Genomic DNA, 54,629 nt, shown 5'->3' with positions numbered 1-54,629 from the left:
CCAGAATTGGGGGTTAGGGGGTATGAAGAGGGGGGTAAAAATGTGATGAAAATTAGGGTTTATCACTTTTCAAATATCCTCTAAGACCCCTGATTTTTTAAGAGTTGGGGATCTCAATGCTATGCTGAATTCTGACATAATTCAGTTTTCTAACCATTCATGAATTACATCTATCTCCACGGATTCGCGTCTAGTCCCTATTCCAAAAAAGCTCAAGAAATTAAACAATATTTATCACAACTACAAATACCAATATCTATTCCTGACTTAAATAACGGTGGGTTTTCTAATTTAACTATTACTCGACAAATTCAGCAAATTACCGCACAACTTCCTGCAAATTCCCAACCTGTTACCCTCATCGGTTCTAGTTTAGGAGGTTTAACTGCTGCCCATATTGCCCAACAAAATTTACAAATACAACGTTTAATTTTATTAGCGCCAGCTTTCGGTTTTTTGTCCCACTGGTTGCCAACATTAGGAACAGGATTAAAATACTGGCAATTGACAAAATATGTGATGATTTACCATTATGGCTATCAACAATTACTACCTCTACATTATAATTTTGTTGTAGATGCTGATCAATATTCAGAAAGTTTATTACAACGTCCTATCCCTACCTTGATTTTACATGGGCAACAGGATCAAGTTATCCCGATCCAAGCTAGTTACTCTTTCGCTAATTCCCGTTCTTGGGTAAAATTAATACAACTCAATAGTGATCATAGTTTAGGCAATGTCAATCAGGAAATTTGCCAAGCAATTTCCTCGTTTTGTCAATAGCGGTTTTCACCATTCCCAATCATTAATTACCAATGACAAATCTTAAATTTATTCGTACCGATTTATCTCAATTAAATGCTTATAAACCTCATCCGGGCAGTGATAGTTCTGAACCAGTTAATATCCAACTTGATAGATTAGATACTAATGAAAGTCCCTTAGATTTACCACCTCAAATTAAAGAAAAATTAGCTTGGACTTATCAACAAGTTATAGAAACTAATCGTTATCCTGATGGTGGTCACGAAACACTCAAAAATGCGATCGCCCAATATGTAAATGAATCCGCTAATCTCAGCACTTCCACCTTTACAGCTAGTAATATTTCCGTTGGTAATGGTTCAGATGAATTAATTAGATCCCTATTAATTGCTACCTGTCTCCAGGGTGAAGGATCTATATTAGTTGCTAATCCCACCTTTTCTATGTATGGCATTTTAGCCCAAACCTTGGGTATTCCTGTAGTCACAGTCCCTAGGGACAAAAATAGTTTTGAAACCAATTTAGAAGCGGCTCAATCTGCCCTTGGACAAACCCAGAATCCTCCTATTCGTGTTGTTTTTGTTGTTCATCCCAATTCCCCTACCGCCAACTGTTTAACAGATGGGGAAATATCATGGTTAAAAAGTTTACCAGAAGAAATTTTAGTAGTCATTGACGAAGCATACTTTGAATTTAGTCAAACTAGCTTGGCAGGAGAATTATTACAGCGTCCTAACTGGGTAATATTACGTACCTTTTCTAAAGCCTTCCGTCTTGCCGCCATGCGTGTGGGCTACTGTATTGGACATCCAGAGGCGATCGCTATCTTAGAAAAAGTCCGTCTTCCCTACAATTTACCCAGTTTTTCCATCGCTGCGGCCATCAGTGCCTTAGAAAACCGCCATCTTTTACTAGAGTCAATTCCCCAAACCCTAACAGAAAGAACCAGACTCATTACAGCTTTATCACAGCAATCTATCTTAGAAATTGCACCCAGCGCAACTAATTTTATTTATGTTCGTGCTAAATCCAATCAATCTGATTCAGCAGATATGATTTTCACAAATCTTACTCACAAACTGAGAACTCAGGGAACTCTAATTAGACTTTTGCCTAGTAGTTTAAGAATTACCATAGGCACACCTGCCGAAAACACTCGCACAATAGAACGTATCCAAGCAGCTTTACAGCCATAGATAAGTAGGTTGGCGTTAAAAATTGTCCTCATGGGAAGGAAAAAGGCAAAAGGCAAGAAGTTCATCTCACGTCTACCTATTTTGGGAACAAAAAAATCCCTGTGTGTTGATCTGTTTCCTCTCTGTTAACTGTTTTCACAAAAACAATTATTCAGCAAACCCTAATTAGTTATCTATATCAATACCTAGACGACGTACTATTGTCACAGTTTGTGGTAGTACACCTACGAGTCTAGCAAAAGCTGCATCTGGTATATCAGCGACTATTTCCGCAGGGAAAAAGACCTCAAACTGATCCAAAATTTTTTGTATCCGCTGTTTAGCAATTGGAAACTCCGTAATTTGTTTAATTAAGCGAATCCATTGTCGCCTAATTAAATAGGCTTTTTGACGTTCTTCATGGCATTCAGGAGTTAATAAAGATATATTGCCTATGGGTAAAATCCCTTGGCAATCAATATCATAATCTCCACCAATCGCTGCTCCGGGCCCTGCAAATTCTGCATGGTATTCTTTAAAGAGTATTAACCCATTTCTTTTGCGACTATTCACCATGAGAACCTTGCCACTGTGAATCAGTTTAAGGATTTCAGAGCTTTGCAACTGCTCATTTCCATCTGGCATGATAATTGGGTTAACTACACTATGTTCTGCGTAATAATTTGACACTATAGCAGTTTGATAGCATCTACGCTTTTCACTATCAGTTAATTTTGATCAAATTTTTACCCCCCCCTTTCCCCCTTTACAAGGCTACGGTGTACAGTCTAATCAAGTTGCCTAATAGGGTTTTAATGCCCCTAACCCCCAATTCCCCCAAACTTGGGGGATTTAGGAGGCTAAATAATCATAAAACGAAGACACATAGGACTTGTGTGTACACCGTAGCTTACTAAGGGGAATCTGATCATGTGCATCTTCATAAGAAATTGGTATTACTCCTATAAGAGTTTAGCAATATCACTTATATTAATATCATATCTATAGATACCTTTTATAACTCCAATTGTATTGTTAAGTTGACAGCCATTAGCAATTTTATATATGTTTATGTAGTAAAATTTGTCGTGACCGATTTAGAATCAGAGCATCCCAAGGAGATTCAACACTATAGACCTGATATGCCAACTTACAATACAGTTGGTGAGCTTGATGATTATTTTCCAAAACATGAAGATATAAGTCTTGAAAACCCCATCTTTGGGAGATTTGCTCGCAGCAAATCAGTAAACTAGAAGCCACACCCAATCTTCGGTAACTGGGAGCAACTGCTAAATTAGATAAATAAGGGAAACTTTGATTTAAACTAGGCCAAGTATCAATTAGCCTCACACTCATTTCTATCGTTCCCATAATTTTCTGATTTGTAGCTGCCGTATCCACAGCAACCAAACAAACATGATGAGGTGTAGGAAACCTTAAACGATGTCTCAGGTCTTCATAAATACCCAGACGGAATAAAGGAAAAGCCCAACCCCATAAACCATCCTGGGAGTGAAAGCTTTCCGTAACAATTTGGGCAATATCTATTAAATCATCAGGTGTAGCTACTCGAATTTGTAAATGACCAATAGATAGATTAGTTATGGGGTTTGATGGGGGATGGGGAGAGCGAAAAAACCAGTATTTCAAAGCTAGTTCAGGATTAATAGGATTTAACAAGATATTTTCCCAGTATCTTTGCCAGATATGACCGAATGGTATTTTAATCATTACTAAGTTAGTAAAACCTATCTAAATCAACTATTTTAGCTGATTAAAGACAAATATCGCCTAAATTGGCAACGAAAGAGAGTGGTGATCTAGGTATTGAGTAATGGATACTGGGATAAGAACCTAAAAAAATACTCAATTCCTCATGGATAAATTACCTAAATCTACGACTTGCTTTAGTGTTAGTCCTGATTGGTAAATTAGAAACAGGTATTTGTTTAATAATATACTTTGTATGTCCATCAGACTAATGTATTATTCCTAACATTACCGGGCAAGGCAGAAGGCATGAGGCAACAGTCAACCGTCAATAACCAAATATCATAAGTGTTTAAATAAAAGATGATACCAACACTTACAAATAATTATTCAAATAATAATTCGATTAAATCTTACAATTCAAGAAGACATATTGATCCACCTTGGTTATGGATCGCTGTATCTATTGGTTCAGTGTCTCTTCATGTATTAGTATTTTCGTTGTTCCGTTCTTCTGATGAATTTCAAGCTTGGTTTCCCCCATCTAACCAAAGTTCGATTCCGGTTGATTTCATCGAGATTGCTACTGAACCAAAATCTATAATTAAAACTAAATCTGCTGTTTCGCCTTCACTAAAATCTCCACCTATTACACCTAATAAGGAAGATGATGGTGAGATATTGGCTAAGGTTGATTTAACACAAGAGAATAAAACTCAAAAGCCTCAAGTTCAAAAGCCTCAAGTTCAAAAACCCGAAGTTCAAAAGCCTCAAGTTCAAAAGCCTCAAGTTCAAAAGCCTCAAGTTCAAAAGCCTCAAGTTCAAAAGCCTCAAGTTCAAAAACCCGAAGTTCAAAAGCCTGAACCTGAAAAACCACCAATTAGACAACAATCATATCCTACAAATCCAACACCAGAAACAACACCCATCATTCCAGAAAGTGAACGTCCTTGGAATCGTCGTCAAGAGGTGAAACTAGGTAAAGGAACTCTCCTACCCCAAGATATTCCTGCTGATTCTCCCACACCCACCCCAGAACCTTCTCCAACTGTCAATGGAGGAGGTGCTATGGCGACAATTACTCCGATGCTAAGACAAGAGGTGAGTAAATTAATACAACAAAAACAACTGATAGCAGATGCTTTACCAGATGTTTTTGCTGAGTATAAAGGCAGTAGAGAAAAGGAGTTAGAACCTAGTCTTCTTCCTGGTGATGAGGGACTCAAACCAGCAAATATACTGGCTAGTTTAATTATTGATAAAAATGGACACTTTCAACAGGCCATAGTTATAGCTATTGAACCAGCTTCACTTCGGAGCGAAACCAATATGTATGAGCAAGCACTTAACCAGATATTTCAAGAAGAAAATTTTCTTGCTGCTTATAATCAAGACGGTTCAAAACCTGATTTGAGCAATTTATATGTTCGTCTCAAAATTCAACCAATAAATTCTCAATAGGGGCTTGCAATTTTATAAAAGTAATGTTATCTTGATTGAACTGGAAATACGCGGGTGTAGTTTAGTGGTAAAACTATAGCCTTCCAAGCTATTAATGCGGGTTCGATTCCCGCCACCCGCTTTTTAATGGAAACTGAGTATCTGTAAGGGTTCTAACTAAATCCAAAAACTGTTTACCTTTGTTTTATTTTTTTTCTAATTGGATTTTACCCCAATTTTGCCCCAATTAATCAAACACTAAAAAAGCAGATAAGCAAATCTAATCTTATTCGCTTTTTATATTATATTTTCTCATCATCGTTTAGGAGATCAAGATAAAGCCTTTCTAGCCTGGCTTTTGCTTGATCAAGTTGCTTGGCTTCTTCATTGTCTAACAAATAATCTAAGGCAAGTAAGAGCGTATCCTTAGCATTAATGATCTTTGATATTGCTTTTAAGTGTTTCATATCAGACACTTTATTAGGATCTATTTTTCGGTGTTCACTTTCAAAAAAGATATCTTCTATCTTGTCCAGTTGAGCAATGATATTTTGGATCTGGTTTAGTAGCATTGTGTTTTACCTTTAGTTTTGGGAGTAGTCTAAGCAGTTTAGTGACTTGCTCAGGTCGCGGTGGTTAGGCTGCTGTTAGTTGGGCTGAATCTGAATCAAATATTATTCCTAGTCGGTTGATAAGTTTTTCTCGTATCTCTTTACGTCCGGCTACCCCTACATTTAAGGATCGTCCGTCGTTATATTGCATTTGTCCGATTAACAAGCCTACATTTTTAATTTGGAAATTTAGACAAGCTGCGTGAATTTTGGCAGATAGTTCTAATTTATCTAGCGGGATGTCTGCGTATTCGATGGTTCGGATGGTTTTAATATCTATGCTGTAATCTAAATTGAAAAATTCTTTAGTGTCAGGGACATATATTATGAATTTTGAGATTAGCTGTAAGAGGTCGGATTCACTAACAGTATCCAAATAACTCTCTAAGGATTGATAAACGTTTTTCGTAAATCCTAAACTAGCAGTAACTTTTTTTAGTTCGGGTATGGTTACGGACGCCATCGCAATGTTGATTGCTTTTTTTATTTCTTCTAGTTTGTTATTAGTTGTAAGAGGTTCATTAATAGGCTGGGTAATTACTTCTTTAGGTTCGTTAATTACTTCTTCAGGTTCATTAACAGGCTGGGTAACGCCACCATCTATTAATGTTAATAATCTTTGTTTGTTGACTATTTGATCCTCTTCTGGTAACCCCTTATTTAATTCTGTGAATATTTTTAATTGATCTTTTAATTGTTGTAATACTGCTAATTCTGATTCTGTTGGTTGACGATCTTTTTCGTATTCAGTCCAGGCAGAACTAAATACAGTTTCTTGATCAAAGTCTGCTATTGTTTGAGCTTCTTTAAGTAGTTCTGTAGCTTGTCTAATTTTTTCCTGATAGTCCTGATTTAACTTTTTTTCGAGTTCTGTTAACCTCGCTTGTTCTTCTTCTGCTGTCTTTAATTCTTGTTTCAGTTGATTTACTTTTTCTGTTTGCTTGGTTAGGAGCGATCGCACTTCTTTGATGTTCATAGTTTTATTTTGTGTCTGATAAATATCCTTTATATATAAAGTGTATCATCTATATTTTATTTGTGCAACTATTTATAATATTTATTTTTTAGTATTTTTTTATACTTTTGTCTGGTATTTATCTATGGTTTTTTTAAGATTTTTAGTTAGACAGCCTAGACAGTTTAGACAGAATCTTTGTTTAAAGGTACTTTTAAGGCTGTCTGGTTTGACAATAATAAAAAACCACTGTCTAACTAGACAATGGTTAAATCCTCAGTATTTAGGTTTACGACTATCCTCAATCGGGAATATATACCAGAATATCGTTAACCTGACAATCTAAGGATTTACAGAGTTTATCTAAGGTTTCTATGGGAATACTTTTAAATCTGCCATGTTCTATTCTTTTAATGCTGTGGAGGGTATGCCCGATTGCTTCAGCTAACTGGTTTTGGCTAAAACCTTTACTTTGTCTAACTTCTTTTAGTCTAACTTCTATCATGCTTTTTCTTAATATCCTTTTTATAAACAGTATATCTGATATTTTCTATCATAAATAAATTTTATGGTTTTTCGCGTTTTTCTAGTGGTACATATCAGAAAGTTTAATTAATAAAAATACTACATTTATTACATATCCTACAAAAGTATGTTATAATGTGTATATCGAACTTAGATAGATGATTCAGAGATTATTTATAAAGGATGAATCAGTAACTAAGAAATCAAGAATCAAGTAATGCGTAAGCCTTGTATAGCAGTCGTTCTCACGGTTTTTGATTCTTAAAAACAACTATTTAAGTGATGATTTTGATTGATTGATGATTTTAAATGATTGATGTATGTAGGCTTGTTATATGGCAAAAACTAAGAAATCAGGTCTAGCAGTGGACAGTCCAGGGTTTTTTACTGATTTACCGATCAATAAAAGCCATTTGGCTGAACATTTTGGAGTAGCACGATCAACTGTTTGGCAGTGGCATCGGTTGGCTTATTTTAGAGTGCCTGGATTTAAGGAAGCTTACCCTAAAAAAGCAGATGGTGGGATTGATAAAACTGCACCTTTATCACCTTTTCAAGCTTGGGTTATGAGTTTGATCGGTCGGTTGTTTAAGTTGTATGGAACTGAGGAAAGGGTAAAAATGTACGTCCAAAATAATCCCGATGATTTTAGTATTTATACTTTCAAATCGGCTGCTAAGAACGTCTGGAAGTAGTTACATAAAAGTTACACACATCATAAGGAATAAAAGTCATGAGTAACATCACTATTAAGGAAATCGCAAAACAGCTAAATATTGATGAGGATATCATCAGATTTAGTTTGGCTGAACGTTATCCAAACGACTACGACAGTATTAGAGAGATCCCATTGGTAGAGTATGAAATCATTGCAGAATCTTTAAAGTTGGCTGCTGTGAGTGGGGTTAAGCAGTTGTCAGGGAATAGACAAGAATCAGAAGCGATTATTCAATCTAATTCTGAACTTCCTACAGAAGTGAAACAACAAATTTATTCAGGTGTTGTAAACAGTCTTACCGATTTTTATGGTAGTTACCATCTGTCTATTAGTGAAATATCTAATGCTTTGGCTTATGTTTCCAGTCAGAAAGTAGTTAACGACTTCGTAACTATTCATTCTGAATCTGTTAGACACGGGTTAGAGAATTATCTTGATGATTTTGCTAGTCAAGCTTCTGAAGCGGCTCAGTTAATTATGGGTGTGGACGCTAAAGACTTTCTAGCATCTAACGGTATTAACCCTCAAGGTGAAAAAAAGTCTGTCGCTACTCAAAAAGCCAAGTCAACGGCAAGCGCGATATTTTCTTTACTGAAGAAGTAAATAATCTAGCGTCAAAGATAGCGGTATCTGATTCCCGCTATCTAGGATCTTTGTATTTTATTAATCAAGAGAGGTCTAAAAAAGTGATTACTGAGATTTGTTTTTATTCGGGTATTGTGTCGCTGTCATTACTCTTTGGGGCGGCTGCTGTGATTAATCCTTTAGGTGCTGGTTTGTTGGCTTTAGGTTTTTATGGGGTGGCGAAAAATGCGTAATTCTTCAAAACAATATAAGGCTGTTTTGATCTATCCTTCTTTGATTTTTATTTTGGTTGTTTTTCCGCTATTCGTTGGTTCTTACATTACGAAATCTTACCAGGTGAACTACCAGAATGATGTTGATAGATTAACGAGGTCTGCTAGTGAAAAATAAGAAGATTGTGTTTAACCTGAAACTGGATGCTCCTAGTGTCTACATGGCTTTGGAAAACTTAGCGGACATTAATCAAGATATTGTTAATGCTGCGTTAGATGGTGATGAGTCTGCTATTTGTGCGATCGCTGATTTTAAAAGTAAACAGGCTACTAGAGAGGCTAATGCGGATCAAGTTTTTTCTAATCTTAAAGAGGGTATAACCAGTATGGGGAATGTTGTTAATCATGAATCAGAATTTATTAATCATACCAATTCTCAGATTCAAAATATAGCTAAGGATTGGAGTCAAACCCGATTAGCAGATCGGGAATTGTCTCACGGACTAGAACAAAGTTTGATCCGTAGTGACTATGAACTGATAGAGGCTGACGTTAGACATCAAAGAAAAATTAATTTACTAGATGTGGAACATAAAACCAATATTCAGTTAATCGGTTTAGACTATTCTGCTAAACAACATCAGTTAAATACAAATGTTAGCCATAGCCTCGGTTCTAAACCCTTAGCGGTTCAAGCTTCCCATAGGTTGTCTGCTGTTAAAGGTACGGTTCAAAATTTAGGATCTGGACTATTCGGTTTGGTGCGGAGGCTGTTTGATTAATAAAAAAAATCCTCTACTCACGCGCCGAGTAGAGGATTGAAGAATTTAAGTGAAACTTGGTGTTGTTATAAAAATTAATTCTTTGAGGTGCTTTTATGTTAACACAGAAAACCCAAAATAGTCAACTTACTGCTAATAAAAATATTGTTTTAGAGGCGGAATTAGATTCTAGTAATTTAATTCCTGAAGAATATGATCATCAACAGATTGAGTCTGGTATTAAGTTCAAAGATTACCAGATCGAATTGTTACATTGTTCTGGACAAACTTCTGTACTGGTAGGTATACAAATAGTATCTACTCAGTTTTTATTGTCCATTGGCTCTGTCGGACTATACCCTGTTTGTACTGCGTTATTTCCTGTTTTCGGATCTGTTGTCACAACCTTAACTAATTTTAATTTTAATGATGGTGTCAGTCTAGAAGATAAAACTAAACTACCAGGACAGATTTTAAGATCAACGGCACTGGCAGGTAACGCTACTAAATTAATATTAGATGCAAAAGCTATGGATGATATAGCTAGTAAAAGTTTTGAGGTTGTTGTTAAACAGGAAAGGCTGTATAGAAATTTACCTGAACCTCAAAAGTTGGATCTGATGTTACCAGGAATATTATTTTTATTGGTTGTTATTGCGGCGGTTGTTAAACGAAAAAATTAGAATTGTCCAGGGTAAAGAGGCTGGGGCAAACATGAATGTAAGAAGTTGAATCGGCCAGGCTCAAGCCCTTAACCAGTAAAGCTTTGAGCTTAAAAATAAGGCTGGGGCGGCCAGCCTTTTTGTAAGACATCCATTAGTCTTACTTAAAATTCTTAAAATCCATATACTGTAAGGCTTTCGAGGCATCCAATCAAATTAAAAGGTCATTAACTAACATGAATTACCCTACTGTTCCACAACTTCAAACACCGGATCAAAGCAGCTATAGCAAATCTAATTTAGAGTTATGGGCTTTTGGTGTTGGTGCGATCGCATTATCTCTTAGTTTATTTTCTTCTCTTGGTGATGGTATTAGAAAGAGAGATATTTGTTTTGTGCCAAAAGGTAATACTTGCAGTATTACTAAAATTTCCACGATTCCCGAACCTTATTTTTTAGCTAATCAGTATAAATCGGCGAATCCTAATTATAATAGTTTTGCGTTTTTAAGTTCTGACAATTTAACAACGATCCGGCATATTCCGGCTGATAATCCGATCAAAAATGAGTTAGGGTTAGGGGCTGTTTTGGCAGGTGTGGGAACTATGTTTATGGCTGGTAAGCTTAGAGATAAGTTAAATTTACTTCGTCCACATTACCGAGCTACTGTTTTACTTGAACAACACAGAGCTAATGCACAATTGACCCTAGCTAAAGATTTGATAGACTATTCTGCTAGTGAGTTACTGAAGCATATTAAGCATATTAAAAGTGCTGAAGCTAAGATCGAGTTATTACGAAATATTAGTCCTGTTCAGGTTAACTTACTTTTGATGTCTATGTCGGAGCAAGATTATCATGAGTTTGGTTATTTGCTTGATGGTGGGAAAAGTTTTGATAAGTTTAACTCTGTTCCACAACAATTACCACTGAGTGCCGAAAACGACATGAAGATTCACACATCCTTAGATTTAGAGTGTGAGGGGTTAGAGTGGGTTAAAAACTTTTTAAGTACGACTTGTTTACTTTGGGGAAATCAGGGTAGCGGTAAAAGTTGGATCGCTCGTTTTTTGTTAAAGGAAAAGGCTGCTATGGGGTATCAATTAGTAGTTCTTGACCCGAATAGTAATAGTTATGAATGGCAGGGTGTAACTTTGTATAACACTTATGAAGCTATCGAAAAATTCATGAAGGAATACGTTACTGAGGTTATGACTCGTTACGAATCTTTTGGAAAATCTAATATCTCGGAGGAGGAATGGCGATCTAATTTGTGGCGTGAGGGTAAAGCTATTAGTATTTTGTGTGAGGAGGTTAGTACCTATGCTGATTTTATTCAGGATAAGGATTTATTAGCTAAGTTCTTTAAAGTGGCTCTCACGTTATCTCGTAAACAGGAAATGCCTTGTATTTTTGTTGCTCACAATAATACTCAAGCTTGCTTAGGTGGTATTTCTGGTATGGCGAAGTTAATAGATCGAAGCCAACAACTGCAACCTTTGGCATCAACAGATCCGAGAACAAAGCAGCCTGTTTCTAGTGGTAAAGGTTTGATCAAGATAGAGAACTCTAGTCAGTGGGTATCTGTTCAGTTACCGAAATTAACAGAGAAAATTAGGAATTTTGCGGTTGAGAGCGATCGCACACCTGAATCAACATCTAATAATAATGATGTTGTTGTGGAACAGTTAGAGAAATTGTATAACTCTAAACCAGCTTTGTCACCTGAAGCTAAACTACTTTATGATTATCTGGTAAGGACTGAGAAAACTACTGTTACGGCTGCTTACATTCAGCCTAATTTTAAAGTTGACGGTAAACGTTTCACGTCAGATCAATTAAAGTCTTGGTTAGCTGAACTTGGTAATTGTGGTTATGGCGAATGGAACGGGAATGTTTTAAAACTTAACCAAAATTAAATTAGAATTAAATTAAGCATTTCCTTATGGTGATCGTCCCTAGTTGTTTAACTAGGGGATTTTTTTTTATTTAGTTTTATATTCTCATCAGAATATAAAAAGATTCAAGGGCTGAAAACTTTACTATATAAGGGATGCCGTTTTTGTTTATCTTTAAAATTTAATTTCTGTTTGGGTGTGAACTGGAAGAATATATTTAATAGTATGGTGCAGAATAGGATTTTAAGTATTTATGCTTATGCAGAATATACTAATTAGATTAATTAGTATGGTGCAAAACAGGTCAGCTATTTTTTAATCTGTTAGTTGATTTTTGGCGCGGAGGTGTCCAGTGGAGGGAAGTAACGATACTGCCTTTCTGTCTTTCCTAATTAATCTAAGTATAAGTATAATTATTGATACTTCGGTGAACTTTTCCCATAATATAATATTAATTAGTTTTTTAATTTAGAAAAAATAAGGATTTTAACTATTTACTAAATTAGATAGGGGAATCCAGAGGTTTGAATCGTTCCTTCCCTCCGCGCTAAAAATCCTTTCAGGGTAGTTTTTAGCCACACTGATAATACAAATACTCTTAACCTACACTCAACCAGCCTTAAAGACGATTTTAGGGCTAAGTTTTAATTACTTAAATTTTTTAATACTCAGTATAAAACTAGATTAAAATTATTAATCTACGTGTATAATCAGTATCTTTAAAAAATAATTATGTTTAAAAAACCTTTATAAACTAAGTATTTCAGAGTCAATTACATAAATTACTTAGTAGTTTAAAGCACTAAAAGACATAAAGGTTCACCGCTATACTGAGAATAAAAAACTACTTAAAACTTAAAAGTTCACCGAGGGGTCGGTATAGTTTTTTACTTTTATAGATTTTTTGATTTTTGGAAAAATACAGTAAATTTTGATTTATAATGTGGAACAGATAACTATATTAAACAAAAACGCCCTTTGCTGTTTTCGAGCGAGGGCGTTTTATATTTTACCTTTATTTTTATAATTTTTTATTTATTGGTTTAGTTGCTGTCACCTCTTTATGTGTAATGCTTTCTGTATCAGAGGGAAATACTTGATCGGTAGTTCTAGTTCTTCTAGTTTGACTCCTTTCACATAAAATCTTGGCTGGGCATAACAGACTGGTTTACCATCTATGTTAGTACCTCTTCTGATGGATTTAACTAGATTTATGTTCAGATAATAATGCTCCTCCTGAATATGAATAAATCCGTAATCTTTGGTTAAACGTTTTAGTCCGTTGTCCAACTCATAACGGCTTACTATTGGTAAGTTGTCTTCTATTCCTTCGAGGCTGCAAACCCTGACATACTCACCATGATCATAGAATTTTAGAACTAGGTTTGAGATTCTGTTAAAGAATGATTGTGATCTTACGTCGGTATACATGATTACTCTCTTTTTTAACTGTAGTATTTCTGTATTATATCATAATTTTTGGGGTATGTGTTGTTCTATCTATTGATATATATAGTTTTTAGCAATTGACTATATTCAGAATATTAAGTATAGTAAGTTAGAATAAAAATAAAACTGGAGTAACTACTATGAAGAAGAAGCTGGTTAATACTTTAAAAAAATTTATTGAAACTACGAATGAACGACGGTTGGCTGAACATTTGAGAAAATTCGGATCTGATGCTGGGTTTGAACAGTTCACAGCGTACCGAGTAAGTAAAGATACTAAAATTTCATTGAATACTATTTATTATCTGTGCAATGAGGAAGCTAAGATCCCGTCTGAACGCACATTAAAAAAGATTTGTGAATTTTATTTGGTTCAGCCTGGAGAATTATTAATGTTAGTTGATGATTCAGATTAATTACTAAAAAATAATATTTTGTTTTATTTTGTTTTACTACCTAATGTTGTTTGATACATTAGGTTTTTTTGTTTTTAAGTATTGGTGCTTTTTTCTATATTAGGGTATATAGAAAGGGGTTATTTTTGAAAGGTAGATATATTAGAAAGATTAATATAAGCTATTTTTCAATAGGTCAGAAATCGAATATTTTTGATGTTATAGTTAAAGTACAAAGGTGAAACTGTTCGAGGTGTTTTTATGAAGTTAATTTATCGTTTGAGGTTGATTTATTATGACAATAGTTCGTTCTACGGCTTTGCAATCCTTTGATGATTTTTGTGGGAATTTAAGGGATCTTGCTTCGCTATTAGTGTCTGGGGATGATCCTGAAAATCATATTTTTCCTGGAAGAGAGAGTATTCCAGGGTGCGATGCAAAGAGGAATATTATAATTTTTGGGCGGAATGTTTCAGAAGAGTCTAGAAAATCCTACCTCAATCAATATTCTGAAGATGATCTTTACAGAAAGGCTAATGACGGTAATTTTTTGTTAGATGGCAGTGGTGGACGGGTATCCAAGTTAATAATCTACAATGGATTTAAACATGGGCTTTATGGTCTGTATGAAATAGCGAAATCTACATCAATTTATCTAATAGCTAATGGTATTGATTGTGGATCTAAGGCTGTTCATGGGGCTAAAACTATTCAGATGATTGCTGTCGAGGCGGATCATATTGGAAGTTTGGAGGAGCAAATTTCTTTTGTTAAGGCTGTTTGTCTAGCAAATAATATTCCCGATCCAACTTACTATTATATTACTGGTGGGAAGTCTGTCCATTTTGCTTGGGTTTTTGCGGAACCTGTTCCGGCGGAAATAGGCTGGTTTATTTGGATGCAGTTATTAAGGAAGTTAGGTTTTGATGGTTGCGAGGGTAACGAAAGTAGTTTAGCGGGAATGCTTACCAGATCCTTTAGAGTTGGTGGGAAGAAGGAGAAGCCCGCTAAGGATGGTAATTTTTATTATGGTAGTTTCAAATGTTTCAGTTTAGATAACATTTTCTCACCGGATGATTTTAATTCGTTGTTTGAGAATCCGTTAGGTAAGTGGAACATTGATTTTAGTAAGGATGCTGTTGATTGTGACGGATTCCCGATTTTAAATGGCACAACGCCGATTAAACTATCACCTGAAGAATCGTATAGACCGGAAGAAAGGCTTTTGGATGAGTGGCGTGATAAGTTCCATCCGTATGATCAAAATGAAATTGCAGAAGCTAAGAAATTGTTAGATAGTTTTTCTGCTGAAAAGGTGGTTCATGTTAAGGCTTCTGGTAATAATTCCGTAGGATCTATTGGAACAAGAAAGGAAATTGAAGAGTTAAGGCACGGTGCAACTGTAACTAGTTGGAATTTATTGGATTTTATTAGTAAGTCTGCTAGAGGTTTGATTGAGTCTGGTTCAATCCCGACTCAAAGAAGACAGGCTTATAAACAGCTTTGTTATATTTTGCCAAAAACTTACAATTATTTGTTGGGTTTGGGGCTGGTTACTTTGAATACTCCTGAAGATTGTTTGTCGCTTTGGGCTGATAATAGCAAGTTGGAAAACAATCACGAAAGCCGGAAATCTGCTTTTGGGATGTTAGATAAAAAGCAATTAAATTGCTTTGATCTTGATAGTAAGGATGCGAGGGAAATCATTGCGATCCAGGAATTGAATAAGAAAATAGCTCTGTATTGTAAGAGGGCGAAAATAGCTAATCCTTTGGAAGCAAAACCAGATGTCAAACCAGAATCTAAACCAGAATCTAATAGTAATAGTTCTGTTGTTGTACCTGGATGGAGTAAACAAGTAAAGGGAGAAGTTAATAATATTTCTACTTCTAAATTACTAAAGATTACGGTTGCTAATCAGGATGTGAGTACGGAAAGATTGAAGGAGTTGAGTTATATTCCAATTCACATTATTTCGGGTTTTAGTGGTTTTAGTCATGGTTTGTTTACGACTTTTGAGGTTTTGGCAAAGGTTAAAAAGGCGAAAATATCAGGGAATGGTTATTTTGCAGATTGTGATCTGTTACGGAATGAATTGTTACCGTACTTTAAGGATAAGAGGGAAATTTTTATTCACCTTGGAAGTGATCCGCTAACTAATAAAGCTTTGCTTGGTTTAGGGTTTTCTGCTCAGAAGGAATGTGCTGTTAAGGTTGTTGAGGATGATGTTGATTATGAGTTTTCGAGTTATCTAATTTTAATTAATGATATGAATTTGTCTAATCCTGATGTTGAGTTTAATTCTCATGGGTTTATTGAGCCTGGGTTTTTTCTTAATCTTATAAAATCAAGGGGTTTTAATGGTTTGTTTTTGTTTCAGTCTCTTATGGGGACGGGTAAGACTGAGCAAATTAAGGATGTTATAGATTTTCTGGATGGTGAGGGAAAACATACTTTTTCAATTGTTGCGAGGAAGTCGTTACAGTCTGATCAAGCTGATAGGTTCGACATCCCTACTAGGGATGAGATTAATGCTCAAAAATATAGTGTTGGTTATCGTCATGGTCGGTCTAAGAAGGGAATGGTTTGTTGCTTTGATCGGCTGGACGCAATCATTGATTATTGTGAGGAGTACAATGTTCCTGAAAAAGATAGGGTGATTGTTTTGGATGAGTGCAGTTCTGGTTATTCTCATTTGTTTAATAGTAGTACAACGGTGGCGGTCAACCGAAATGAGAAGATTGATATTTTTCACTATCTTTTAGAAACTTCTCTTGTAATTGGGATGTCGGCGAATGTTACTCGTCATTGTGAAGAGGCTTTGATTAATGCCAAGCCTGGTAATGTTCTGAAGGTGAAAAATATCTATAAACCTTCTGTGGGTAAGGAGGTTGTTGTTTGGCAGAATAAGCTTGAAATGATTAATAATGTGGCTTTTCTTGCTTCTTTAAATATTGCGCCGATCTGGTTGGCAACTCAAGGGGCGGAGGTTACGAGTACGCATAATGCTAAAAATTTGGCTGATGATTTGATTGCTAAGGGTGTTTTGAGCGATCGCATAATGCTTGTTACGAAGTTTACTATTAATGATGAGACTCACCCTGCTTTTAAATGCAATGAATCAGGGTATAAGGAGGAGTTTTATCGTAAGGCGAAGGAAAATAATTGGGTGGTGATCCAAGAACCTATTTTTCAAACTGGTGTTGATTTTTCTAATCATCCTTTTAGGTTCTATTTTTTGATTTGTACTAAGGTTGGTTTACCTGATGAAGCGACTCAAACATTTAAGAGGCTGCGAGATAGTTATAGGGGTTCTGGAAAGATGGAACGCCATATTACGTTTACGTCTAATCCTGGTTTGGGTGGATCGAGAATTTCTGGCTATTGTGCTGATGATGTTGAGAAGAATCTAAGGGCGATGATTGAATATTCTGATTCTGCTTATGAATCTTATGGTGGTAGTCTGGTTAGGTCGGTTAATAGGGAATACAGCAATTTAGGGTTTTACTACTGTGATCAAGCTTTTAGAAATAGATGTGCAAGCAATTTTGATAATATTGTTTTCACTTTGTTGAAGGCTGATGGTTATTGTTTAATAGATAGTAAGTTTCATTTGGAGGAACACGCAATCAAAAATAAAGAGTTGGGATTTTTTGATTATTATTATGAACCGGATCAATTGTCGCAGGATTTGAGGGCTGATAGGCTGCTTTTGAAAGAAATCAAGCAAGCTAATTTAGATGCTGGGGATGAACAAGCTGCGGCGACTAAGAAGCCGGAAGAGTCAAGATATAAGGAGTTGAGGGCGTTAGAGCGTGCTAATCATAAGTTATCGCAATCTCAAAAGTATGAGATTGAGAGATATGAGTTTGATCGTGCTACGGGTGGGGTAATTCCTTGTACTGCTAAATCGTTTAGACAATATAAGGATGGTTATTTTCGAGGACTTGAGATGATTTTATTTGCTCTTCACCCTGATTTTTTGAGGTTGTCTGAGTCTATGAATTATGAGAGGTTTATTAGTAAGGATGGGAAGGAAACTGGATATGATAGGGTGTTTAAGTCTAAGCTTTCTATGATTCATTTTTTAAAGTCTGTTGGCTTTTTGAGGGTAATTAATGAGGTTGTGCTTAGATCATATAATCCTGACTATCCTAATTTTTCAATTCTGGTTCATGATCCTGTTAAACTTTTGGATGACTCGGATGATTTATTTTGTGAAATTGATTTGGACTGTGATGTTCTGACTGAGATTTTCCCTAAGTTAAGCACTCAAGAGTCGAAAAATATTTTAGGGTTTAAGCATGGATCTTATAAAGTGGCTACGCTGAAGCAAGTCTTTAAAAAGTTCTCTATTGAGATTGAAGCTAGTGGGAGAATTAATAAGAAGAGAAGTTATTTCGTTAAACTACTTAATGGAGATTTACGGGCATACAATCAGCATTTTAAGGCTAAATACTTATCTAATGCTTTATGTCTGAATGAGATTGTTTTGGAGTTGTGTATTGATTCTGCTGAACCTGTAACTCAAGATTTTAAGCATATTCGGGCTGGGCTTGGAAAGATAAACCAGAATGTTAAGAATGAGTTGAATCTGTTTGATCTGATTGATATTGGTTCTGCTGAATTAATTCCGGATCAATATCTCAAAACTTTTAAGGATGTTTCTGGACGGCAGCTTGAGATAATTGTTGTTTAACTAATTTTTTCTCTTAGTTTGATTACATACAGCCTTTACCAACTGGTAAGGGTTTTTTTTATCTGTAGTGACAAATTTTTAAGGTATAAATGTTTATCTAAGTAGTGACAAATTAAGCAACTACTTAAAAAGTGACAAATTTTTAAAGTATAAATGTTTACTAAGTGTTTGTTGATTTTAATAATAAAAGTTTCTGAAAGTTTTACTATACAAGGTTTTTGGGGTTTTGTGCTGTAAAACTCTTATAGAATAAGGTTTTTAGGGAAATGTTTTTTTAAAATCGGTTTTAAGGTGGGTTAATTTTTGCTAAGGATAAAATACAGCTAAGGCTATTTTTAGGAGTGCTAATGGTTAATTTTAAGGGATATAGAGGGATTTTTGGCGCGAGGTCTTTTAAAGGGGTTGTTCAAAGTAGTTGTTCAAAGTTGTTGTTCTGACTGTTTCTATAATTTTTTTTTAGTGACAAATTTCTATATAAATAATATATATAGGAATTTGTCACTACGGATATACTAATTTATACTAAGTAAATAAATAAATAGGAAGGGGACGGAAAGGCAGAATAGTTACTTCCCTCCCTCGGATACCTCCTAGCTAACCCTCCGCGCCGAAAATCTAGTTTTTTAATCCTGACCTCAAGTTGTTTATATGGACGATGTATAAAAACGCCGGACATCAGAGCAGAAGGGCGGCGTGTTTATACGGGTTTGGCTCTCAGTGCTTAGGTTTTTTATGTTTATTTTTTCTCAGTAGTTGCTATTTGCGCTCAGATTTATTTATATTTGCAATATCCTGATTATATATGCTATAATGTGTTTAAGGAGGTCAAATTATGTTGTATGTAAAAGATGATGAATCTGAAGAAATGGATTCAGCTATTCAGGTGTTGGTTAATTTCTGCCGATCTTTGGCTATGGCAAACTTGAAAGGTGAAAAATATTTAACTGCGGAAACATGGCTGCGTCTGGCTAGGGAATTGGAAAATTTAGTTTAGGTATTAAATATGAGAACTTATGAAATCAAAAGAAGAGAGTCCGGGCGGTTTTTTCTATTAAGTATCTTTGGAACTGGAAGAAATTTTCAACAACAAGAATGGGATTTAGCCCATGATACCAATGAATCAAAAGTGATGCTGCAAGAGATGTTTAAGAGTATCCGTCCTGAAGAGTTACCACTAGAGGATAGAGATCCCTTGATAGATTCAGTAAGTGAACAAATACCAATTCCTAAATCAATAACATCTAATGGTAATCCGAAAACTGCAAGAACATTACCCAGTGATCCGGTTCACCATTCCATAACTTTCCGACTACCTCGATGCAATTAACAAGTGGGATTAACTAACCAGCTATTAAGGGGCTGGTTTTTTTATGCTTGCTTTTGTGCCATTTGTGCCAAGTGTGCCATATAATTGAATCATACAGAATATAAATAAGCTTAAATGTATGGCTAAGAAAATATCTAAGGCTGAAGCATGGCAACTGTTTAAAAAAGGTCTTGCTGTTGGTGATGTTGAGAAGCTTACAGCTACTCCGCGACGGACGCTGTATAATTGGTTTGCTTCTTATGAAAAGGAGTATGGTTTAGATTCTAAAAAGGAAGAAGAAGAAGAAGTTAAAAGGGTTAAACAAGATATTAAACAAGTTCAGATTCTAACAGAAAATCAGGTTAAGACAGAACTTGAGGGAATTGATTTTGATTCTGGGTGGGTTGATTTTGCTACTAGGAAAGCTTTAGAGGGATGTTTGGTCAATGGTGCGATCGCTCAAAGATTATCTGACCTTATGCACTTGGAAATTAGCAAGTCAGAACCAAATTATAAAAATATTAGTTGTATTAGTACGGCTCTCAATACACATTATCGGTTGCAACATTTATTTGGAATGTTTCATTTATTGGACGTGAACAAGGCTGTTCAGTTATTACAAAATGCTGGTTATACCGTCGTGGCTTCTGTTGAGTAATCTCAAATTTCGCTCCTCAAAAAAAAACTTAAATACGGCTCAAAACCTTATGCAGTATGGGTTTTTCGTTCACCACTGATAAAATTTATGTATAAATTAGTGGGTGCGACGATTCCCGTAACTGGCTTTTTATAAGGATCTTTTACTACGTACGTAGAAATTTTATGTATAATTTAGTGGATATCGTGATCCCGGTAACTGGCTTTGTATAAGGGTTTTTTATTCAGTACGTAGAAAATTTATGTATAAAAAAATCCTGATCTACTTTTGCAGTGGATCAGGGTTTGGGTGTTGTCTTTTGCGTAGCGTAGCGTAGCGAAGCGTAGCACACACTGATCCTCTTCGTGCCGAGCGGAGCGAGGCACTTATTCACCAAAACGATTTTAAATTTCTGGTAGTTCTATTTCGTTGTTTGTTGCGAGGTAGTTATCTGATAGAGTTCTAGGACTATTACCAACGACTGATGATATGGTTTTTAAATCGTGACCGGATCTAGCAATATGAGTTGCAAAAGTGTGTCGCTCATCGTACCAAGGTAGGTAGTTTTTAACTAATCCTAAGCTAACGAGTTTAGATACATATTTCCGCCAGATGTTTGAAAAATTCCCACTGGTAATATACCCTCCTTCATAACTAGGGAATACTAAATTATTCTCGTTAGGTATTTTAGGAAGTGATCTAATAAATTCGGTTAGTTGTTTATTACATGGGAACAGCCTCGCGTTAATTCCATTCTTTGTTCCCTCTAATAGCTGCCCTGATGTATAACGTTTGCTGAAAATTATTTGGCATTTATTACCATCATCTTTAATATCGTTCCAAGTGAGTGCGATCGCTTCAGATGGCCTACACCCTGTTAGAAATCTGAACTCTACTAAACCAGCATAGAAACTACTCGGATAGGCACTGTGAGAACTATCAAAGCGTGAATCTTTGAATGCTTGGATGATTATTTTAATTTCTGCTTTGGTGAAGGCGCGGATCTGTTTTTTCTTTTTGGTGTCTAACAGTTCATAGATCGGTATATAGGGATTAGTGGAGATTTTACCAAGTTTGACAGCTAAGTTAACTGAGGCTTTTAGTAGTCTAAAGCCACTGGCTAAACTTCCATCTGTGTATTTAGACCTTAACCAGGTTAGGAGTTTATCGGCGTTGGTTAGAGTCAGGCAATCGTCAGGACAGTCTGACAGCCATTTGTCAATATTCTTCCAGATTGACTTAGTGCTGTTTGGGGTGTCTGATTTAAGTTCTTTGTAGCTTTGCCATATTTCTAGTAGGTTAGGTTCGGATGTTTTAAGCGATCGCACTTCTGTTAATTTAGCGTCTGTAGGTTTTGCTAAACCGTATTTAATGAGTGATGCGTCAAAGCAGCCTCTAAAGTAGTCATATTCAATATCGCTACAAATCTTTATTGTGGATTTAAGACCCTCTTTAGACAGTGGGAAGGTGTATTTTTCAAAGCTGATATTTTTGGATCTGGCTCTGATTCTTATTCTGTATTTACCTGATTTATCTTGTTTGACCCCGATGTTGATTAGTTCTAGAGAGGCATTAGCTCTTCTAACTTGATCTAGTAGGTCATCAATATTACTTTGCCCTTGCATTATCCTATTAACCTCTTTTTGTGAGGTTTTTGGATCTAGGTTTGCCCTTCAGGATTACCCCAATTTTGCCCCAATTTTTCCGCGCGATCTAATAACAGAGTAATGTTATCTTGATTGAACTGGAAATACGCGGGTGTAGTTTAGTGGTAAAACTATAGCCTTCCAAGCTATTAATGCGGGTTCGATTCCCGCCACCCGCTTTTTAATGGAAACTTTTAATATCAGTAATTTATTGATTACTTTCATTGACTTTACACCAGTCAGTTAAGCTACAGTGTACACACAAGTTCTATATGTCTTCGTTTTATGATTATAGGACTTACGCAAGATGTAACTGCAACCCTGATTATTTTGTAGGGGTAATTCATGAATTACCCCTACTTTCGTTCTATTTTGCGTAAGTCCTGGATTATTTAGCCCAGGTGATAAGATCCCCGACTTCTTTTATTTATTGTATCCATAAATTTTAAATTTATCCCCAGAAGTCGGGGATCTGGGTGTCAACAATTGCTATAGCTGAATACTTACGCTAAATCTTCAATTTATCTCCCCGAATTGCATAATCTAATAATTCCATTGGGTGCATGACAGAAATAGTTTTTCCCTGTAAATATTTACTAATCTGCAAACTACAACCAGGGTTAGGAGAAGCAATTAAATCAGCACCAGTATTTAATAAATTCTGGGCTTTTTGTTTACCTAATTCTTCCGCAATTTCCGGTTGCAACATATTATAAACCCCCGCACTCCCACAACACAAAGCTGCATCTATAGGCTCTTTTAAAGTCACACCGGGAATTTGTTTTAACAGTTGACGAGGTTGGACACTAATTTTTTGTCCATGTAATAAATGACAAGCATCTTGATAAACTAAATTGATATTTTTGTTAGTCAAAGGTGAAAGTTTAGCAGTTAAACCCACATTGGCTAAAAACTCCTGTGAATCTTTAACTTTCGCAGCAAATATTTTTGCTTTTTCCGCATATTCTGGATCGTCTTCTAAAATATGACCATATTCTTTCAAAGTATGACCACAACCAGCAGCATTGATAATCACAAAATCCACATTAGTATCAGCAAAACTATCAATCATTTGTCTTGCTAATGTTTTCGCTTGTTCAGTTTGTCCTTGGTGTTCAGGAAGTGCAGCACAACAACCTTGAGATTTAGGAATTACCACTTCACAACCATTCGCTGTTAAAACCCTCACCGTCGCTTCATTCACACCAGAGAAAAACAGCCTTTGCACACATCCTAAAATTACACCAACCCGATATCTTTTTTCACCTTTGGCTGGGATAATATCAGGTAAATTATCCTGAAAAGATTTGAGAGTAATTTCTGGCAAAATAGATTCCATAGCTGCTAACTGGGGAGATATAGCTTTAATTAACCCAGTTGCTTGTAATAATTTAGAAATTCCTAATTTTTGATAAACTAATAATGGGAAAAGTAAAATTCTTAAAAGGTCAGGATTAGGAAACAGAGAAAAAATCAATTGTCGGATTAACTTATCAGGTAAACTGCGGTTATAATTTCTTTCAACTTGATGTCTAGTAGCCGAGATTAACTTATCATACTGCACACCAGAAGGACAAGTAGAAACACAAGCAAGACAACCCAAACAAGAATCAAAATGTTCAACAGTAGCCGTATTTAAAGCAATTTCACCCTCATTAATAGCATCCATTAAATAGATACGTCCTCTAGGTGAATCCATCTCCTTTCCTAATACCCGATAACTAGGACAAGTAGACAAACAAAAACCACAATGAACACAACTATCAATTAACTTAGCATCAGGTGGATGATTACCATCAAAACCCTTTAAATTCTTAATACTAGCAGTATTATTATTCACCGAATTTTCTGAAACTTGCATTTATATTTCTCCCCTCTTTAACTCTGTGTCCTCTGCGTCCTCTGCGGTTCGTTATTCTTAAACCTTAAATCCCACCAACAAACCGACCAGGACTTAAAATATTTTGAGTATCAAACTGTTTCTTAATTCCCCGCATCACGGCTAAACTATTACCAATATCCCCCCAAACATCAATATTTTTCTTTAACTCAACAGATGCAGATAAAATAGTTAAAAAACCAGAATTTGCTGTACATAAATTTCGCAAAGGCAAAATCTGCTCTTGATTTTTCAACCGTACCAGACCCAAACCGCTACTAAGATGAATTAGACCAATTTCTATGTTATTTAAAATCTCCACAGCCTGAGTTGGTAATACTCCTATTTTGCAGGTAATTGTAGATTCTGTTACAGGATCATGTATTTGTTCTGGTAATCGTTGCCATAAATCAGCTTCTTGATTTGCTGCATAAATTCTTCCATGTAAGCCCAATTTTTCACCAATTGCTAAAAGTCGTTTTGATTGTTCTTCTACACTTTCACTAACACTTTGAAAACGAGCAATTAATCCTATTCCTGTACCTAAATCTAAATTAGTAACTAACTTACTCGATAATAAATCTACTTGAGTTGGGGTTAATTCCGAACCTTGTAAAATTCTTGCTGCTTGGGATATAAGTTCTACTTTCCCAGTTAATATAACTGTTCCTGAAGTGTCGGGAATAGGATAAACTCGAAAAGTGACTTGGGTGATAATTCCTAATGTACCGTAAGCACCAGTAAATAATTTCATTAAGTCGTAACCGGCGACATTTTTTACGACTCTTCCCCCAGCTTTAGCAATTTGTCCATCTGCGCGGATAAAAGTTATACCTAAAAGTTGATCACGGACACCTCCATAACGTTGACGCAGAGAACCTGTATCAGCAGTAGCAACGATACCCCCAATGGTAGCTGATTCGGGTTCTGCGGGGTCTAGGGCTAATGTTTGTCCAGATTTTGCTAAAATCCCCTGAAGATGGGCAAATTGCATCCCTGCTTCGACAGTGACAGTTAAATCACCCACAGCGTGTTCTATAAGTTGGTTAATGTGTTCTGTACTAACGACAATATCAATATTTTTAGCTAAACCACCCCAATTGATTTTACTACCTCTACCGCAAGGCAGAACGCGCCATTGATGTTTGTTGGCGATCGCTATCACAGCAGCTAATTCTGCTTGACTGTGGGGATAAACGACACAACTGGGATGACTTTGAGAATCTATTCCTTGTTGTATTTTTTGTTGCTGGTTGGGTGTGAGATTTTCCCAGGATAAAACGGCGTTTTCGTTGCTGAGAATAGAAGTTAAGGTAGATGCTATTAGATTCATCGGTCTATTTTTTATATCCTTTCCCCAAACTACAATACACCTACCTGTCCATCACTGCGGAGATAAAGGGATCTATCCCCCTGATAATTAGGACGGTTAGGACGAATTTCTAAAACCAAAGTCCCAAAATTCGGTTTCAATACCTCAGCTTTGAGATGTCTACCGCCATCATCCCAGAACATGAGAGAAAAGTCGCCCCATTTTCCTCCTTCCAAGTCAAATTGGAATTTTTGTCCCGGTTTTAAAGTCGTTTTTCTCAATTCTGGTAACTGTTCTAATTTCACCTCACCATAACTGTGATTTACAACTTGAACACGAATATATTGACCTGGAGTAAAATGAAGTGGAGCAGGAAGACATTTAGAAGCACAAGTTTCTGCTAATGCAACATGAGGATTAATTGGTATTAGTAGTAAAGTGGTAGTTAGCAATGTAGCATAAATTACAAATTTCATGTTCGTATTTTTACACCCTGTTTTTGCTTCAAATATGCTGTAAAAAATCAATATCAGGCAATAAAGGATCATTAACAATCCCCACACCAGCAAAACCCCAACGTTTTAGTAAACCACCTATTTGTGTACTAGCAAGAGATTCGACAGTTAAACGGCTTGCTAAATCAGCAGCATGGGTATTAAGATAACTCAAAGCCTCGAAATCTTCTTTAAATAATAACAAATATCCTGATGTATTATCATCAACACGGGCTGTGAGATATTTACCATCTGTTCTGGAACGAATTATATAATAAATCATTGGTAATTGGTAATTGGTAATTGACAACTAACAACTGACTAATTCAAATCTTCTAACTTAATGCAGGGATCTGCTGCTTTTAAAATTAAGTCGGCAATTAAATTACCAACAATTAATAATACTCCACTCATTACTAAACTTGCCATGACTAAATATTGGTCTTTAGCTAATAGGACTTACGCAAGATGTAACTTAAACCCTGATTATTTTGTAGGGGTAATTCATGTAGCTTGCTTCCCGAAGGGTATTACCCCTACTTTCGTTCTATTTTGCGTAAGTCCTGGCTAAAACAGCTTGTAGGTTCACGAAGTGTGGTGAAGCCATAACCTGACAAATGCGTCGGGTTGCGCTGTCGCTTAACCCGACCTACAAAAAATGGACAAGGTATTGTTTGTTTTATAGCCACGAGAATATCTAAAGGAATTGCGATCGCCCATCTGATAATTAAAGAACCTATACTAAAACATTGTCTTAAAAAAAGGAAGGAATTTTGACTGTACCAATATCATATATGCCCTTGACATCAGGTGGAATTGCAAAGGGAATCATGGCTGGAGGGTCAGTAAATAAGCGTATTTCATAGCGTCCTGGTTTTAAGCCCGAAGTAGCAAACTTACCTGAGCGATTGGTGAATATAGTAACTGGTTGCCAATTACGATCGCCCACAGCAACAATTTGTCCTGATCCTAAAGAAATAGGTTCACCATTAGCATTTAATAACTGTCCTCGCAAGAAAACGGTAGCGTCTGTTCCCACTTGTACTAATGTACCACTGTTATAACTTGGCAAAACTTTGATGACGCGATCGCCTACATCTATTCCTATAGGTAAATTAACTGTATCAATTATGAGATTAGAAATATTATAAGGACTTAAATTTGGCACTACACCAAATCCTAAATTATCAATGCGGGCGGTATAACCACCGGAAATAGGATTAATACCAATTTCTTGACCTTTAATACTGTTTTTGGGAATTACTAAAGCAAAACTATTATTAAGAGGACGTGACCACCCCAAATAACCATCAGCAAATACTAAAGCAGTACCAACATTGAATTTAGTTGTATTGGCCATGGTGTTATTTCCTTTTCTAGGAAAAACCGTATTATGAGATAAATCCCAAACAAAACGATAACCTGTATAAGATAATCGCCCGTTCAAATTATAACTTTTATCATTTTGGGTTAAACTTAGGGAAGGTTTTGGCGTGCCGATAGTTCGCAAGGGGTTATAATTCCAGTTAAGACGATTGGTAGGTTCTCCCCTATTATTAATATTAGATGATGCTTGGATTGATTGACGTATTCGGGGTAAAGTCCAAGAAAAACTAATGTCAGCACGTTGTTCTCCAAAACCAGTCCGATCAAGATTTTGACTGAGATTGAGATTCACATTTAACCCGTTGCGGAAACTCCTAGAAAGACCAAGAGAAAATCTATAAGTATTAGGAATATCTCGCCCAAATTGATATCTGGTACTCAAATTTCCTCTCATATTCCAGAATAATTTTTGACTATAATTAGCAGTAATATCATATAAAAAATTATTACGTGGGTTTGCTTCTCCCACTCTCACAAAATTTCGTCCTTTAGATTCCACAGTTAATCGAAAGGAACGTTGAGATGGATTATTTGCCCCAACTTGTAAGTATTCATAACGTAACTTACCAGCATAATCAATTCCTAATTTTTGATCATGACTGAGAGCAATATCCCAGCCAAAATTACCATAATTAGTAGCCCAAACTCCTTCTAAACCGCCAAGTTTTTGATAGAAATCTGCTTGTACATAACTGCCTAAAGTCAACTGATTAGTTATACCTAAACGATGGGATAAAGTCAAAATCGGTTGAGTAAAATCATAAGTGCGATCGCCCCTACTTTCAAGAGATGGAACACCCACACTATAGGCAAATTGCTTTACTCCAGGTGCTAATAAATCCCCCGCTACAGGTTTATAAAAATTCAATCTTTGCACCTGACCCACATCATCTTTAATCACTAACTCTACATCATTAGTACCCCCATTCAAAGGTAAATCGCGGATATCTTGTCGTCCTGCTCGTAACTGTAAAGTTTGTTGTAATCTACCATTAACTAATACATCAACTAATGAATCTTTTTCTAAGAAAAACTCAAATTGGCTAATAGGTCGAGTGACTAAATAAGGTTGTAAACTAAAATTTTTAGCGACAGAAATTCCCAGTTGAGGCTGACTATTTTGATAACCTGTAATGGGAAGAGCCAGATCCCCTACTACATAACGCAAAGCTTGTGCTGGTGCATCCCTAACTACTCGCAAATCTCCCCTAGTAAAAGCAGGTTCTCTTCCTTCTGTAAAATTGCCCCGTCCCTCAAACACCCAGTTTTGATAATTCAATGTACCATCTACAGCCAAACGTAAAGGTTGCAGTCCTATATTTCTTTGTCCTGAATCAGACCAAATATAATCTTTATCAGCGCGAAAATTAACATAGCCGCTAAAAGTGCTGGGAAGCACCGCTTTTTCAATATCAGGAGGTAATCTACCAGTATTTAACTGAGCTACATTAGTACGGCGTTGAGCAGGTGTAACTTGAATTTGTAATTCCAATTTAGAGCGATCAAAAGTTGCTGGTAAGCCATTTTCTAGCAAAACTTCTAAGCTTAAATTACCTTGATTATCAACCGCACTTGTCAGTTTTGCTTGGGTATCTGGACGAATAACTTTTTCTGTTTCTGCTAACAAAGGTGCTGCTTGAATCCGAACTGCGGGAATATTTCCCAAGGTCAGCAATACCTGTCCTCTTTGTTGTCCATCAATAAAAAATGGTACAACGACTCTCTGGTTCTCGTTACGGGGTTTCTTAAAAATTTCCTCAAATTTAGGGTCTTGGTTTTCCTTTTTGGGAGGTATATTTGGTGATGGAGAAGGTGAATCTTGTCCTAAACTGGGTGTAGAATTAAATAAACTAGAACTGAAGGAAAAAAAGATAAATAATCTTAATTTAATCGGATTTAATCTTAGCTTCATTCAAGACAGAAATCTCTTTTTGAAGATGATTGACACTTACCCAAAATTGTTCTAAGAGGATGTCTGAGAAGTATCTTGTCGAGATCCCCCCAACCCCCCTTAAAAAGGGGGGCTAAATTCTTCAAAGTCCCCCTTTTTAAGGGGGATTTAGGGGGATCTTTTCAAACATCCTCATGAGGAGAGCTTGACAAAGGGGTTGATATTCTTGATTATTCAACATCTTTAAATGTAAATGTGCCTGTGACTTTGCCTATAGGTAATTGTTGAGGCCAAGGAATAGAAAACAGTCGCTGATTACCTGCCAAAATCAGCCCATTATTCACACCTTCTAACTGTTCTGATTTGAGAGTAAATTGAGTTCCTTTGTCGCTAGTTAAGTTTAAATTTAATTCTGATAATACTGCCCGGCGAGTACCCTGATTATCAAAAGTAATTACTAACAAATCCTTTCCATCTTTTGATTTTTCATGAGTAATGCCATTCAGGATAACTTTAGATTGTGTATTTTTAGGGCGAATATACACCGATCCTATGTAACGAAACGTAATTTTGATTCCGGCTGCTATTGCCTGTGATTGTGATTGTTGGGTATCTTTTAAATTAATTGGTAACTGTTCAGCTATAATACGATAATTTAGTTCTTTTTCAGGGTTAGGATTACCTAACCATGTCACTCGCACCGATTGTACACCTTGAGGTGGTAGGATTATTTGGGATGGATAAACTAAAAAATCATCATCAGCTTTTTCAGTGGTTTCCTCACCTTCTAAGCTGATTTTTCGTTTTACTATTGACAGTTCAACAGCGATTTGTTCTGAGGTATCATTAATAATTTTATAAGACTGGGTAGCAGCTGTCCCTGCTGGTTCAAATACTTTAGAAATTGGCTCTAATTTAAAGGCTAGTGCTGGTGAAATGCTACTTAATACTACAAAAAAAATAAAGCTAAAAAAATGTCGAATTGAGAGTTTCATGATTTAATTGTTATCAAATACAGTTAGATTAAATGTTTTTACCCCTCCCTAACCCTCCCCTTAGTAAGGTGAGGGAACTGGATTTTTATTGTTTCCCCAATTCAGGACTTACGCAAAAGGGAACGAAAGTAGGGGTAATACCCTTCGGGAAGCAAGCTACATGAATTACCCCTACGCAAGAATAAGGTTTTCAGTCACATCTTACGTAAGTCCTAAAATTAAAGGTTTAATTACTAGTGGAAATTGTTAAGGTTAAGGTATCACTGTATGTTCCTGCAAGGGAATTAACTATGTTTGGAATCTCAATGTATAAGTCTGCATCACCATCCATAAACCTTGAGAAGTTGGTTACAGTACTAAAACCATTGGTTGGAGCCGCACCTCCACTACCAGTTATTTCAAGTTTGTATGGAATATCATCTCCATTACTATTTCTCAAGTTGCCGCCATTAATCGAGGATGCAGTTAGGGTTACACCAGGTGTGTTAGTTGTAACATTAAAGTCAGCAATTTTTACACTCCCTCGTTGACTTTGGGATATGCTGTCGTATAAGTTAGTAGCTTCAGTTGTTGGGGTTAATGTAATGCTAGCTGTTGCAGGCACTGTGGCAGTAAGATTAATATTACTAGTTGTCTGAGCAAACGCAGCAGATCCAAAACCAAGGGGACTAAGAATTAAGCTAGAAGCAATGAAAAAACGACGTAAAGACATTGTAACTCTCTCCTGAAAGTCTTTAGAAAAGGTAGAAATCAATTAAATTCCGTTTTGTTAAGCGTGATTCAAAGATATCAACAAAACCCACAGTTACAAGTAGCAACTTGTGTTTTTTAGATCACGGCGTAAATAAAACAACCATTCTCAATAATTACTAAAAAGCCTACGCCATATTATTTTTGACTTTTGACTTTTGACTTTTGACTTCCGCCTTGCGGTACTAGTCTTGTTATATTTTCAGTGGTTTTTCCTGTTGACAATCACATTATTTAATAAAAGATATCAATTATTAATAGCAATAATACTGATTTTTTTTTTTTTTTTTGACATTACTAGTGTGCTAGGCTGCATCAGTACAAAAGACTTATCCAAAAAAGAAAGTACAAAATATTTGACGAATTACCCCTCGTGAATACTATTGCTTTATTTGTAAAAATAATTACTTTGTCCTATTTTTAAGGCTAATGATCATTAAGACAGGACTTACGCAACTGGCACATTGGCAAAGTCTGTCAGACTACATAGGGTTTGCTGAAAAAGTCTTTTCGTGAGGGCTAGGAGTCACCGAGTCACCGAGGAAGAATTAGGAGGAGATAAGAATAGTCTCGAATCTGAGAAAGTGATAGGTTTTTAATGGTTTCAATGCTTATTCCTTGCACCTAATTCACTTTTTTAAGCCTGAAACTCTTAATAAGTAGTCGTGCAAAATAAATTTTATATTTTGGAGAGGGAACAGGGAACAGGGAACAGGGAACAGATAAGGAATACAGAGATTTTTCTTTTTTCCAAAAATGTTAAATTAATTTTGCTCAGGTACTTATATCTAGGTTTTTGGTTTCTTCAGCAAGCCCTAAATACAAGTAAGCAAAGGCACAAAATGTCAAACTTTACATTTGTCAATTTCATACCTGAGTTCGGCAATGCCAAAAATTGAAGTTATAATAGGCTGTGATCGCTATTTCTTGTAGTGCGGGCATCTTGCCCGCAAGAATTATACTGTTACGCAGCTAGATCCAATAATCCTAATATTGTTATTTCTTGTAGTGCGGACATCTTGCCCGCAAGAATTATACAAATTAAATGCACAACAGCTTATCCTATAAATTCTGAAATTCTTAGGACTTACGCATTTTAACGAAACCTAGGGGTTTGAGATTGCTTCCTTACGTCGCAATGACAGTATTTGAAGTAGGTTTTGCGTAAGTCCTAATTCTATCCTAAATTCTATAAATTCTGATTCAGATAAATTTATGACTCGTAAAAAAATATTATTAGAAAGTCAATCCTACACTTTTCGATCTTACTTTGAAATGCCCTATGAAGCTGATGAAATATTAGCAGAATTGGGCTATTCTTTAATAAGAAGACATATTGATTTACCTAAAAGTAATCATCCTTTACAAAGACTAGAGGAATTAAAACAACGAATTGAAGAATCTTTACCTTTAGTAAGTTTAAGTAGTGAAACAGCAAGACGAGAAACCCTAGTAGCACCAACATTATTAGAAGTTGCTCGCTATTGTCAATGTCAAGTGAGAATTGAATACCCATTGTCTGTAAATAACTGGTTAAAGGGTAATTTAGATTATTTTCTCAAACATAATCCTAGTTTATTGGTAGTTGAAGCTAAAAATGATGATTTAACACGAGGTTTTACACAACTTGCTGTAGAATTAATTGCTATTTCTCAAGTGGAAGAAGGAGATGTTTTTTATGGATGTGTTACCATTGGTGATGCTTGGCGTTTTGGAATATTAGAAAAAACCAATCAGCAAATTTTTCAGGATATTTCCTTGTATCGCATTCCTAATGATTTAGAGGATCTAATGAGAATTTTGGTAGGAATTTTGGCATAAACTAAATTTTCTAAGTTTACCTAATAAATTTGTTAAGACTCACATTAAGTTTTATGCAGGAAAGAGATTTTAAGAGGCATTTTGTGTAAGTCCGGTTCTAATTCAAATCTTCTAACTTAATTCTTGGATCTGCTGCTTTTAAAATCAAGTCGGCAATTAAATTACCAACAATTAATAATACTGCACTCATTACCAAACTGGCCATGACTAAATATTGGTCTTTAGCTAAAACAGCTTGTAGGGTTAATTTTCCTAAACCTGGCCAATTGAAGAAATTTTCTGTAATAAATGCACCACCTAATAAACCAGCTAATTCAAAACCCAATAAAGTAATTAATGGGTTAATAGCATTTCGCAAAGCATGAACATAAATAACTCGGTTTTCTGGAAGTCCTTTAGCGCGGGCAGTTTGAATATAATCTTGGCGCAAAACATCCAATAATTGACCCCGCATAATGCGTTGTAAACCAGCAAAACTGGTAATACTCAAAGCAATTAATGGTAAAACTGAATGCCAAGCAATATCAAGAATTTTACCTAACCATGTCAGTTCTGCATGATCAATACTCGTCATATTACCAACGGGAAAAAGTGGGGTAGTTAATTGGGCAAAAAATAGTAAAAATAAGACAGTGATAAAACTGGGGATACCTTGACCAGCGTAACTGACTATTTGTAAAATCTGGTCAGTTCTACGATTTTGTTTTACAGCAGCGAGAATACCCAAAGGAATTGCGATCGCCCATGTTATAATCAGGGAAGCGATCGCTAACAATAACGTCGCTGGAACTCTTTCCCATAACAAAGAAGATACAGAACGTTGATAAACAAAACTGGTTCCAAAATCTCCCTTCGTGAGAATTTGCTGTAACCAAAATCTAAACTGTTCTGGCCAAGACTTATCTAAACCAAATTGCTGTCTTATTTCCTCAATTCTTTCTGGTGAAATTTTGGGATTCTGCCTTAAAGTATCTACATAATCCCCTGGAGAAAACTTCATGGCAAAAAAAGCTAAAGCAGACGCTAAAAAAATTGTTAATAGTGCCTGTAAAAGCCTTTTAATTACATAAATAAAAGTTTCACTTGTTATCAGTTTTATCAACCACCGGGTGTTTGTCTCCAAGGAAATTTTTGTATTCGTCATTCGATTTTGGATTTTAGATTTTGGATTTTAGATTTACCCCAAGGGTTATATCATTAAGGAATTATCAGTGATTACTGAGGTTGTTAATTATTAATTGGTAATTGGATAATATAGCAATCCTACCCCAATTATGAGAAAATACGTAGATAAAAATCCCTGTTTTATGAGCATTTGAGCCTTGTTGAACTCTCACGTATCATTTAGGATTGCTATATCCTTTCTCATAAACTCCTGACTCGGTGACTCCTGAATACTGACTAATATTCCACCAAAGAAATAATCGGGACATCAGGTAAATGTTTCCGTCCTTGTAAATCCCGTAACTCGATAATAAAGCCAAATCCTACCAGTTCACACTCAATTTTCTGCACTAACTTAGCTGTTGCTTCAGCAGTGCCACCAGTGGCAATTAAATCATCTACAATCAGAACTTTACTACCTGGTACTAAAGCATCCTGATGTACTTCTAATGTATCTATACCATACTCTAGTTGATATTCAATCGCATGAACTGCTGCTGGTAACTTGCCTTTTTTGCGAACAGGAATAAAACCAGCACCTAATTTATAGGCCACAGGCGCACCAAAAATGAACCCCCGCGACTCCATGCCAATAATATAATCCACCTCAAGTTCAATTTCTGAGCATTTTTGTGCTAAAAGGTCAATAGTATAACGCAATCCTACCGGATCGCTTAGTAGAGTAGTAACATCTCTAAATAAAATCCCAGGCTTAGGAAAATCCGGTATATCACGAATTAGCGATTTTAAGTCCATATTTGTGAGTAGTTAGTGGTCAACTAAAAGACAAAAGGCGAAAATTTTTCCCTAGAGAAACAAAAATCCTACCCTATAATGTCATAACCTGGAAACTGGAGCTTTTGGTTTATTATTTATTGACGATAACCAAAAATTTTAAAATTTAATCTATATGGAAACATTTGGGTAGAAGAACTAAGTAATGTATATAATTGAACTGCAATATCGCGCATATCGCGCCAGCGATGAGTGACAATTACTATTTAGTAATTGAGGATTGAAATGAAATGAAACATTGGAAACGCATAAGGTATTTTCTAGAATGAATGTCTCTGCTAGTGTCACATCTTTCAACAGCCCAAATTCCTCGGGAACACCGATGATATTGGATACTTTACCAGATCCAGCGATCGCTGGACAGGTATGTCCAACGAGAACCAGATTAGAAATAGACCTGATTTTACTAGCCATTGAAGCCTTAGAACTGGGCGGTTCTGAAGCCATCCTGTCCTTTGCCGAAGAACTAGACCTGAAAGGAATCATCAAAAATCGGGTAAACCTATGGCGGATGCGCGCGTCTAACCCCATGCGGAGAGCGCATAATCGCCGTTCCTTAGATATTTTAGAAGCTAAAGCCCTAGTAGTTATCGCTTGCTACATTGCTCGACGGTTAACAGTTGTCATCCGCCAACTACTAACCATATACCAACAATTAGCCGACAAACAGATTCCCCCAGAACAAAATTTAAGATTAGCCAATTACCTAGAAAGATTTAGAGCGCATTTTAAAAGTCGCATGAATTCCCGTCGTTCCGGTTTATTAGCATTAACTTCTGATGAAAAATTAGATGAACTAGCTATAGAGTTATTAGGAAAATTACTATTCTGTACAGGTACAGCCGGAATGCAGCGCTACTGGATTTCTCTTTTTGATGGTGAGGTAGAATAAATAAAAATGAATATCCAACGTAAATATAGTTTGCCTAATTGTACCCTGCTTTTAGAAGGGTTAACCGACATGGCGCGGACTGCCAACTTTCAAGAACTGCGTCCTGAACTATCTATATTAGTTAATGCAGAATGCCATTTATCTAATTACAATCAACCCATTAGAGGCGGCAGAGAATTTTTTGAAAGTTTGGTTAGAGCCGTCAGTGTCTATGCCCAAGAAGTATTAAGTAATATACCTAATCCCCAAATCCAAAATCATGACTCAGAGCTAGTTAAATTTCAAAAAATTGATAGCAACAAACACAGATTAATTGTTCATAGCGAAATTACATCAGATCAACAGACAGAAAACAACAACCAAGAACAACCCCTGCAAATTATCCTTAACACAGTCCAATTATTTGACCTGGTAGAAGCAGTAGATCAATTTTTTGCTGACAGCCAGACTTTACCAGAATTATGCCTAGAATTACATCCAGTTACCCGTAGTTATGCTGGTTCAAGTCAAGCCCTAATTAAACAAGCCATCCCTGCTACCATCGGTGTATCTAGTCTAGCCGCAGCCGCAGTAGCATTTAGCCTCATTCCTGCGCCTCAAGTCCGCCCACCAGAAGTCAAACCAGAAACCCAGTCTAGTACAGCGACACCCACACCCACAACTACACCCACAACTACACCCACAGAAACTGCAAGCCCAGTGGGAATTCAAGATTTAGAAGCACTGTTAAAAACAGTTCCAGAAATCAGAGATTCATCACAATTATGGGCATTAAATCGCCAAATTTATAATCAAATTGATCCAGCTTGGAAAACCCGATCCGAACTGCCAGAGGACTTAGTTTATCGTTTAGGTGTGGCTGGCGATGGTAGTATTGTTGGCTATAAAGCCGTAAATCGAAAAGCTAGTGATGCGATCGAAAAAACACCATTACCTAAACTGCTTTATAATCCTGCAAATCGCATTCCTAATGAACCCATTGCTCAATTTAAGGTCGTCTTTACACAAAAAGGCATTTTACAGGTTAGTCCTTGGGCTGGATACCCAGAGAAACCAAAACTAATGGGTGAAAAAATCACTGACCCTGGCAAAATCGAAGATTTGAATCAAAAACTCTATAGTAAAATTCGTCAAAATTGGAGTATTACTCCTACCTTTTCTAGTGAATTGAAATATCGCATAGCCGTCAATGAAGAAGGTGTCATTGCTGACTATGAACAACTTAACCAAGTTGCTTTTGAGCATTTTGAAGAAACGCCTTTACCGCAGATGTTAAAATCTGTTTACGGATCAAACGTTATCCCCATTGGCAACAAAAAACCTCTAGCGCACTTTCAAGTTGTATTTACTCCCAAAGGTGAATTACAAGTTACCCCCTGGGAAGGATACAGATAATAGTAGCTTGTTGACAATTGACAGTTGACTGTTGACTGTTCCCTGTTGACTGTTGACTGTTGACTGTTGACTGTTCCCTGTTGACTGTTGACTGTTCCCTGTTGACTGTTGACTGTTCCCCATTCCCTGTTCCCTGTTCCCTGTTCCCTGTTCCCTGTTCCCTGTTCCCTGTTCCCTGTTCCCTGTTCCCTGTTCCCTGTTCCCTGTTCCCTATTCCCTGATAACAAACCTATTTAGTAATTTTCCCCATATAATTGCCCCATAGTTGTGCTGCTTGGGCGCTGCTGCCAGATGTAGGTGAATTATTATCATTACCTAACCAAATACCCGTAACGAGTTGACGACCGGGAATAAAGCCAATAAACCAGAGATCAACATTATCATTTGTTGTCCCAGTTTTACCTGCTTCCCCTAAACCAATAGCCGCACTACGTCCTGTACCATTAGTAATTACTCCTCGCATTAAAGTAGTCATTTGATTAGCAACTTCTGTTTTTAGGGCTTGTTTATTGCCATTTGGATCTTGATCGAAGGAATAGACAACACGACAGGTTTGTAAATCTTTAATATCTTTACAATCACTACTATCTAAAATTCTACTGATAGCATGGGGAGGATTCCAGATACCACGATTACCAATTGCGCCAAAAGCACCTGTCATTTCTAAAACATTCACTCCACTTTGACCTAAAATTAAGCCTGGAACTGCCTCAAGCTCAGACTTAATACCCAACCGTCGCGCCATATCCACGACTTTATTTAAGCCAACTTCCTTGGCTAACCGTAAGGCAATGGGATTTTCTGAAAGTGCTAACCCAGTAGCGATATCTAAGCTACCACCACCACTGCGACAGGGTTTATAGGTAAAACCTTTCCAAGTAAAAGGACTACAGGAATAACTTTTATAGGGAGAAAATCCCTGTTCAATGGCCGCTGTGTAAGCAAAAATTTTAAACGTAGAACCTGCTTGTCTTTGGGCTTGCACAGCCCGATTAAACTGGCTTTTTCTGTAATCTGTTCCCCCGACCATGGCCAAAATACTTCCAGTTTTGGAGTCCAGAGTCACCATTCCCCCTTCAGAAAAACCCAGGTTTGCGCCATCTTTAGCAATAGAATTTTTTAAAGCCTTTTCTGCTTGCGCTTGAATAGAAGGGTCTAATTGGGTTTCAATTATATAGTTACCTTCTCTAGTGGCTTCTGGTCCCAAAATCGAGATCAGTTCTTGAAAGACATAATCATAAAAATATGGGGCAATGGTTTTGGCCTGTTGTTCACAAACTTTAGGACTAATTTGCACCGTAGAACGACGGGCGCGGTTTGATTCCTCTGTGGAGATTTTGCCCATTTCTCGCATTCGCTTAATCACTCGATTGCGATAGTTTGTAACGCTAAGTTTGCGGGGGCCACTGCCACAAAAATCAAAGGCATTGGGAGCAGGTAAAATAGCCACTAGAGTGGCGGCTTCTGCCAAAGTTAATTCTTTGGCTGATTTGCTGAAGTAATATTTAGCAGCATCCTCAAAGCCAGAAGTATCTGCACCCAAAAACACCCGATTTAAGTAAGTGAGTAAGATCTCATCTTTGCTGTGGAAGGTTTCCAGTTTAAGAGATACGACGGCTTCCTTGACTTTCCGCTCTAAAGAGTCTTGATTACCCACATATTCGCGGAATAAACTGCGGGCTACTTGTTGGGTAACTGTACTCGCGCCTTGTTGCACATCACCGCTACGGGTATTAATCAGTAAGGCTCGCAACACACCCAAGGGATCTACCCCGACGTGCCAATAATACCGACTATCCTCAGAGGCTATGACTCCGGCTGCTAAATAGGGGCCAAAGTCCTCTAATTTCTTCAGGTCTGTGTGAGTGATATTTCGCGGTTCACGTAGTGGAGTTGAACCGTCACCTGCATAGACTACTATGGGGGCGCGGGTGGCTGTAGGTAGAGGTGTGACTGAAAATTTCAGCCATTCTACACCTATGGACAAAGCAAATAGAGTTGTTACACCACCAACACCATAAGCTAGATAGGTGAGATATTGGATATACCAAGCAGGTGGATCTATGTATTGCAGACGTACAGAAGCGGCTAGTTCTGGTGGTCCCAAGGTGAGAACATCTCCATGACGGAGTTCTAAAGCATTGATTCTGCGTTTGCCCAGATATATCCCATTGGTAGAGTTTTCATCCTTAATGGTAAAAACAGGGGTATTTTGGGAAGAATCCCGCGACAAGGAAAGGTGAATTTTGGTGACAACTTGGTTACGAACGACGATATCACAGGAAGAACTACGTCCGAGAATATAGCGATCGCCCAATAATGGATATTCTTCTGCCTGACTTGCCCCGGCATCATATACCATTAATTTCGGTACTTTGGCATTAGGCTTGAGTGCTAACTTGGTAAAATCAACTCTGGCTTGAATGGTATTTACTGCTTGAGTTATTTGACCAATAAAGGTTTGTGGCTTTTGCGGAGGTTGGGGTGAATTCATAAACAATTCAAAATTCAAACATCAGAATCTAATTTTTTAATCTTTAGTTCCACCCTTCGTGCGAGGCAGAAGGCTTCAGGGCAGGAGGCAGAAGGGAAATTTTTTAATTAAGAATAAAGCTTTTTACCTCAACCATTTGGGTTTAAGTCCCCCGCCAAAATCTTGTGTTTTAGTGGTCTTCAATGAGAGGTAGGTTTGAATCCTCCTCTAATTGTCCTCCTGTCTCCTTTAATTACTGGGTGTTTTTTGCCAGGACGCAATTAACAAACAGACAATTCCCATACTAATAAAAGAATCCGCCATATTAAATATGGCAAAATTAATCAGCCGAAAATCAAGAAAGTCAATGACATATCCTAATCTAAATCTATCTACACCATTGCCCATTGCTCCTCCTAAAATCAACCCATAACCCAACTGATCCCAAAAACTTAACAAAGGACCTGACAATGCCACGGTAATTAATACTAAACTTACACCTAATGATAACCAGCGCAATAACTCGACTTTGCCGCTTAATAAACTAAAAGCTGCACCTGTATTAGTAACATAAGTGAAATGAAATATACCATTTATTATAGGTAGTGTTTGAGAGAGAGCAAAGGTATGTACTACCCAATATTTTGTCAATTGGTCGAATAAAAGTGCTGTTAAAGCAGCCATCCAGAAGTAGCGATTTTTTATACGCATGATAAATTGGTCAGTTGTTTCGTTGTCGGTTGTCGGTTGTCAGTTGTCAGTTGTTTTTGTTTGCCACTGACCACTGACCAATGACTAATGACTAATAAAACATTATATGTCGTAGGACATAAGCCACTACAGTTACAGCACAAACTATTACCAGTTGTCCTGGTAGGGGAAAGCAGGAGTATTTGAGGATCGCTTGGATCAGAGACAGATTTTCTGTTCCTTTCCAGGGCAGAAAAAAACTGATAATTAAATAAGCAATTCCGCAGATGTGAACCGTAAACAAGCCACAAATACAGCTAAAAGCCAAACTTTCTAGTCGGGGTCTAGCTTTAAAGGCTAAATAACCACAAATCCAAGCTCCAGGAATAAAACCCAACAAATAGCCAAATTGGGATAGTTTAACATAACCAATACCGCCGCCTTCTGCAAATACTGGCAATAAGGTTAATCCCATCACTAAATAGGCAATTTGGGACAATGCCCCAGCGTTTTGACCTCCTAAGCAACCTACCAGCAGCACTGCACCAATTTGATAGCTTACACCCAATGACAGAGTTTGAATTCCGTGCTGACTCCAATTCCAAGGTAAGGTAACACCATAAGCTTCCAGGAAAGTACCACCCATTGTTAGGAGCAAGCCTATCATAGACCATAGCAGTTGATTTGAGGCAACAAACATTTATTAGGCGCAAGGGAAAAGCAACAGAGAGAATTAATAGCAACAAGTATAGGCGAATTCAAGGGTTATGCCATTGGCAGATCATACAATAGCCAAGAAATAAGAAGAGCTTGGCCTATAAATCTTTTATCTACTGCTAGGAGGGAACTAGAACAATACAGTAGAACCGCATAGATTTAATTGTCAAGGTACAGATTACCCTTGGGCAGTTAGGTTTTTAGACAGGTTGATTACCTTTCCTGGGATAATTAGTATAACGCAAGTCACTGGAGGAAGATAGCCTCTAGTTGGCTTACCCTGCGGGAAGCAAGCTACATCCCTTGCCTAAAGGACAGTTAAGTTTTTTCGTCTAATTTTTGATAGCTAAGGTTAGTCCGTCTGCTATGGGAACTAAACTCAAGGTAATTCGGGAATCTTGATGTAATTTACGATTAAAAGCCCGAATTTTGTTAGTTTGATTATCCTGTATTTCTAGATCTGCAACTTTACTAGACCACAACACATTATCTATGGCAATTAGTCCACCAGGACGAATTAATTCAAGCGATCGCTCATAATAATTTTCATAGTTACCTTTGTCAGCATCAATAAAGGCAAAATCAAAAGTTCCTGCTTCCCCTGCTGCTAATAAACTATCTAAAGTTTCCAAAGCTGGAGCAATATGCAAATCAATTTTATCAGCGACTCCCGCCTGTTGCCAATAACGCCGGGCAATACTAGCATACTCTTCACTGACATCACAGGCAACTATTTTACCGTCAGCAGGTAAAGCCAAAGCCACTACTAAGGAACTATAGCCAGTAAATACACCTATTTCTAAAGTCTTTTTTGCTCCCATTAGTTTTACCAATAATGCCATAAATTGCCCCTGTTCAGGAGATATTTGCATTCTGGACATTGGTAACTGGGAGGTTTCCTGACGCAGTTGAGTTAAAGTGATGGGTTCGCGTAGGGAAACTGAAAGTAAATAATCATACAAGTTTTGTTCTAAGCCTATTGTTTGTTTTGACATAAAAATCTAAAATCTGGTTTTATTTTCTACTTCTTGACTATCTCGTTTACGCTTCAGCCTAATATCATCTCCCTTCTTTTTATATACAGCATATTTCATTCAAATGAGGTACAACCATAATCAAACTTTTGTGGTGCGGGTATCTTGCCCGCAAAATGTGTACCTCATACCTTCACAAACTGCTCTATGATTTGAGCGATCGCCTGATGGGGTGACGAAATCCTTTTAACCAACTATGCAGCAAGGGGTTTGAAAGTTTGCGCCATGAAAAAGTAAACATCATATTGTGGGTGTGGGTTTATTGATTCCATGGGTATAATATAAAAGTCCCAAATAAAATTTCAACATCTCCTTTTTCTCTGCGCCTCTGCGGTTGGTTAAAATAAATAATATCAAATAATATCATGATGACTCAATTGGAAAAAGCCCAAGCTGAATATGAAAAGTTTCCTGAAGAGTTTAGCAGCATTATTATTAGTACCGTAAATAAACAGGGAATTCCTAATGCTAGCTATGCTCCTTTTGTGATGGATGATGCAAAAAACATCTATATTTATGTGAGTGGACTAGCTACCCATACCCAAAACATTCAAGATAATCCTCATCTGAATGTTTTATTTATTGATGATGAAGCTAAAACTAAACAAATTTTTGCGCGTCGGCGGTTAAATTTCGATTGTACAGCAACTTTGATAGAAAGAGAAACAGAAAAATGGCTGCAAATTGTAGATAAATTTGCAATTCGGTTTGGAGAATTGATTGCCACATTACGCAGTTTACCAGATTTTCGGATTTTGCAACTGACACCCCATAGCGGACGTTTTGTAATTGGGTTTGGGGCTGCTTATAATATTAATGCTGATAATATAAATCAACTTGTCCAAATTACTAAGGATTCACTTTCATAATTATGCTGCAATTTCAACCTCCAGGTTTTGGGAGTAAATTCATTCACACATCTTTAGGTGCAATGGTTTACTATACCCAGGTTACCGCACCTTGGGAAAATGCCAAAGATCAAGATTTACCACCATTATTATTTTTACATAATTTTGGAGGTGGTGCTTCTGCTTATGAATGGTCGAAAATTTACCCAGCTTATGCTGGACAATATCGAATTTTAGCCCCAGATTTAATTGGTTGGGGAAAATCTGCTCATCCGGTGCGAGATTATCAAATTCACGATTATTTAACTACGATTATTGAGTTTATTCATCAAACTTGTCATCAACCTGTAACTGTAGTAGCATCTTCTTTAACTGCGGCTTTTTCTATTCGTCTTGCTGTCACTTATCCTGACTTATTCAAAGCTTTATTTTTAGTTTGTCCTTCTGGTTTTAATGATTTTGGAGAAGGTGCAGGAAGAAGATTACCACTTTCTTTAATTAATACACCTTTGGTAGATAATTTAATTTATGCTTTGGGTGCAGAAAATGAAATTGCAGTTAGGAATTTTTTACAAAGTTTTCTTTTTGCTAAGCCAGAAAGAGTAAATCAAGAAATGGTAAATGCTTACTTAACTTCTGCACAACAACATCAAGCTAAATTTGCAGCTTTGTCCTTTTTACGGGGAAATCTTTATTTTGATTTGAGTTTATATATTCGGCAAGTTCAAGTTCCTACTGTAATGTTGTGGGGTGAAAAAGCACAATTTACCAATATGCAATTAGGACGACGGTTAGCAAGTTTAAATCCTGATGTTATTAAAGGTTTTCACGAAATACCAGACACGGGAATACTGCCACATTTAGAAATACCTGCGGTGGTGATGGGAATTTTGCAAAAATATAACAATCCTCTTTAATTTCGTGAACATTGCAATATTCAGATACCCGACTTCTCAAAGAAGTCGGGTATCTTATTTTTCTTGTTATTCTATTTTTTCAATCATAACTACTCTATTAGAATCACGTTTTGCTTTGCCTTTATTACATAGTAAAGTAACGGTTTCATTCATTTTTAACCTGATTTTATCATTGAATTTACCAAGGCTAAATAAAGAGGCAATTGCCCTATAAAGATCCTCTTCACCAATTGACAAAGATTGAGATACAATCCACTCTGCTGCTACTGCTAGTTCTTCTACAGGAATTTGTTCTATTCTCCGCTTTCTATTTTCAATTGGTTGTCGTGCAAATTGTAAATTTTCCCATTGTTTTTTTGAAGTCCATAGGAAATCTTGATGACACCATAATTGTTTTTGTTCAACAAGTTGATTCACTTGATCAGTAATACGTTTAGTAAGTGCTTGGGAAACTTTACTGAACGACCAACACCGAGCTACAAAACGTACAATGTCTGTAATTAAAATGGGGGCTTCAATTTCTGCTATAGATAAGATTTGTTGTTTAATTATAGGTGTTGCTTCGTCATTATAAATTAATTGATTTTCTGTAGTTACAATTTTTAATACTGCTATTTGGTAAGGGATTATAGGAGTAGCAAAGTTAGTATTTTCATGAGTTTTTTCTACAAATGTTTTTTCGATAGATGAACTTTTAATAGAGTTTACTTCAGGAGGTTCAATTACTAATGATTTTAATTGATGCAAATTTGATGTGAGAGATTTATCTGTTTCAACTTGATTAGTTTTAACAGTAATTTCAGTATTTGTAGTATCTTCTTGATCAAATTCTTGAATTGCAGTTTCTAATGCTTGTTTTAATCTTTCTAATTCTTGTTCTCGTTTAAATTGCCAATCGAGTGACCAAATTCTATGTATGCGCCAATTTAAACTTTGTAATACTGATGGACGCACACCCTCCCGATCTTGTACAGTAGCGGCTGATTTATAAGTTTTTCCATCAGTTTCAATACCAAGCACATAAACATCTGATTTATGAGGATGAAATACAGCTAAATCAATACGATAATCTCCACAACCAACTTTGCAATTAACGGTATAGCCCATATCAACTAAGGCTTGATAAATTTCCTGTTCTATACCACTATCAAAGTCGTTAGTTCTTAAAAACTGAGTGGCTTTTGATGTACCTAATTTTTCTGCAAATTCCAGAAAATCTTTGAGGTGACTAACTCCAATTGCATTGGTACGTTTTAAATCAATTTGGGAAGCAGTTATTGTTGAAAAAATACGTAAACATAGACGCGCACGAGTGAGTGCAACATTAAGTCTTCTTTCTCCACCCACATTGTTTAAATTACCAAATTTCATGGACATTTGACCATGTTGAGTAGGAGCATAACAAATACTAAATAAAATTTCATCTCGTTCATCTCCCTGAACACTTTCTAGATTTTTAACAAAGACGTATTCACTAAATTCTTTATCAAAATGTGGTGCAATTTCTGGATATTTAGCACAAGCATTTTCTAATAATTGATCAATTACTTCTTTTTGTGACAAACTAAATGTAATTATGCCAAATGTGCGTTCATGTCTTTGATAAGTTCGTAATTGCTGCACTAAAAATTCTACCAATACTCTGGCTTCTCGTTTATTTGTTCTTTCTCCTGGTTCATAAAGTCCATCAGGAGTGTGATGCCATTTTAAACCCAAGGAAGGATTAAAACTATTTGCGGTTGGGAAAATAGTTAGTTTACCATCATAGTAATTTCTATTACTAAAATCAATTAAAGTTTCATGACGACTGCGATAATGCCATTGCAGCATTTGTTCGGGAAATTGACTAGCGATCGCCTCATCAAGCAAACTCTCTAAATCTACAATATCATCTTCATCTGTGATAGAATCACTATTATTTTTACCTACTGAGCAAGTTGGTGGCATTTGTTTAGAGTCACCCACTATAATAACTTGTTTTCCTCTAGCGATCGCCCCAATTGCATCATGAGTTTCTAACTGGGATGCTTCATCAAATACAACTAAATCAAACTGTGTACCATCAGCAGGTAAATATTGAGCCACAGATAAAGGACTCATAAAAAAACAAGGTTTTAATCTCGGTAAAAGATTGGGAATTTTTTTAAATAAAGACCTAATAGATATATGTCCTTTTTGTTTCTGGTTTTCTTTTTTAATAATCCCTATTTCTGAACCCTCAAAAACTACATTGTTTCCAGGTAGTTTTTCTGCTAAATTAGCACGGATAAAATCTTGACACAGTTTTAAATATCGCTTTTGTAATTGACGGAATTTCTCTATTTTTTGTGATTGTTCTCCACCTTCAAAATTACGTAATACAGGTTGAGTATCAAAATTTTTCACAAACCAAGGTCGCAGAATAGATTTTAACAAAACCTTGTGAATATCTTCTAATTCAATCTCTCCCTGATGATGAGCTTCTACTAATGGGTTAAGATGATTTTGTGCTAATTCGGAGCAAATTTGATTGTAAAGACACCAATTTGGAAAATCTGATTTATGAAGACTGAGTTGAGTAATTAAATTATGCAACTGGTCAATAAAATCCTGACTGGAACTGGCAATAATTTCATTTTCAGTCTGTATTTTTGCCATGAATTGATTTAAAGTTGATTCTAAATCATGAAAACTCTGAATCAAATTATCTGTTATATCTTGTATTTGTGGATAGTTAATAACCTTTTCGTTAGCTCTTGATTTGATTTTTTGAATGATCTGTATTAAGTCATTATCAAGAGTAAGTATAAAATTATAAAAGCGATGGCTTCTTTCTATTAATCCTTGTAATTCACTGACATTGTTATAATCTGGTTTCCAAATAGGAGCAAATAATTTATCAAGTTTTGGCTTTTGTTTTTGCAGATTTTCATTTATTTTTTTTAATTCTAAAGCTAATCGCAAATCTTGAATAATTTGTTCATTGTCAGGTAGTTTACCTTTAGTAAAAGAACGGAGAGAGAAACGGGGAATAATTTGTAAAAACCAACGTAATAAAGGAAAGGATTTCTGAACTTTTTCAAAGGTTTTTAACTGTTTTTCTAAATCGCAAGTATATATTTGCTCATTCCAATGTTGTGCTAATTGAGTTTGATGTTTTAACATCTGACGTGAGGACTGTAAATAACCATTAGTAAATTGATAGATATTCAACCATTTTTCTTGATCAAAAGCTGCGACATAAATTCCCCCCGCAGCTAAATCAAGTCCTATTTGTGGTAATTGTCGTAATAAATTTAAAGAAGGTTTAATATCTATTGATAAAGTTGTCAAAAATGCCGTTAATGCTTTGTCTAAATTAGATAACTTGGCTTTTAGTTGATTCAGAAAATTACTGATTTCATCTTGTAGGGATAAACTTGATTCACAACAATTACTAATTTTCCAAGGATTTTGATCAATAGCACCAACTTTTTTGGCACGGATCACATATTGATCTAGTAAATTACTGAATTTTTTTAACTGCGCTTGAGTTAAATTATCTATATCTATTCCTGATAAATGGATAGATTCAATATTTTCTAGTTGTGTTAATTCTCCTAAAACTCCATAGAGAGAATTACCAATAGGATATTGATGATGCAATATTTGAGGATAAGTAGCAAGTTGTTGTTTAATTTGTTCTAATTCTTCAATAATTTCTGCCAAAGGTACATTAGATAACCGTTCTTGATTTAAAGATGTTGCTAAAGAAGTAATAACTTGTTTACGGTTAGCTTTATCACTATGGAGTTCTAAACAAAAATCACCTAATCCTATTTGATTTAAACGACGTTGAACAACTTCCAAAGCTGTCATTTTTTCAGCTACAAATAAAACTGATTTACCTTTAGCTAAAAAAGCAGCAATTAAGTTAGTAATAGTTTGTGATTTTCCTGTTCCTGGTGGTCCTTGCAGTACAAAACTACGTCCTTGTAATGCTGCATAAACAGCAGAAAGTTGAGAAGAATCTGCATCAACTACCATTGGTATTTCTGACATTGGAAGAGTATCCAAAATCTGAGGTTGTATTTCTCCCACAGGATCAGCAAGAGGTTGTAAACCTCCCATAGCAATATGTTGAACTAGGGGATTTTTCAACAAAATCTCTGTATTATCCTGCAAATCTTTCCATAGGAGGAACTTACCAAAGTTAAAAGTGGTAATTACGACAGCATCTATTACTAACCATCCCGGTTGATTGGCAATAACTTTTCTAATTTCTTGGAAAGCTTTAGTAATATCAAATCCACTTTCGTCTTCTGGAGGTTTAGCGAGAATTTGTATTTCTAATCCATAATCTTTACGGATTTTTTCAAATAAAGTCACATTTCCTAATGGATCGTTATCTCCTAATTTAAAATTAACTCGATAATTACTACGATTAACAGTTAAGTTAATAGGATATAAAAATAAAGGTGCTAGTTGGGGAATTTCCTTTGCTTTTTCTTTATATTGCAGTAAACCTAATGCAATATAAAGGTTACTAGCTCCGGTTTCTTCTTTACTGAGAATCGCTTCTTTTTCTAATATTTTACCTATGGAAGAAAGCCATGTGCTATCACATAAAATAGGTAGTCCTAATCCTTGTACAGCTTGACATTTACCCTGGGATAAATCTGATGCTTTTCTTGCTAATATTTCACTTTCATCACTTCTATTTTGTAATAATTGCTGATTTCTTTGGTCTTTATCATCTGAACCTGGAATAATTTCAATTGACTGACCAGATGCAAGATAATCTTCAAACTCTGGTAGTAATTTATCATGTATATCTAAAATTATGAATGTTTGTTTTTTTATGTTAACCTTTTTCAAAAAGGCTTGATAAGCGTGATTAAGTAAAGCTGTTTCATATTGCCCAATTATTCTTTGTAATTCTTGTTGTAAAAATGGAAATTCTATATTTTGATTAAAACTTTTAACATAAGCATCTAAATTAAATTGCTGACTTAAATTAAAATCTTTTCCTAATATTTTTTCTGTCTTGATACTCTCAAATATTTGTATTAACTGAGCAATTAATTCTGAATCTGTATTTTCTTGAGATTCTTCAATATGGTTATTAATAATACCAGCTAAATAAATTTGAATTTCTTTAATTAAAATTTCTGCAATTAATTTACTAACATCTAAGTTCGCAAGGTTTAATAGTCTATTTTTTGTAGATAAATCTAATAAACTTGCTTTCCATCTCTGAAAGCGTTTTTCTACTGTTTCTGGTAACTTCTCTTTTACTTTTTGTTTGGTAATAGGTTCAACTTCTCCATTCTTTTGAGCTAATGCAGCTTGTTTTAAGATTTGTTTTGCTAAACTGGTAATTTCTGCATGATCAACTTCAGTATTTTCAACTGCTTCCATCCGAATTGGTAAAGGTTTATAGCCATTATTTCTCGCAATGTTGATATCAACTACTCCAACTAAGGGAGTATTATTTAGATAGTTGAAGGCTACATCTATTGCTTGCTGAAAGGAAGGTTGCGGATATTCTGCATAGGAACTGGAGTTAAAAACTAGCAGGTTTCCAGATTGACAAAAGTTAATTAATTTAAATTTATCATCTATAATGAGGTCATGATTACATTCTTCTTCTTGCAACCATACGCCAATAAAAGCATGACCTTCGATTATAACAAATAAGGGATATAAACCCATTTGTTCTAAACAAGAACAAGCTAAAACTGATAGATCAAGACAAGTTCCCATTTGATCTTGTAATACTTGATCTGCAAATCTAATTTTTTGATGACCTTCAAAAGAAGCAGGTGGATCAATATAAGAAATTCCTAATTCTTTAAAAGTTTCATATAAAGCTTTAGTCATTTCATAAACTTTTTGAGGATTTCCTGTTTGATATCCAGGTAAAGAATTATCTCCGGTATTGCTTTTTAAAATTTCCCGTACTTGTTTCAAAACCTGCATAATTACAGGATGATTAGGAGTAACAAAACAAGCCAATAATTCTAAATATAAATCTTTTAAACTATAATCGTTATACGCTAGTAATGTAACTTCTTTTTGATATTTTTTAAGAATCTGATCCTCTTGTTTAACGCTACATTCTAATATAATTCTTTCAGATTCCAATGTTTTCGCAAGTCTACCGGGAGGTAAGTGGATATCAATAACATCAAATTTACACCCCTCTCCTCCATGAAGTCTCGGAATTGGTATATATAATGCTTCTCCAAGATCAGGAGATAAAGCTACTTCTAATATTGCATTTTCTAAAGGTGAAGGATCATTATTCACAATATATACAGGACCAACTAGAGGCACTCCTGACTGTTCAAGTGCGAAACTAAATAAGGGTTTATGTTCTACCCTAAGTTCAAGATTTTGATGTGTCATAGCTGTTGTGGTATCTTTGAGTGAACTAATAAAGATAATTATACAGTAATTCCAGCATTAACTAGGTAGAGGACTATAACCATCCTGTTTAATTTGTGAACCTTGCAACCCACATTCCGCAGATAAAATCCAATTCTGAATAATTATCACGAAAGATTCAGGGTTGTACAAACTTTACTCCAAAAATATTCTCAATAAATGAGATAAATTCCTAATAAACATTTTATAGTTCCTTTGAACTAAAATCCTGAAAACCCTTACCAAACAATGTTTTTGGAGATAATTATTTTTTTATTCTCCGCTTATGCGGAATGTGAGTTGCAATATTCAGATCCCCGACTTCTTTAAGAAGTCGGGGATCTTGTTGTTATAGCATTGCTATATATAAAAAGTGCTGCTGATTTTCTGTTTTCATCTTCGGAGATTCAGCAACGCCCATTTTTTGGATACGCAACACCTAACACTTAGTATTTATACGGCTTCTGTATTCTTTTCTCCTGTCCGGATCCGTATAACTTGTTCAACAGAGGAAATAAAGATTTTACCATCACCGATTTCACCAGTACGGGCTGCGGCGATAATTTTATCCACAACCATATCTACTAAAGCATCTTCAACCACAATTTCCACCTTCAGCTTTTGCAAAAACTCCACAGTGTACTCTGAACCGCGATAGCGTTCAGTTTGACCTTTTTGCCGTCCGAAACCCCGAACCTCGGAAACAGTCATCCCAACAATACCCGCGTTAACTAGGGCAATTTTCACTTCATCCAACTTAAATGGACGGATAATGGCTTCTACTTTTCTCATTTTTTGATTCCTGACTTCTAATAACGTCGTTTATATATCTAACCAGATTCATTGTCTCACACTGTCAATCTAGCCATAGTTGTTTAATTTCAGCCTCATGTATGGAATTTGCACGGTTTTTTCATTGTCTCCAATTATGGACTATTTTCTTGCAAAAGCGATCGCCAATCTGCGATCGCCTGTTCCGTCCACAACCAATTTTGTGACAACTTCTCAACGGTAAAATTCGTGGGCGCATTTTGGATTACCATTTGTCGCAGTTTAATCGCCTCATGTAAATATTGCTGGCGTTTATCACCCGTATGACTTTGAGCCGATTTATATAAACCTAAAGCTAACCCAGCATAAGCAGTCAAAGCCTCCTCATTACCAGCTATTTGCGGATATTTCACTGGGCTAGAATTTTTATTTTCCTGGGGTTTTAAAGCCACATTCAGGGATTTAAACCAAGCATCATTAGCATAATTGAGATTGTTTTCCGCATAGTAGGCAAATCCCAAAGCATTTTTATACACAATAGAATCCGGTTGATTCTCTACCGCCCTAGTCCAATAACGACGGGCATCATCAATACTATACTTATTATTTTTAGTTTGTACCAACTGCCAAGCCAACCGCCCCCGTAAAAAGTTCACCGATGGATTTTCCCCATCCTCTGGACGAATCAAATTTAAAGCCGTTTCTGCTGACCCAAAAGCCCCACGATTGAGTAATTCATCAATGGCATCCAAACCAGCCTTTAAATTGCCCTGAGTTAACTGTGCGGTAGCTGTAGCGGTAACAATACCTGTAGCTGAAGTAGCCAAATTAATCTGAGGATATTGTTGATTTACGGAATTTTGGTTAGGAATTATCGGCATCTCACCAGACCGGGGAAATTGATATTGATACCACCACCAACCTATACCAGCAATAATCGCCATTGCACCCGCACCACCAAGACCATATAACAGCAATGGCGATTTTGTCCGCCCAGAGCCATGACCCTGATTTGGTACAGGTGAAGGTGATAACTGAGGATTGGTCTGACGCTTCTCGATATTCCCTGAAGTCGATGTAATTTGAGTCGGTACATTCCTCCAATCTAAATTTTGCTCAGTTGGGGAAACCTGCATTTGTGACAGATGGGGCTTATCCTCTTGAATGAGTTCCGCCTTCATACTTGGTTCTTCCGATGACTTCACAGAAGAGCGAAGCTCACTCAATAAATCAGAAACCATGGCCGAATCTTGATGATAGCCAGGATCATCATATTCAATTTCATCTACCACATCACCCCAAGTATCTTCCTCCAGCCAGTCTAGACCCGACCGATCCCCATCTAAATTAGGATTGAGAATGTCATCAATCCCTAAACTCATTTCTGGATTATTCCCCACCCCAGTATAGTTATAATTATTAGCTGCTATCCCTGGCTGATATTCACTCAATAACTGCGAGTAGTCAGATAAATTAGCACTTGGCACTAAACAACCATCAAAGTCTCGCTGAAGATACAAAATCGGTAGAGCCCAGTACATTTGTTGAGAACCATAAGCAGAAATTAAGCCTTGACGTACCCGACTCACACACAAATCCAAAGCATAACCCTGATTCAAATTCCGGTAAAACAACTGGGTTAACGTCAGCGCCACCTCATCAGGAATGCGTTCTGACATCGCCAAAATACTTCTAATGCCCCGTTTCACCAAACTTTCTGTTAAATTCCGTTCCGCCGAATCTTCCCCACTCTGGGGTCTAGCCCTATACGCTCCCAAACAGGAGTTAAATACCGCCATTTGAATATTATTATTCACCAACAACCCAGCTAAATCATCCCCGCTGAGAATTTCTGTTAAACCAGTTTTTTTACTCACCAGATAAATTTGTCCACCATTGTCGCCCGCGTTACTATGGCCTGAATAATGAAGAATATGATAATGTCCTTGTTCTAAAGCTTGGGTGAGTTCTTCTCTCCCCGGTTGATCTAAAACCGTTAACTCAATTTCCGGTAGATGATGATTACTATCCGCCATCCTTAACGCTTGGCGATGTAGTTCGGCCTTGAGGTTGATAGCTTCCTGTTTCAGCAAATCCAGCCGTACCAAGTCAGTTGGGGAAGAAATCACCATTAAGACTCTCAGCCCCCGTCCTTCTGACATCTGGGGCAAATTATTACTCATTAACCGGGATGCTGGAGCAATACCACTTTGGTAACGAGCAAAGGTAATATAGGGACCCGTAGCTAAAGGGCGATCGCCCGCGTGCATCACTTCCCACGGCAACCGCGCCAACTTGGTATCCTTCAACCCCAATCTCAGCCGTAGCACCTGCTGGTGATTTTGGGCAATACCTTGAGCAGTAATCCAACTATCTCTCAGAGTTCCTTGAAATAGCGCATTATACAACTCCTGACCCAAGGCCACCAAATTAACAGAGTTTCTGGTCATAATATCCCCCTGCAAAACCAATTGCAAAGGGTCATCCATCAAATGTCCTGCCGCAGCTAACCACTCCGCCACAGGCCAATGCACCAGTTCTTCTGCCAACGGCACCCCAGGTGCAACTTGTTCCGTCCTCACCAGATAGTCATTTTGTCCCACCGGCGTTGCGGAAAGATGAAATTCCTGGGTCACAACTTCTGCTCCATAAAACTTAGACAATGCTGATCAGCACAGCTTGGCGCAACTTATACATTCATATTGAACTTATCGCGCCTAAAAATTGCACCATAATAATTGTAGGTAAAACCTATAAATCTTCATTACTTTTGCAAACCACCTCATCACCAGCTAGTTCCGCTCATATTTTAGATGTATTTTGCCACACTAATGTTTCAATTATGGGTTCATTCTCCATCCATCTTAATCTAGTTTTTCAAGAGCAGTTTTCTGCCCCCTGGCCTTCGACAACTTTATTCCGGATTCTTTGATCCCCGTCCAGAAATTTTTATTGGTAGATGCACCTTGATCTTCAATTCCCCTAGTTGATAACAATCCACTAGGGGTTTTCTTGTTTTTAGGACTTAGGCAACTGACATATTGGTAGGGTGTGGTTCGACAAGCTCACCAACCACATCAGATATCAACAATTTGGTTATTTACATAATTTACGCTGTCTGACGCACCCTACAACAGATTTTTTGGTGTGACACTTGCGTAAGTCCTAGTTTTGATTGTGGCAAATAAAAACGTCCCTGGTTGCCAAGAACGTTTATCAGCATTTTTAAATCAGATACACCAGATTACAAATTAATGAGGTACAGGATCTAAATTCAAAGCCAGGCAGCAAGCTAGTTTTACTCCTGACTTCTGGCTCCTGTTGTATTAAGTAGATGATGTCCTAACAACTAACTCCCCTAACCAGCTACTAGCCACAGAAATTTTTTCGGTATGTGACATAGAGTGATATTCAGGTAATTTTGTCCGGAGCATAAGTTAAAAACCAGGAACAGATTATTGGTAGATGCACCCTGATAACTCAACTCCCCCAGCTGACTAACACCACTGGGGTTTTTTTCTTTTTCTAATTAGCACCACATACATAATTATAGCCATACACCCATTTCTTTCCGGAGCATGATAGAGAACTCCAGAACAATTAGCCAGTAGATGCACCCTGATAACTAACTTCCCCTGGCTGGCTAACACCACTGGGGGTTTTTTCCTTTTCTAGTTAGGACTTGATGAAAAAATGCAAAACCCGGACCAATCAAAGGTTTGGAACGAGTATAGTACCAAAACAAAAGATTTTTAGTCTGAGAAATCAAAATTTTCAAATCCAAAAACTCGTTGAACTCCTGACTCGGTGACTCCTTGATCTCCTTAGCCCCATTTTTTTCCGGAGCATGATAGAGAACTCCA

General features: G+C 36.5%; 42 protein-coding genes, 2 tRNA genes and 1 pseudogene. 21 read left to right on the top strand and 24 right to left on the bottom strand.

The window, feature by feature from the left end:
* Positions 1-159 precede the first annotated feature (159 nt).
* Both CUN59_RS00465 and CUN59_RS00460 read left to right on the top strand, forming a co-directional pair.
* Positions 160-786 (top strand): YqiA/YcfP family alpha/beta fold hydrolase, encoded by a 627-nt coding sequence (locus tag CUN59_RS00465; protein ID WP_104385988.1) that lies wholly within the window; start codon positions 160-162, stop codon positions 784-786.
* 32 nt (positions 787-818) lie between these two features.
* Positions 819-1,964 carry a histidinol-phosphate transaminase gene (locus CUN59_RS00460; protein ID WP_104385987.1) on the top strand — a complete coding sequence of 382 codons (1,146 nt, stop codon included), beginning with the start codon at positions 819-821 and terminating at the stop codon, positions 1,962-1,964.
* A 165-nt stretch (positions 1,965-2,129) separates the two neighbouring features.
* On the opposite strand, the gene CUN59_RS00455 is transcribed toward CUN59_RS00460, so the two are convergent.
* Entirely contained in the window at positions 2,130-2,633 is a 504-nt protein-coding gene (locus tag CUN59_RS00455; protein WP_243406817.1) for a hypothetical protein, read from the bottom strand.
* 369 nt (positions 2,634-3,002) lie between these two features.
* Positions 3,003-3,596, bottom strand: coding sequence for a GNAT family N-acetyltransferase (locus CUN59_RS00450; protein WP_438501795.1), 594 nt, complete (start codon positions 3,594-3,596; stop codon positions 3,003-3,005).
* Between the two features lie 423 nt (positions 3,597-4,019).
* Between CUN59_RS00450 and CUN59_RS22550 the strand changes: the two genes are divergently transcribed.
* Together CUN59_RS22550 and CUN59_RS00440 are read left to right on the top strand one after the other, a co-directional pair.
* A complete protein-coding gene (locus tag CUN59_RS22550) occupies positions 4,020-5,117 on the top strand; it encodes a hypothetical protein (protein WP_243406816.1) in 1,098 nt (365 codons plus the stop codon).
* A gap of 50 nt (positions 5,118-5,167) precedes the next feature.
* Positions 5,168-5,238 (top strand) — tRNA-Gly (locus CUN59_RS00440).
* 160 nt (positions 5,239-5,398) lie between these two features.
* On the opposite strand, the gene CUN59_RS00435 is transcribed toward CUN59_RS00440, so the two are convergent.
* From CUN59_RS00435 to CUN59_RS00425, 3 genes are all read right to left on the bottom strand, one after another.
* The gene (locus CUN59_RS00435; protein WP_104385984.1) at positions 5,399-5,668 is read right to left on the bottom strand and encodes a hypothetical protein; all 270 of its coding nucleotides are present in this window, start codon (positions 5,666-5,668) and stop codon (positions 5,399-5,401) included.
* Positions 5,669-5,732: 64 nt separating this feature from the next.
* A complete protein-coding gene (locus tag CUN59_RS00430) occupies positions 5,733-6,683 on the bottom strand; it encodes a hypothetical protein (RefSeq protein ID WP_104385983.1) in 951 nt (316 codons plus the stop codon).
* A gap of 280 nt (positions 6,684-6,963) precedes the next feature.
* Entirely contained in the window at positions 6,964-7,167 is a 204-nt protein-coding gene (locus CUN59_RS00425) for a helix-turn-helix domain-containing protein (RefSeq protein ID WP_104385982.1), read from the bottom strand.
* Positions 7,168-7,522: 355 nt separating this feature from the next.
* Here CUN59_RS00425 and CUN59_RS00420 point away from each other — a divergent pair, with 355 nt between their 5' ends.
* The 11 genes from CUN59_RS00420 (at position 7,523) to CUN59_RS00375 (ending at position 20,530) form a co-directional block, all read left to right on the top strand.
* On the top strand, positions 7,523-7,882 hold the full coding sequence (locus CUN59_RS00420; RefSeq protein ID WP_104385981.1) for a hypothetical protein: 360 nt from the start codon (positions 7,523-7,525) through the stop codon (positions 7,880-7,882).
* A 38-nt stretch (positions 7,883-7,920) separates the two neighbouring features.
* Complete coding sequence (locus CUN59_RS00415; RefSeq protein WP_104385980.1) at positions 7,921-8,508, top strand: hypothetical protein; 588 nt, start codon at positions 7,921-7,923, stop codon at positions 8,506-8,508.
* A gap of 83 nt (positions 8,509-8,591) precedes the next feature.
* The gene (locus CUN59_RS22250; protein WP_279327280.1) at positions 8,592-8,723 is read left to right on the top strand and encodes a hypothetical protein; all 132 of its coding nucleotides are present in this window, start codon (positions 8,592-8,594) and stop codon (positions 8,721-8,723) included.
* Positions 8,724-8,869: 146 nt separating this feature from the next.
* A complete protein-coding gene (locus tag CUN59_RS00410) occupies positions 8,870-9,484 on the top strand; it encodes a hypothetical protein (protein WP_133163983.1) in 615 nt (204 codons plus the stop codon).
* Between the two features lie 95 nt (positions 9,485-9,579).
* Positions 9,580-10,146 carry a hypothetical protein gene (locus CUN59_RS00405; protein WP_104385978.1) on the top strand — a complete coding sequence of 189 codons (567 nt, stop codon included), beginning with the start codon at positions 9,580-9,582 and terminating at the stop codon, positions 10,144-10,146.
* A gap of 215 nt (positions 10,147-10,361) precedes the next feature.
* A complete protein-coding gene (locus CUN59_RS00400; protein ID WP_104385977.1) occupies positions 10,362-12,044 on the top strand; it encodes a hypothetical protein in 1,683 nt (560 codons plus the stop codon).
* Positions 12,045-13,612: 1,568 nt separating this feature from the next.
* The gene (locus CUN59_RS00390) at positions 13,613-13,888 is read left to right on the top strand and encodes a helix-turn-helix domain-containing protein (RefSeq protein WP_104385975.1); all 276 of its coding nucleotides are present in this window, start codon (positions 13,613-13,615) and stop codon (positions 13,886-13,888) included.
* Positions 13,889-14,162: 274 nt separating this feature from the next.
* The gene (locus tag CUN59_RS00385; RefSeq protein WP_104385974.1) at positions 14,163-18,566 is read left to right on the top strand and encodes a hypothetical protein; all 4,404 of its coding nucleotides are present in this window, start codon (positions 14,163-14,165) and stop codon (positions 18,564-18,566) included.
* 832 nt (positions 18,567-19,398) lie between these two features.
* Complete coding sequence (locus CUN59_RS21220; RefSeq protein WP_165790130.1) at positions 19,399-19,560, top strand: hypothetical protein; 162 nt, start codon at positions 19,399-19,401, stop codon at positions 19,558-19,560.
* A gap of 9 nt (positions 19,561-19,569) precedes the next feature.
* A complete protein-coding gene (locus CUN59_RS00380) occupies positions 19,570-19,893 on the top strand; it encodes a hypothetical protein (RefSeq protein ID WP_104385973.1) in 324 nt (107 codons plus the stop codon).
* A gap of 118 nt (positions 19,894-20,011) precedes the next feature.
* The gene (locus CUN59_RS00375; RefSeq protein WP_104385972.1) at positions 20,012-20,530 is read left to right on the top strand and encodes a hypothetical protein; all 519 of its coding nucleotides are present in this window, start codon (positions 20,012-20,014) and stop codon (positions 20,528-20,530) included.
* 383 nt (positions 20,531-20,913) lie between these two features.
* Here the strand turns inward: CUN59_RS00375 and CUN59_RS00370 are convergent, their stop codons facing one another.
* Entirely contained in the window at positions 20,914-22,134 is a 1,221-nt protein-coding gene (locus tag CUN59_RS00370; RefSeq protein ID WP_104385971.1) for a tyrosine-type recombinase/integrase, read from the bottom strand.
* A gap of 129 nt (positions 22,135-22,263) precedes the next feature.
* Between CUN59_RS00370 and CUN59_RS00365 the strand changes: the two genes are divergently transcribed.
* Positions 22,264-22,334: transfer RNA gene (locus CUN59_RS00365), tRNA-Gly, on the top strand.
* A 329-nt stretch (positions 22,335-22,663) separates the two neighbouring features.
* On the opposite strand, the gene CUN59_RS00360 is transcribed toward CUN59_RS00365, so the two are convergent.
* From CUN59_RS00360 to CUN59_RS00325, 8 genes and pseudogenes are all read right to left on the bottom strand, one after another.
* The gene (locus CUN59_RS00360) at positions 22,664-24,016 is read right to left on the bottom strand and encodes a (Fe-S)-binding protein (RefSeq protein ID WP_104385970.1); all 1,353 of its coding nucleotides are present in this window, start codon (positions 24,014-24,016) and stop codon (positions 22,664-22,666) included.
* Between the two features lie 64 nt (positions 24,017-24,080).
* A complete protein-coding gene (locus CUN59_RS00355; RefSeq protein WP_104385969.1) occupies positions 24,081-25,367 on the bottom strand; it encodes an FAD-binding oxidoreductase in 1,287 nt (428 codons plus the stop codon).
* A 29-nt stretch (positions 25,368-25,396) separates the two neighbouring features.
* Positions 25,397-25,822 carry a hypothetical protein gene (locus CUN59_RS00350; RefSeq protein WP_104385968.1) on the bottom strand — a complete coding sequence of 142 codons (426 nt, stop codon included), beginning with the start codon at positions 25,820-25,822 and terminating at the stop codon, positions 25,397-25,399.
* A 28-nt stretch (positions 25,823-25,850) separates the two neighbouring features.
* Positions 25,851-26,123 carry a hypothetical protein gene (locus tag CUN59_RS00345; RefSeq protein ID WP_104385967.1) on the bottom strand — a complete coding sequence of 91 codons (273 nt, stop codon included), beginning with the start codon at positions 26,121-26,123 and terminating at the stop codon, positions 25,851-25,853.
* Between the two features lie 38 nt (positions 26,124-26,161).
* A pseudogene (locus CUN59_RS00340) lies at positions 26,162-26,296 on the bottom strand (ABC transporter permease); the annotation flags it as partial.
* 298 nt (positions 26,297-26,594) lie between these two features.
* A complete protein-coding gene (locus CUN59_RS00335; protein ID WP_104385966.1) occupies positions 26,595-29,138 on the bottom strand; it encodes a fimbria/pilus outer membrane usher protein in 2,544 nt (847 codons plus the stop codon).
* A gap of 209 nt (positions 29,139-29,347) precedes the next feature.
* On the bottom strand, positions 29,348-30,112 hold the full coding sequence (locus CUN59_RS00330) for a fimbrial biogenesis chaperone (RefSeq protein WP_104385965.1): 765 nt from the start codon (positions 30,110-30,112) through the stop codon (positions 29,348-29,350).
* A 226-nt stretch (positions 30,113-30,338) separates the two neighbouring features.
* Positions 30,339-30,824 carry a hypothetical protein gene (locus CUN59_RS00325; protein WP_104385964.1) on the bottom strand — a complete coding sequence of 162 codons (486 nt, stop codon included), beginning with the start codon at positions 30,822-30,824 and terminating at the stop codon, positions 30,339-30,341.
* A 1,253-nt stretch (positions 30,825-32,077) separates the two neighbouring features.
* Between CUN59_RS00325 and CUN59_RS00315 the strand changes: the two genes are divergently transcribed.
* Positions 32,078-32,683, top strand: coding sequence for a hypothetical protein (locus CUN59_RS00315; RefSeq protein ID WP_104385962.1), 606 nt, complete (start codon positions 32,078-32,080; stop codon positions 32,681-32,683).
* A gap of 97 nt (positions 32,684-32,780) precedes the next feature.
* Here the strand turns inward: CUN59_RS00315 and CUN59_RS00310 are convergent, their stop codons facing one another.
* Positions 32,781-33,827 (bottom strand): ABC transporter permease, encoded by a 1,047-nt coding sequence (locus CUN59_RS00310; RefSeq protein ID WP_104385961.1) that lies wholly within the window; start codon positions 33,825-33,827, stop codon positions 32,781-32,783.
* A 257-nt stretch (positions 33,828-34,084) separates the two neighbouring features.
* Complete coding sequence (locus tag CUN59_RS00305) at positions 34,085-34,603, bottom strand: adenine phosphoribosyltransferase (RefSeq protein WP_104385960.1); 519 nt, start codon at positions 34,601-34,603, stop codon at positions 34,085-34,087.
* A gap of 304 nt (positions 34,604-34,907) precedes the next feature.
* On the opposite strand from CUN59_RS00305, the gene CUN59_RS00300 reads away from it, so the two are divergent.
* Together CUN59_RS00300 and CUN59_RS00295 are read left to right on the top strand one after the other, a co-directional pair.
* Positions 34,908-35,534, top strand: coding sequence for a DUF3038 domain-containing protein (locus CUN59_RS00300; protein ID WP_104385959.1), 627 nt, complete (start codon positions 34,908-34,910; stop codon positions 35,532-35,534).
* 6 nt (positions 35,535-35,540) lie between these two features.
* Positions 35,541-36,929 (top strand): DUF4335 domain-containing protein, encoded by a 1,389-nt coding sequence (locus tag CUN59_RS00295; RefSeq protein ID WP_104385958.1) that lies wholly within the window; start codon positions 35,541-35,543, stop codon positions 36,927-36,929.
* 229 nt (positions 36,930-37,158) lie between these two features.
* On the opposite strand, the gene CUN59_RS00285 is transcribed toward CUN59_RS00295, so the two are convergent.
* From CUN59_RS00285 to CUN59_RS00270, 4 genes are all read right to left on the bottom strand, one after another.
* A complete protein-coding gene (locus CUN59_RS00285; RefSeq protein ID WP_104385956.1) occupies positions 37,159-39,423 on the bottom strand; it encodes a transglycosylase domain-containing protein in 2,265 nt (754 codons plus the stop codon).
* A 228-nt stretch (positions 39,424-39,651) separates the two neighbouring features.
* Complete coding sequence (gene lspA, locus CUN59_RS00280; protein ID WP_104385955.1) at positions 39,652-40,113, bottom strand: signal peptidase II; 462 nt, start codon at positions 40,111-40,113, stop codon at positions 39,652-39,654.
* A 91-nt stretch (positions 40,114-40,204) separates the two neighbouring features.
* A complete protein-coding gene (locus CUN59_RS00275) occupies positions 40,205-40,792 on the bottom strand; it encodes a biotin transporter BioY (protein WP_104385954.1) in 588 nt (195 codons plus the stop codon).
* 349 nt (positions 40,793-41,141) lie between these two features.
* Positions 41,142-41,804, bottom strand: coding sequence for a class I SAM-dependent methyltransferase (locus CUN59_RS00270; protein ID WP_104385953.1), 663 nt, complete (start codon positions 41,802-41,804; stop codon positions 41,142-41,144).
* A 407-nt stretch (positions 41,805-42,211) separates the two neighbouring features.
* On the opposite strand from CUN59_RS00270, the gene CUN59_RS00265 reads away from it, so the two are divergent.
* Together CUN59_RS00265 and CUN59_RS00260 are read left to right on the top strand one after the other, a co-directional pair.
* Positions 42,212-42,712, top strand: coding sequence for a HugZ family pyridoxamine 5'-phosphate oxidase (locus CUN59_RS00265; protein ID WP_104385992.1), 501 nt, complete (start codon positions 42,212-42,214; stop codon positions 42,710-42,712).
* Positions 42,713-42,714: 2 nt separating this feature from the next.
* Positions 42,715-43,608: an alpha/beta fold hydrolase gene (locus CUN59_RS00260; protein WP_104385952.1), complete on the top strand. Its 894-nt coding sequence runs from the start codon at positions 42,715-42,717 to the stop codon at positions 43,606-43,608.
* Between the two features lie 66 nt (positions 43,609-43,674).
* Here the strand turns inward: CUN59_RS00260 and CUN59_RS00255 are convergent, their stop codons facing one another.
* The 4 genes from CUN59_RS00255 to CUN59_RS21620 form a co-directional block, all read right to left on the bottom strand.
* The gene (locus CUN59_RS00255) at positions 43,675-49,977 is read right to left on the bottom strand and encodes a PDDEXK-like endonuclease domain-containing protein (RefSeq protein WP_104385951.1); all 6,303 of its coding nucleotides are present in this window, start codon (positions 49,975-49,977) and stop codon (positions 43,675-43,677) included.
* 471 nt (positions 49,978-50,448) lie between these two features.
* Positions 50,449-50,787: a P-II family nitrogen regulator gene (locus CUN59_RS00250; RefSeq protein WP_104385950.1), complete on the bottom strand. Its 339-nt coding sequence runs from the start codon at positions 50,785-50,787 to the stop codon at positions 50,449-50,451.
* 134 nt (positions 50,788-50,921) lie between these two features.
* A complete protein-coding gene (gene hetF / locus CUN59_RS00245) occupies positions 50,922-53,402 on the bottom strand; it encodes a cell division protein HetF (RefSeq protein ID WP_104385991.1) in 2,481 nt (826 codons plus the stop codon).
* A 1,007-nt stretch (positions 53,403-54,409) separates the two neighbouring features.
* Positions 54,410-54,629: hypothetical protein (locus tag CUN59_RS21620; protein WP_207765340.1), on the bottom strand; the 220-nt coding region annotated here is incomplete at its 5' end.

The organism is Cuspidothrix issatschenkoi CHARLIE-1 (assembly GCF_002934005.1).
Classification (GTDB): domain Bacteria; phylum Cyanobacteriota; class Cyanobacteriia; order Cyanobacteriales; family Nostocaceae; genus Cuspidothrix; species Cuspidothrix issatschenkoi.
Note: the sequence above shows the minus strand (reverse complement) of the source record. Positions and strands in the feature narration are given on the sequence as shown.

Bases quoted from the DNA above. Each gene is read 5' to 3' on its own strand.
- CUN59_RS00465 (WP_104385988.1), top strand. From the start codon at position 160: ATGAATTACATCTATCTCCACGGATTCGCGTCTAGTCCCTATTCCAAA.
- CUN59_RS00460 (WP_104385987.1), top strand. From the start codon at position 819: ATGACAAATCTTAAATTTATTCGTACCGATTTATCTCAATTAAATGCT.
- CUN59_RS22550 (WP_243406816.1), top strand. From the start codon at position 4,020: ATGATACCAACACTTACAAATAATTATTCAAATAATAATTCGATTAAA.
- CUN59_RS00435 (WP_104385984.1), bottom strand. From the start codon at position 5,668: ATGCTACTAAACCAGATCCAAAATATCATTGCTCAACTGGACAAGATA.
- CUN59_RS00430 (WP_104385983.1), bottom strand. From the start codon at position 6,683: ATGAACATCAAAGAAGTGCGATCGCTCCTAACCAAGCAAACAGAAAAA.
- CUN59_RS00425 (WP_104385982.1), bottom strand. From the start codon at position 7,167: ATGATAGAAGTTAGACTAAAAGAAGTTAGACAAAGTAAAGGTTTTAGC.
- CUN59_RS00420 (WP_104385981.1), top strand. From the start codon at position 7,523: ATGGCAAAAACTAAGAAATCAGGTCTAGCAGTGGACAGTCCAGGGTTT.
- CUN59_RS00415 (WP_104385980.1), top strand. From the start codon at position 7,921: ATGAGTAACATCACTATTAAGGAAATCGCAAAACAGCTAAATATTGAT.
- CUN59_RS00405 (WP_104385978.1), top strand. From the start codon at position 9,580: ATGTTAACACAGAAAACCCAAAATAGTCAACTTACTGCTAATAAAAAT.
- CUN59_RS00400 (WP_104385977.1), top strand. From the start codon at position 10,362: ATGAATTACCCTACTGTTCCACAACTTCAAACACCGGATCAAAGCAGC.
- CUN59_RS00390 (WP_104385975.1), top strand. From the start codon at position 13,613: ATGAAGAAGAAGCTGGTTAATACTTTAAAAAAATTTATTGAAACTACG.
- CUN59_RS00385 (WP_104385974.1), top strand. From the start codon at position 14,163: ATGACAATAGTTCGTTCTACGGCTTTGCAATCCTTTGATGATTTTTGT.
- CUN59_RS21220 (WP_165790130.1), top strand. From the start codon at position 19,399: ATGTTGTATGTAAAAGATGATGAATCTGAAGAAATGGATTCAGCTATT.
- CUN59_RS00380 (WP_104385973.1), top strand. From the start codon at position 19,570: ATGAGAACTTATGAAATCAAAAGAAGAGAGTCCGGGCGGTTTTTTCTA.
- CUN59_RS00375 (WP_104385972.1), top strand. From the start codon at position 20,012: ATGGCTAAGAAAATATCTAAGGCTGAAGCATGGCAACTGTTTAAAAAA.
- CUN59_RS00370 (WP_104385971.1), bottom strand. From the start codon at position 22,134: ATGCAAGGGCAAAGTAATATTGATGACCTACTAGATCAAGTTAGAAGA.
- CUN59_RS00360 (WP_104385970.1), bottom strand. From the start codon at position 24,016: ATGCAAGTTTCAGAAAATTCGGTGAATAATAATACTGCTAGTATTAAG.
- CUN59_RS00355 (WP_104385969.1), bottom strand. From the start codon at position 25,367: ATGAATCTAATAGCATCTACCTTAACTTCTATTCTCAGCAACGAAAAC.
- CUN59_RS00350 (WP_104385968.1), bottom strand. From the start codon at position 25,822: ATGAAATTTGTAATTTATGCTACATTGCTAACTACCACTTTACTACTA.
- CUN59_RS00345 (WP_104385967.1), bottom strand. From the start codon at position 26,123: ATGATTTATTATATAATTCGTTCCAGAACAGATGGTAAATATCTCACA.
- CUN59_RS00335 (WP_104385966.1), bottom strand. From the start codon at position 29,138: ATGAAGCTAAGATTAAATCCGATTAAATTAAGATTATTTATCTTTTTT.
- CUN59_RS00330 (WP_104385965.1), bottom strand. From the start codon at position 30,112: ATGAAACTCTCAATTCGACATTTTTTTAGCTTTATTTTTTTTGTAGTA.
- CUN59_RS00325 (WP_104385964.1), bottom strand. From the start codon at position 30,824: ATGTCTTTACGTCGTTTTTTCATTGCTTCTAGCTTAATTCTTAGTCCC.
- CUN59_RS00315 (WP_104385962.1), top strand. From the start codon at position 32,078: ATGACTCGTAAAAAAATATTATTAGAAAGTCAATCCTACACTTTTCGA.
- CUN59_RS00310 (WP_104385961.1), bottom strand. From the start codon at position 33,827: ATGACGAATACAAAAATTTCCTTGGAGACAAACACCCGGTGGTTGATA.
- CUN59_RS00305 (WP_104385960.1), bottom strand. From the start codon at position 34,603: ATGGACTTAAAATCGCTAATTCGTGATATACCGGATTTTCCTAAGCCT.
- CUN59_RS00300 (WP_104385959.1), top strand. From the start codon at position 34,908: ATGAATGTCTCTGCTAGTGTCACATCTTTCAACAGCCCAAATTCCTCG.
- CUN59_RS00295 (WP_104385958.1), top strand. From the start codon at position 35,541: ATGAATATCCAACGTAAATATAGTTTGCCTAATTGTACCCTGCTTTTA.
- CUN59_RS00285 (WP_104385956.1), bottom strand. From the start codon at position 39,423: ATGAATTCACCCCAACCTCCGCAAAAGCCACAAACCTTTATTGGTCAA.
- lspA (WP_104385955.1), bottom strand. From the start codon at position 40,113: ATGCGTATAAAAAATCGCTACTTCTGGATGGCTGCTTTAACAGCACTT.
- CUN59_RS00275 (WP_104385954.1), bottom strand. From the start codon at position 40,792: ATGTTTGTTGCCTCAAATCAACTGCTATGGTCTATGATAGGCTTGCTC.
- CUN59_RS00270 (WP_104385953.1), bottom strand. From the start codon at position 41,804: ATGTCAAAACAAACAATAGGCTTAGAACAAAACTTGTATGATTATTTA.
- CUN59_RS00265 (WP_104385992.1), top strand. From the start codon at position 42,212: ATGACTCAATTGGAAAAAGCCCAAGCTGAATATGAAAAGTTTCCTGAA.
- CUN59_RS00260 (WP_104385952.1), top strand. From the start codon at position 42,715: ATGCTGCAATTTCAACCTCCAGGTTTTGGGAGTAAATTCATTCACACA.
- CUN59_RS00255 (WP_104385951.1), bottom strand. From the start codon at position 49,977: ATGACACATCAAAATCTTGAACTTAGGGTAGAACATAAACCCTTATTT.
- CUN59_RS00250 (WP_104385950.1), bottom strand. From the start codon at position 50,787: ATGAGAAAAGTAGAAGCCATTATCCGTCCATTTAAGTTGGATGAAGTG.